A 50,318-nucleotide genomic window follows, 5' to 3' on the forward strand; every position below is an offset into this window, starting at 1 on the left:
ATCTCGCCGCGGTTGCCGTCCAGCTCGGGCGCCGGCGGGCGGGTCGTGGGATCGGCCGCGTCGCTCATCTTGATCGGGTTGCCCGCCGCCTTGAAGGCCGGCCGGCCGTTGCGGTCCAGCACGTCCACCAGCATGTTGCGCGCCTGGACCTGCGGGTCCTTCAGCACCTGGTCCATGGTCTGGATCGCGCCGGTGGGCACGCCGGCGGCAGTCAGCCGGGCGATCCAGTGGGCGCGCGTGTGCTCGATCGTCACAGCCTCGATCAGCCGCTTGAGCAGCCGGGCGTTCTGCACCCGCGCGGGATTGGTGGCGAAGCGGTCGTCGCCGTCCAGCGGCAGCGCCAGCGCGATGCACAGCTTCTCGAACAGCGCGTCGTTGCCGGCGGCGATCACGAACAGCCCGTCGCTGGCGTGGAACGTCTCGAAGGGCGCGATCAGCGGGTGGCGCGCGCCCGAGGGCTGCGGCGCCTTGCCGGTCACCGTGGTCAGCGCGATCGCGTGTTCCAGGATCGCCACCTGGCTGTCCAGCATCGACACATCGACGCGCCGCCCGCCGCCACCCCGCGCGCGGTCCACCAGCGCCGCCAGGATCCCCTGGCTCAGGAACATCCCCGCCACGATGTCGCCGATCGAGGCGCCGACGCGCACCGGATCGCGCCCCTTTTCGCCGGTGATCGACATCACCCCGCCGCGCGCCTGCACCACCATGTCGTAGGCCGGGCGCTTCGAGTCCGGCCCGGTCTGGCCGAAGCCCGACACCGCGGCGTGCACAAGTTGCGGGAAGGCCGCGTGCAGGTCGGCCCAGCCATAGCCCAGCCGGTCCATCACGCCGGGGCGGAAGTTCTCGACCAGCACGTCGGCGCGGACCAGCAGCTCCTCGAAGATCGCGCGATCCTCGTCGGCCTTCAGGTCCAGCGCGATCGAGCTCTTGCCGTGGTTGAGCGCGGCGAAATAGGCCGACTTGCCGTCCTTGAAGGGCGGGAAGGCGCGCGTGTCGTCGCCGATCCCCGGACGCTCGACCTTGATCACCTTGGCGCCCATGTCGGCCAGCGTCATGGTGCAGAACGGTCCAGCCAGGACATGGCTGAGATCCAGGATCACGTATCCGGCAAGCGGCAGGGTCATGGGGAATTCCCGATAGAAAAGCTTGCCCGCATTACAACGTGACGGCGAGCCGGACAGCAAGGCCCGCAGCCGCGCGGCGCGAAACTTTGCCCGCAAGCGCCGGAGAATGCGTCATTTCCGCCGCGCCCGCCGCCGCGCCGGATCCGGCTCGTCCCGGTCTGCCTGCAGCACCCCCAGCGTCGCGCCCGGCGCCGCACGCAAGGCCTGCCCATCTCTATCAGCATACCTGATCAGCATACTTGGGCACGCCTCGCCACGCCGCTCCGAGGTAATCGCTGCCATGCCGCGGACCACCCCGCCGCCTCACGGCGCCACCGCACCGCGGCGCGCCTCCCGCGCCGCCTCGACCGCGCGCCCCGCCACCTTGCATCTTTGGTCCCCAAATATTCCGGGGGAGTCGCGCGCCAGCGCGACGGGGGCAGCGCCCCCGGCTCCGCTCCACCCCGCGACCCGCCCTCGAACCTGCTCCGGGCCGGCATTCCGAAACCCGCCCCTTCGTGAACGAAAGGTAAAGCCGTCCCTGCAAGATTGATTTTCCTGACCCGCATGCGTGTCCCATCGTGGGACACCGCGACCGGGCGCCGCGCCGGCGTTTTCGGCTTTCCCCCGCGTCCGACCCGTGCGATAGGGACGCGCCAACCGAACCCTCCCAAGGAGACCCCCATGGAGATTCGCGAGGCGCTCACCTTCGACGACGTCCTTCTGGTACCCGCCGCGTCCGACGTGCTGCCGGGCACCGCCGACACGCGCACCCGGGTCACGCGCTCCATCGCGCTCAACATCCCGCTGCTGAGCTCGGCCATGGACACGGTCACCGAATCGCGCATGGCGATCACCATGGCGCAGGTGGGGGGCATCGGGGTGATCCACCGCAACCTCGACGTCGAGACGCAGGCCCGCGAGGTCCGGCGCGTGAAGCGGTTCGAATCCGGAATCGTCTACAACCCGGTCACGCTGACCCCGAACCAGACGCTGGCCGACGCCAAGGCGCTGACCGAACGCTACGGCTTCACCGGTTTCCCGGTGGTGGACGAGAAGCGCCGCGTAGTCGGGATCGTCACCAACCGCGACATGCGCTTCGCCCAGCGCGACGACACGCCGGTCCACGTGATGATGACCGCGGACAACCTCGCCATCCTGCGCGAACCCGCCGACCGGGCCGAGGCCATCGACCTCATGCGCTCGCGCCGGATCGAGAAGCTGCTGGTCACCGACGCCGACGGCAAGCTGACCGGCCTGCTGACGCTGAAGGACACCGAACAGGCCGTGGTCAATCCGACCGCCTGCAAGGACGATCTGGGCCGGCTGCGCGTGGCCGCCGCCTCGACCGTGGGCGACGCGGGTTTCGCCCGGTCCGAGGCACTCATCGACGCCGGCGTCGACCTGGTGGTCATCGACACGGCACACGGCCATTCCAAGGGCGTGGCCGAGGCCGTCCGCCGCATCAAGGCGCTGTCGAACGAGGTGCAGGTGGTTGCCGGCAACGTCGCCACCGCCGAGGCGACGCGCGCCCTGATCGACGCGGGCGCCGACGCCATCAAGGTCGGCATCGGTCCCGGCAGCATCTGCACCACCCGCATGGTCGCGGGCGTGGGCGTGCCGCAGCTGACCGCGATCATGGATTGCGCGCAGGCGGCCGGCGACGTGCCGGTGATCGCCGACGGCGGCATCAAGTTCTCGGGCGATTTCGCCAAGGCCATCGCGGCGGGCGCGTCCTGCGCCATGGTCGGCAGCATGATCGCCGGCACCGACGAGTCCCCGGGCGAGGTGATCCTGTACCAGGGCCGCAGCTTCAAGGCGTACCGGGGCATGGGCAGCATGGCCGCGATGGCGCAGGGCTCGGCCGACCGGTATTTCCAGAAGGACGCCGCCAGCGACAAGCTCGTCCCCGAGGGGATCGAGGGGCAGGTGCCCTACAAGGGGTCGGCGACGGCGGTGCTGCACCAGCTCGTCGGCGGCCTGCGCGCCGCGATGGGCTATACCGGCTGCGCCACGGTGGACGAGATGCGCAGCCAGTGCAGCTTCGTGAAGATCACCAATGCCGGGCTCAAGGAAAGCCACGTGCATGACGTGGTCATAACGCGCGAAAGCCCGAACTACCGCATCGGCTAAGGCCGACCGGTTAGAAAATGATCGCGGAAGCCGCACAGGCTTTCGCGGTCTTTTCATGTGGGGGTCGTACGGTCCTTCCTTCAGCTTGAGGTGAAACTCGGCCTTGTCTCGAACCATATTTCTAATATTCTCGAAATATGGAAACGCTGATTCCCACCCGCCTCGCCACGCTTGGTCATCCACACCGGCTTGCGATCTTCCGCCTTCTGATGCGGCGGTACCCCGACCGTGTCTCGGCGGGTGAGATCGCGCAGGCGCTGGACCTGAAGCCGTCGACGCTGTCGTCCTACCTGTCGAGCCTGATGCAGGCCGGGCTGATCGACCAGACGCGCGAGGGCACCTCGCTGCGCTACGCGATCGCCATGACCGAGGTGCAGCGCACCTTCGACTACCTGCTCCTCGACTGCTGCCGCGGTCGGCCCGAGCTTTGCTCTTCCACGCCCCTGCCAAAGATGGAAAACCCGCCGATGTCCGACCAGAAGTACAAGGTGCTCTTCATCTGCACCGGCAACTCCGCCCGCTCGATCTTTGCCGAATCCATCCTGCGGCACGAGGCCGGCGACCGGTTCGAGGCCCATTCCGCCGGTACTAGGCCGCGGTCCGAGCTCAATCCCTTCGCGCTCGAGGTGCTGGAGCGGAAGGGGCACGACATTTCGGTCCTGCGCGCCAAGAACGTGGCCGAGTTGCAGGGTGCGGACGCTCCGCGCTTCGACTTCGTCTTCACGGTCTGCGACCGCGCCGCGAACGAGGATTGCCCGTCCTGGCCCGGGCAGCCGATCAGCGCGCACTGGGGCATGCCCGACCCGGTCAAGGCCGAGGGAACGGACGCTCAGAAGAGCCTGGCCTTCCAGCAATCCTATGGCGCGCTGGCCAACCGCATCCGCGCCTTCGCCGCGCTTCCCATCGCCTCGCTCGACCGAATTTCGCTTCAGCGCGCGGTCGACGACCTGGCCAGAACCGGCGCGGGAGAGCCCGCATGACCGTCTATGCGCTGAACGGGCTGGGCCGGATCGGCAAGCTGGCGCTGAAGCCGCTGCTCGAGCGCGGGGCCGAGATTGCCTGGATCAACGACGCGATCGGCGACCCGGCGATGCACGCGCACCTGCTGGAGTTCGACACGGTCCACGGGCGCTGGGATGCGCGCTTTGAGGCGGATGCCGACAGCGTCACCATCGACGGCCGGCGGCTGCCCTTCGTCGGAGCACGTGCCATCGCGGACCTGCCGCTGGACGGCGTCGATGTGGTCATCGACTGCACGGGCGTGTTCAAGTCCGAGGCGGCGCTGGCGCCGTATTTCGAGGCGGGGGTGAAGCGCGTGATCGTGTCCGCGCCGGTCAAGGACGGCGGCGCCGCGAACATCGTCTACGGCGTGAACCACGACGTCTACGACTCCGAAACACACCGGATCGTCACCGCGGCGTCCTGCACGACCAACTGCCTCGCGCCCGTGGTCAAGGTGGTGCACGAGGCGATCGGCATCCGCCACGGGTCGATCACCACGATCCACGACGTGACCAACACGCAGACCATGGTCGACCGTCCCGCGAAGGATCTGCGGCGCGCACGCTCGGCGCTCAATTCCCTGATCCCGACCACGACGGGCAGCGCCACGGCGATCACGCTGATCTACCCCGAGCTCAAGGGCCGGCTGAACGGTCACGCCGTGCGCGTGCCGCTGCTCAACGCCTCGCTGACGGATTGCGTGTTCGAGCTGGAACGCGAGACGACAGCCGACGAGGTCAACGCACTGTTCGAGGCGGCGGCCGACGGTCCGTTGAAGGGCATCCTCGGCTACGAGGACCGGCCGCTGGTCTCGGCCGACTACGTCAACGACACGCGGTCGTCGATCATCGACGGGCCGTCCACGATGGTGGTGAACGGCACGCAGCTGAAGGTCTACGCCTGGTACGACAACGAGATGGGCTATGCCCACCGGCTGGTCGACGTGGCGCTGATGGTGGGGCGGGCACCATGACGGCGCGCGCCGAGGGTCTGTCGGCCTACATCGCCGTGACCGCCGCCTACTGGGCGTTCATGCTGACCGATGGTGCGCTGCGGATGCTGGTGCTGCTGCATTTCCACACGCTGGGCTTCTCGCCGGTGCAACTGGCCTATCTGTTCGTCCTCTACGAGATCGCGGGGATGGTCACCAACCTCGCCGCCGGGTGGATCGCCGCGCGCTTCGGTCTCACCTCGACGCTCTACGCAGGCCTCGGGCTGCAGGTGGTGGCACTTCTGGCGCTGGCGCAGCTCGACCCCGCCTGGGCGGTCGGCGCGTCGGTGGCCTTCGTGATGATCGTGCAGGGGGCGAGCGGGGTGGCCAAGGACCTCGCCAAGATGTCGTCCAAGTCGGCGGTGAAGATCCTCGCGCCCGCCGAGGACGGCGGGCTGTTCCGCTGGGTCGCCCTGCTGACCGGTTCGAAGAACGCGGTGAAGGGGCTGGGCTTCCTGCTGGGCGCGGCGCTGCTGGCGACGGTGGGCTTCGTCTGGGCGGTGCTGGCGATGGCGGCGGTGCTGGCGGCGATCCTCGTCGCGGTGCTGGTCGCCATGCCGTCGGGCCTGCCGCGTGGCCGCAAGGGCGCGAAGTTCGCGCAGGTCTTCTCGACCTCGGCGAACGTGAACTGGCTGTCGGCCGCGCGCGTCGTGCTGTTCGGCGCGCGCGACGTGTGGTTCGTGGTGGGCATACCGATCTACTTCTACGCCGTGCTGTCGGACGGCACCGAGGCCGGCAACCGCGGGGCCTTCTTCCTGATCGGCACCTTCATGGCGCTTTGGATCATCCTCTACGGCGCGGTGCAGGCGGCGGCCCCCCGGCTGCTGCGCGCGGCGACGCGGCCCGAAGGCGCGTTGGTCGCCGCGGCGCGTGGCTGGGCCTGGGCGCTGGCGGCCATCCCGGCCGCGCTGACGGTCGCGGCGCTGGCGTCTTCCGGTCCGCAGCCCTGGCTGACGGCGGTGCTGGTGGCGGGGCTGCTGGTCTTCGGCGTGGTCTTCGCGATCAATTCCTCGCTGCATTCCTACCTTATCCTCGCCTTCACACGGGCCGAGCGGGTGACGATGGATGTGGGCTTCTACTACATGGCCAACGCCGGCGGGCGACTGGTCGGGACGGTCCTGTCGGGCCTGACATACCAGCTGGGCGGCTTGGCACTGATGCTGGGCACGGCGACGGTTATGGTCGCGCTCTCGGCTCTGGCGTCGGGACGGCTGAGCGCCGAGCACCCCGAGGTCACGCCGGCCCCGTCGGGGTAGGGGGCCGCTACCGCGCCTTGCGCCGCAACTTGCGGGCAGGCGGGGTCTGGGTCGACAGCACGACATGCAGCGCGTCGAGCGCCTGGCGCAGCAGCGTCACCTCGGTCCCGCCGAAGAGCGTGGCAAGCTGGCGGTCGACGTCCTGCATCCGGGGTTGCGCACGCGCCAGCAGGGCCTTGCCCGTTGGTGTGAGGCGCAGCAGCAGGCGGCGGCCGTCCTCGGCGTTGCGGTTGGTCGCGACCAGCCTGCGCGCCTCGAAGGCGCGGATGATCCGGGACAGCGAAGACGGCTGAAGCGCGGCCAGTTCCGCCAGCCGCGTGGCGTCCACCGGCCCGACCGTGTCGAGCGTCAGAAGTGCGCGCCACTGCGGCTCGGTCAGGTCATGCGCGTCGAGGACGGGCCGGTAGAGGTCCAACACGGCGTCGCGCGCCTTGTGCAACGCCGCGAAAAGATCCTGATCGTACGCCTGCACGCGCGCCCCCGGCCCAGTGGTCGCGCCAAACCTGCGGCGCGACCGTATAGAGGCGCAAGGGAATTTTCCGGTGCAAAGCCAAGGGGATCGCGGGCCGGGAGGGGGCCGGCCCGTGTCCTGGGCTCAGGCCGCCTGGCGCGAGGGGCCGAACCGGCCGTAGAAGCTTTGCGTCTTCTCGGCCATCTCGCGCAGCAGCGTCGGGCAAGCAAAGCGCGGCCCGTGCTTGGCCGAAAGCTGGTCGCAGCGCTCTGCCGCCCACGGCGCGCCTACCATGTCGAGCCAGGACAGCGGACCGCCCGACCACGGCGCGAAGCCCCAGCCGAGGATCGCGCCCACGTCACCCTCGCGGATGTCCTCCAGCACGCCTTCTTCCAGCGCCCGCACGGCCTCGAGGCTTTGCGCGAACAGCAGGCGCTGCTGCACCTCGGCCAGCTCGGGCTGGTCGTCGGACTGCGGATAACGGTCCTTCACGACCTGGCTGAGACCCTTGCGCTTGCCGACTTCGTCGTAGTCGTAGAAGCCCGCCTTGGCCTTGCGACCCAGCCGGCCTTCGCCCTCCATCCAGAAGATCACCTCGTCGACCTCCGAGTCCGGGTAGGCGTCGCCCATAGCTGCCTTGGTCGCGCGCGCGATCTTGGCGCCGAGGTCGATCGAGGTCTCGTCGACCAGCTGCAGCGGACCCAGCGGCATGCCGACAAGCTTGGCGGCGTTCTCGATGAGCGCGGGGTTCACGCCCTCCTTCACCATGCGGATGCCTTCGTTGATGTAGGGAATGATGCAGCGGTTGGCGTAGAAGAACCGGGCATCGTTCACGACGATCGGCGTCTTGCGGATCTGGCGCACGAAGTCGAGCGCCTTGGCCACCGCGCGATCGCCGGTCTGCTTGCCCTTGATGATCTCGACCAGCATCATCTTCTCGACCGGGCTGAAGAAGTGGATGCCGATGAACTGTTCGGCATTCTTGCTGGCCTTGGCGAGATCGCTGATCGGCAGGGTCGATGTGTTGGTGGCGAAGATCGTGTCGTCACCGGTGACGGCGTCGACGGCTTTCGTGACCTCGGCCTTGATCTTGGGGTCCTCGAACACCGCCTCGACGATCAGGTCGCACCCCTTGAGAGCGTCGTAATCGGTGGTGGCGGTGATGCGGTCGACCATCGCCTTGGCCTGTTCCTCGGAGACCTTCTTGCGCTGAACGCCCTTCTTGGCGTGCTCCTCGGTCAGGGACTTGCCCTTGTCCGCGGCGGCCTGGTCGCGGTCCAGCAGCACCACCTCGATGCCGGCCTGCGCGCTGACCAGCGCGATGCCCGCGCCCATCATGCCGGCGCCCAGCACGCCCACCTTCCTGACGCGCTGATCGGGCACGTCCTTGGGCCGCACGGCGCCTTTCTCGAGCGCTTCCTTGTTGATGAAAAGCGACCGGATCATCGCGCCCGAGGACGGGTTCATCAGCACGTTGGTGAACCAGCGTGCCTCGATCTTCAGCGCGGTGTCGAAGGGCACCAGCGCGCCTTCGTAGACCGCCGACAGCAGCGCCTTGGCGGCGGGGTAGACGCCCTTGGTCTTGCCGTTGACCATGGCGCTGGCGCCGACGAAGGTCATGAAGCCCGCCGGGTGGTAAGGGGCGCCGCCGGGCATCTTGTAGCCCTTCTCGTCCCACGGCTTGACGATGTCGGCGTCCTTGGCCGCCAGCACCCAGGCCTTCGCCGCCGCAAGCGGATCCTCGACCACCTCGTCGATCAGGCCGGCGGCCTTGGCCTTCTTAGGGTCGCTCAGCTTGCCTTCGAGCAGGAAGGGCGATGCGGCCATCGCCCCCAGCTTGCGCGCGAGGCGCGTGGTGCCGCCGGCGCCGGGGAAGATGCCGACCATGATCTCGGGCAGGCCGATCTTGGCCTTGGGGTTGTCGGCGGCAAAGATGCGATGGGTCGCCAGCGGGATTTCCAGCCCGATCCCCAGTGCGGTGCCGGGCAGGGCGGCGGCCACCGGCTTGCCGCCCTTGTTGGTCTTGGCGTCCATGCCGGCGCGCTCGATCTTGCGCAGCACGGCGTGCATGCGCATCACGCCCTCGAACAGGCCGCGCGCGGGCTCGTCCCCGGCCATCTCCTTCATCCTGGCGATGATGTTGAGATCCATGCCGCCGGCGAAGCTGTCCTTGCCCGAGGTGATGACGATCCCCTTGACCGCATCGTCGGCAAGCGCGTCGTCGATCAGCGCGTCGAGCGTCTCGAGCCCCTCGAGGTTGAGCACGTTCATCGACTTGTCGGCGACGTCCCAGGTGATCACCGCGACGCCGTCGGCGCCCTTGTCCATGGTGAAGTCGGTCATGTCGTCTCTCCTGAATGGATGGATTGCGAAGGCGGCCGCACGGGCCGCGCATTGTTCGGGTCGGGGGCGGTCACGCGCCGCCCCACACCACCCGGTCGAGCGTCATCGTCTCGAGCGGGTGCATGATGGATGTCATCCGCCAGGCCAGGTCCTCGCCCTGTTCCAGCGTGATCGCGCTGAGGTAGGACGGCATCACCAGCTGCTCGCCGCTCAGTACGTGCGTGCGGCAGGTGCCGTGGATGCGCGCGGCCCCCAGCGCGTGGGCCGAATGCACCGTGCGCACGAGGTCGGTGATGCCGCGCAGCCTGATCTCGGTCAGGTACTTCTCGAAATCGGCGCGCAGCTCGTCCTCGGTCGCGAACAGCTGCGGGCCTCGGCTGCCCTGCTTGAACAGCGGCAGCGCGATGGCCGCGCGCATGCGGTCGAAATCGCCGGTGAAATAGGCGCAGGTCAGCGCGTCGAGGTTCTTCTGGAAGATCGCCAGCACCTCGGGCGTGCCAACGGGGGCGGGCGTGTCTTCGGGCAGGCCCGCATGCATCAGAACGGTGTTCTGCACCGAATCCTGCGCCACCAGCGCGTGGTTGTCGGTGATGTGCCAGGTGTCGCCGTCGCGCGCGGCGGTAGAATGCGCGGCGATTGTCGCTTCGGCCACCGTGCCGTCGACCAGCGCCGTGGTACTGAACGAGAACCGCAGCAGGTCGGGGCCGTCGAACATCGCTTCGATCACCCGGCGGTCCAGCGTCACGTCGCCGAAGCCCAGGTAGTGCGCGCTCAGGCGCTCGAAGATGCCGCGCAGTTCGTCGGTGTGTTCCAGCATCCGCGCGCCCTCGGGCGTTGCGACCAGGCAAGGCAGCCGGAAATACGCGGCGAAGGCATCGAAATCACGCGACAGCATCGCCGCCCCGGTCTGCTCGACCAGGCGCTGCGCGATGGCGGCGGCCGCGTCGCGGCCGCGCATGCCCGTGGTTTCGATGCCGCCCGTCACCGGTTCTTACACCCGCTCGAGGATCGTGGCCGCGCCCATGCCCGAGGCGATGCACAGCGTGGCAAGGCCCGTGCCCTTGCCCGAGCGCTCGAGCTCGTCCAGCAGGGTGCCGATGATCATCGCACCGGTGGCGCCCAGCGGGTGGCCCATGGCGATCGAGCCGCCGTTCGGGTTCACCTTGGCGTGGTCCACGTCGAAGGCCTGCATGAAGCGCAGGACGACGGACGAGAACGCCTCGTTGACCTCAAACAGGTCGATGTCGCCGATGTTCATGCCGCTGTCGGCCAGCGCCTTGGCGGTCGCGGGAACCGGGCCGGTCAGCATGATGGTCGGATCGGTGCCGATCTTGGTGGTCTGGCGGATGCGCGCGCGCGGCGTCAGGCCCCACTTCTCGCCGAAGGCCTTGGAGCCCACCAGCACGCCCGCGGCGCCATCCACGATGCCGGACGAGTTGCCGGCGTGATGGATGTGGTTGATCCGCTCGAGATGCGGGTACTTCATCAGCGCCACGTTGTCGAAGCCGGGCATCGTCTCGCCCATGTCCTTGAACGACGGCTTGAGCGCGCCCAGCGCCTGCATGTCGGTGCCCGGGCGCAAGTATTCGTCATGGTCCAGGATCGGCAGGCCGTTGCGGTCGCGCACGGTGATGATCGAGCGCTCGAAGCGGTTTTCCTTCCACGCCGCCGCGGCGCGGTTCTGCGATTCCACGGCGAAGGCGTCGGCATCGTCGCGGCTGATGCCGTACTCGGTCGCGATGATGTCGGCGGCGATGCCCTGGGGCACGAAATAGCGGTCCATCGCGATGCTGGGGTCCACCGCGATCGCGGCGCCGTCGCTGCCCATCGGTACGCGGCCCATCATCTCGACCCCGCCGGCGATGTAGGCCTCGCCCGCGCCGCCGCGGATCTGGTTGGCGGCGAGGTTCACCGCCTCCATGCCGGACGCGCAGAAACGGTTGATCGCAAGGCCCGGGATCGACTCGTCCAGCTCCGAGGCCAGTACGGCCGAGCGTGCGAGGCACCCCCCCTGTTCTCCGACCTGGGTGACGTTGCCCCAGATCACGTCCTCGACCGCGTGGCCGTCGATGCCGTTGCGTTCCTTCAGCGCGTTGAGCGTCTGCGCGGACAGCGACAGCGCGGTGACCTCGTGCAGGGCGCCGTCCTTGCGGCCCTTGCCGCGCGGGGTGCGCACGGTGTCGTAGATATACGCGTCGGTCATGTCGGATCCTTCCTCGTCTGGTCCCATTCGGGGCCGTGGTATCGTGGTCCCGCGGGACGGCCGCTTGGCCGCCGCGGGCGCGGTGTGCGTGTCATCCGGCCGCCCTGTCGGCGGGCGATCCGGGCATCAGGTCGTACGGCGCCTTCCAGCCGCGCAGCGCCGCGATGCGGTCCAGCCAGCGGTCGATGCCGGGCCAGTCCGTGCGGTCGAAGCCGAAGGGCTCGGGGTAATAGAGGTACCCGCAGCAGGTCAGGTCGGCGTTGGTGAGTGCGTCGCCGACGATCCAGTCGCGGCCCGCCAGATGCTGGTCGAGCACGGCGTAGGTCGCCTTGAGTCGGCCCTGCATGAAGCCGATCACCTCGGCCGGGCGCTTGTCCTCGGGCAGGAAGTTCATCAGGAACCGGCAGGGCCCGGCCATGCCCGACAGCTTCTGGTTGTCCCAGATGATCCAGCGCAGGATCTCGTACTTCTGCTCGGGCGTGCCGCCGAAATGGCCGTAGGTGTCCGACAGGTAGGTCTGGATCACGCCCGATTGCGACAGGCGCACGTCGCCGTCGATCAGCACCGGTGCCTCGCCCATGGCGTTGATCTGCGCGCGGTAATCCTGCGACCGGGTCGCGCCGTTGAAGAAGTCGACGAAGACCGGCTCCCAGTCGAGGCCGGCGAGCTCCAGCGCCAGCGCCGCCTTGTACGAGTGTCCGGATTCCCCGAAGCAGTGCAGTTGCATGGTCATGTGCGTCGTCCTTCCCCCTTCGCGTCGGCGCGTGCCGCCGTCACAGTGCCCGCGCGATCAGTTCCTTCATGATCTCGTTCGTGCCGCCGTAGATCCGCTGCACGCGCGCGTCGGCCCACATCTCGGCCACGGAATATTCCTGCATGAAGCCGTAGCCGCCATGCAACTGCACGCATTCGTCCAGCACCTCGCCCTGGGTGTCGGTCAGCCAGTATTTCGCCATCGCGGCCTTCTCGACCGTCAGCGTGCCGTCGATCAGCTCGACGATGCACTCGTCGAGGAAGGCGCGCGCGACCTTCGTCTTGGTCAGGCACTCTGCCAGCTTGAAGCGGGTGTTCTGGAACTGCGTGAGCGGGCCACCGAAGGCCTCGCGCTCCTTGCAGTAGGCGATGGTGCGTTCGACCGCGCCTTCCATGGCGCCCACGGCGCCGCAGCCGATCACCAGCCGTTCCTGAGGCAGCTGGCTCATCATCTGGTAGAAGCCCCGACCTTCCTCGCCGCCCAGCAGGTTCTCGGGCGGGATGGCGACATCGTCGAAGAACAGCTCGGACGTGTCGGCGGCATGCAGCCCGACCTTGTCGAGGTTGCGGCCGCGCTTGAAGCCCTCGGCGCCGTCGGTCTCGACCACCATCAGCGACGTGCCCTTCGAGCCCTGCGCCGGGTCGGTCTTGGCCGCGACCACGATCAGGTTCGCGTGTTGGCCGTTGGTGATGAAGGTCTTCTGCCCCGACAGCCGGTAGACGTTGCCGTCGCGCACGGCCTTCGTCTTGATCGCCTGGACGTCGGACCCGGCCGAGGGCTCGGTCATCGCGAGCGCGCCGATTAGCTCTCCGGTGACCATCTTGGGCAGCCAACGCGCCTTCTGCTCTTCGGTGCCGTAGGACAGGATGTAATGCGCGACGATGCCGGAATGGATGCCGTGACCCCACGAGGCGAGGTTGGCCTTGGACGCCTCCATCAGGATCACCGCCTCGTGGCCGAAATCGCCGCCGGCGCCGCCGTATTCCTCGGGGATCGAGGGGCAGAGCAGGCCGAGCGCACCGGCCTCGGCCCAGGTGTCGCGGTCCATCTCGCCCTGCTTGCGCCAGCGTTCGAACTTCGGCGCCCACTCGGTCGCGATGAACTTCGCCGTCATCTCGCCGAGCATCGCGTGCTCGTCGGTCATCCAGTCGCGCGGCATGCCGCTTCTCCCCCTTCGTCGGTCGGCGGGCGCTTCACCGGCGCCCGTCCGCAGGGCGGGCCGAGGCCCGCCATAGCCTTGCGGCCTCAGAAGTTCGCGGCGTCGAGCGCCATGACCGTCTCGGCGCCGGTCTGGATGCGCGCCAGGTGCGTGCCGGTCATCGGCAGCTGCCGCGCCATGTAGTAGCGGCCGGTCGCCAGCTTCGTCTCGTAGAACTCGACGTCTCCGGTGTTCGCCGCCAGTGCCTCGCGCGCGGCCCAGCCCATGCGCGCCCACATCAGGCCCAGGCAGACATGCCCGAAGAGGTGCATGAAGTCGTAGCTGCCCGACAGCGCGTTGTTGGGGTTCTTCATGCCGTTCTGCATGAAGTACATGCCCGCCGCCTGCAGGTCCTTCGACGCGGCCTTGAGCGGGTCGAGGAACTGCTTGTCGAAGTCCGCGTCCTGGCCCTTGTGGTCGGCGATGAAGGTCTTGACCATCTCGAAGAACGCCATGACGTGCTTGCCGCCGTCCTGGCCCAGCTTGCGGCCCACGAGGTCGAGCGACTGGATGCCGTTGGTGCCCTCGTAGATCATGGTGATCCGCGCATCGCGCACGAACTGCTCGAGCCCCCATTCGCGGGTGAAGCCCGAACCGCCCAGCGTCTGCTGCGCCAGCACCGTGGTCTCGAAGCCCTTGTCGGTCAGGAAACCCTTGATGACCGGGGTCATCAGGCTGATCAGCCCCTCGGCGTCGGCATCATGGGCGCGGTGCGACCGGTCGATCAGCGAGGCACCCCAGAATGTGAAGGCGCGCGCGCCCTCGACGAAGCTCTTCTGGTCCATCAGGTTCCGACGCACGTCGGGGTGCACGATGATCGGGTCGGCGGCCTTCTCGGGCGCCTTGACGCCGGTCACGTCGCGGCCCTGCAGGCGGTCCTGCGCGAAGCCCAGCGCGTTCTGGTAGGCCACGGCGCCCTGCGCATAGCCCTGCAGGCCGACGCCCAAACGGGCCTCGTTCATCATGGTGAACATCGCGCGCATGCCCTTGTGCGCCTCGCCCACGAGGAAGCCCCTGGCGCCGTCGTAGTTCATCACGCAGGTGGCGTTGCCGTGGATGCCCATCTTCTTTTCGAGGCCCCCGCAGGACAGGCTGTTGCGCTCACCGAGGCTGCCGTCCTCGTTGACCATGAACTTGGGCACGATGAACAGGCTGATCCCCTTCACGCCCTCGGGCGCGTCCGGCAGCTTGGCCAGCACGAGGTGGATGATGTTGTCGCACATGTCGTGCTCGCCGGCCGAGATCCAGATCTTCTGGCCGGTGATGGCGTAGGAGCCGTCGTCGTTCGGCACGGCCTTGGTGCGGATCAGGCCCAGATCCGTGCCGCAATGCGGCTCGGTCAGGTTCATGGTGCCGCCCCACTCGCAGCTCACCATCTTGGGCAGGTAGGTGCGTTTCTGCTCGTCGCTGCCGTGGGCGTGAATGGCGTTGTAGGCGCCGTGGGTCAGGCCCTGGTACATGTTGAACGCCATGTTGGCGCTGCTGAACATCTCGCCCACCGCGGTGCTGACGAGGTAGGGCAGGCCCTGGCCGCCGTATTCGGGATCGCAGTCCAGTGCCGTCCAGCCGCCGTCGCGCACCTGGTCGAAGGCGTCCTTGAAGCCCTTGGGCGTGCGGACGACGCCGTTTTCCAGCTTGCAGCCTTCCTCGTCGCCGACCGGGTTCAGGGGCGCCAGCACGTTCTCGGCCAGCTTCGCCGCCTCGCCGAGGATCGCCTCGGTGGTCTCGCGGTCCAGCTCGTCGTAGCCCGGCACGTCGGCCTGCTCGGCGATGCGGAGCACGTCGTGCAGGATGAACTGCTGGTCCTTGAGCGGTGCGGTGTAGATCGGCATGCCTCTCTCCCTTGGCGTGCGTCGGCCTGTCGGCCGCCTTCTGTGGCGTGTCGCGGCCATGATCGGCCGCGCGTCGTATACGCGGCCTTACTCGGCCGCGTTCTGTTTCTGCGTCATCTCGGCGAGCACGCGCTCGCCCCATTCCATCTGCTCTTCGAGGTCGTTGATGGCCTGGTCGATCTGCTGGCGCTGGCGCTTGAGGTCGTCCAGCCGCTCCTGCGCGATGCGGTACGTCTTCTCGATCTGCGTGCGCTGCTGGTCGCCCACGTGGTAGAGGTCCAGCAGCTGGCGGATTTCCTCGAGGCTGAAGCCGAAGCGCTTGCCGCGCAGGATCAGCTTCAGGCGGGCGCGGTCGCGCCGGGTGAACAGCCGCTTCTGACCCTCGCGGATCGGAAAAAGCAGCTCTTTCTGCTCGTAGAAGCGCAAGGTGCGGGGCGTCACGTCGAACGCGTCGCACATCTCGCGGATGGTCATGACCTGGTCGTCGCTCATTCTCTGTCCAGTGGTGGTTACGTCTGCGTCAATCATGACCGTCACGTGCGTATTCACGCGGATTATTACAACGCCCTCGCGAGGTGACGTAACCACTACGCTACGTCACAACGAAGGTGACGCGGCCGTCACGTTGCGTCAACTTGGGGAAGCGGCAGAAGAGGCTGGATGCAGGTGAGGAAGAACCCGCCGCGGCGGCGGGGTCAGCCGTCGATCGAGCGGGCGGTCTCGTCGCGAAGGCCGCGCAGCTCGTCGATCACCGCCTCGAGCTGGCGGCGCTGTTCGGCCAGTTCCGCCAACTGCTTGTCGGCCAGCGACACCCAGGCGCGCATCTGCGCGTCGGTGCCTTCCTTCTCGTAGATCAGAAGCCATTGCCGGATCTCTTCGAGCGAGAATCCGAAGCGGCGGCCGCGCAGGATCAGCGTCATGCGGGCGATCTCGCGCGGGCCGTACCACCGCGCGCGCCCGGCACGCTCGGGCGCAAGAAGCTCGATGTATTCGTAGTACCGCAAAGTCCGCGGGGTCACGTCGAACTTCGCGCACATCTCCTTGAACGACAAGCGTGTCTCGGCCATGGCGCTGCCTCCCGTTCCCCGTTTATGCCGCCACGGCAGCGGTGTCCAGACGGCCGGGGCCGCGCCCCTTGCGGGCGGCCGGAACAGGCCGCATAAAGGCCCCGGACAGGAGAGACCATGACCGCCGACAAGGCCCGCATCGCCAAGCAGTTCATCGAGACCATCCCGCATTCTCGCGAGCTGGGCATGCGGATCACCGAGATCGGCGACGGTCTGGCCGTCATCGCGATGCCCTACGACGCGCGCCTGATCGGCGACCCGGAAACCGGCGTGATCCACGGCGGCGCGGTCTCGGCGCTGATGGACACCTGCGGCGGCGCGGCGGTGATGAGCCATCCACGCTCGCCCGCCGGCACGGCGACGATCGACCTGCGGATCGACTACATGCGCCCTGCCACGCCCGGCCAGACGATCGTGGCGCGCGCGACCTGCTATCACATCACGCGCTCGGTCGCCTTCGTGCGCGCGCAGGCCTTCGACGACGACACCGACCGGCCGGTCGCCTCGGCCACCGGCGCCTTCACGGTCGAGGGCGGCTGATGGCCCGCGAACGTCCCGAACCCGTCCAGGTGGTCAAGCAGCGCCGCGACGCCGCGCTCAATGCGCTGGTGTCAGGCGTGCCCTACATGACCTATCTCGGCGTGCGCTTCGACCGCCGCGGAGACGAGCTGACGGCGCTTCTGCCCTTCGACGAGAAGCTGATCGGCAACCCGTTCCTGCCGGCGATCCACGGCGGCGTCACGGCCGCCTTCCTCGAGATCACGGCGATGATCACGCTGAGCTGGAGTTACCTCTGGCCCGAGATCGAGAGCGGTGCGCTCGACCCCGACACGTTCTCGGCCGGTTCGCTGCCGCGGCTGCCCAAGACCATCGACTTCACCGTGGACTACCTGCGCTCGGGCCTGCCGCGCGATGCCTATGCCCGCGCGCGCGTGACCCGCTCGGGGCGGCGCTATGCCAGCGTGCACGCGCAGGCCTGGCAGGACAACCGCGACCGCCCGATCGCGCAGGCCACCGCGCATTTCCTGATGCCGCGCGACGGCTGACGCAGCCGGCCGCGGCTTCTTTGGTCCCCAAATATCCCGGGGGAGGCCCGGACCGGGCCGGGGGCAGAGCCCCCCGCGCCACGGCCGCCCAGCGGAGATCCCGATGACCGAAGCCGACCCGATCACACACCGCCGCATCCTGAAGATCGCCATACCGATCCTGCTGGCCAACGTCACGGTCCCGATCCTGGGCGCGGTGGACACCGCGGTGGTCGGCCAGATCCCGGCGGCCGAGCCCATCGCCGCGGTCGGCGTCGGCGCCGTGATCCTGTCGGCGGTCTACTGGATCTTCGGTTTCCTGCGCATGGGCACGGCGGGCCTGACCGCGCAGGCCGCCGGGCAGGACAACCGGGCCGAGGTCGCGGCCCTTCTGACCCGCGGGCTGATGATCGGCCTCGCCGGCGGTATCGTGCTGATTGCGCTGCAGACACTGGTCCAAGCCGGCGCCTTCGCCGTCTCGCCCGTCTCTCCGGAGGTCGAGGCGCTGGCCCGCGACTACATGACCATCCGCATCTGGTCGGCGCCCGCCGCGATCGCGATCTACGGCATCACCGGCTGGTTGATCGCGCTCGAGCGCACCCGCGCGGTGCTGGCGCTGCAGCTGTGGATGAACGGGCTCAACGTGGTGCTCGACCTCGTCTTCGTGCTGGGGCTGGGCTGGGGCGTGCCCGGCGTCGCCTTCGCCACCTTCCTGGCCGAGTGGTCGGGCCTCGCGATGGGGCTGTGGCTGTGCCGCGCGGCGTTCCGGGTGCCGGCGTGGCGCGACTGGCCGCGCGTCTTCGACCGGGCGAAGCTGAAGCGCATGGCGGTCGTCAACGGCGACATCCTGATCCGCTCGGCGCTGCTGCAGTCGATCATGGTCTCGTTCCTGCTGCTGGGCGGGCGGTTCGGAGACGTGACGCTGGCGGCGAACCAGGTGCTGCTGCAATTCCTCAACATCACGTCCTACGCGCTCGACGGGTTCGCCTTCGCGGCCGAGGCGCTGGTGGGCCGGGCCTTCGGCGCCGGCGCCGTCGCGCGGCTGCGGCGCGGGGCGCTGATGGCCTCGGGCTGGGGCGTGGGCTTCGCGGTCACCCTCGCCGCGGCCTTCGCGCTGGGCGGACCGTGGATCATCGACCTGATGGCCCGTGACCCGCAGGTGCGCGAGACGGCGCGCGAATTCCTGCCTTGGATGGCCGCCGCGCCGCTGTTCGCGCTGGCGTCCTTCATGCTCGACGGGGTGTTCATCGGCGCCACGCGCACGGGCGACATGCGCAACATGATGGCGGTCTCGGCCGCGGTCTATGCGGGCGCCGTCCTGGTGCTGACGGGACCGTTCGGCAATCACGGGCTGTGGATGGCGCTGCTGATCTCGTACGCGGTGCGGGGCGTGACGCTGTGGCTGCGCTACCCGGCGCTGGAACGCGCCGCCGCGCGCGGCGAGGGCCGCGCGCACTGACGCGGCCCCGCCGGGCGGCCTAGGCGGCGCCGTACCCGCCGCCGCCGGGCGTGTGCATCACGAAGACGTCGCCGGCCGCCATCTCGGTCTGGTCGTTGCCGCGCAAGCGTTCCTCGGTCCCGTCGGCACGGCGCACCAGGTTCACGCCCGGCAGCCCGTCGCCGCCGCCCGCCGCGCCGAAGGGCGCGGTCTTGCGGTGCGACGACAGCACCGTGACCGTCGCCGGGTCGAGGAATTCCAGCGCGCGGGTGATCCCGCAGCCGCCGCTCCAGCGTCCCGCGCCGCCCGAGCCGCGCCGGATCGCGAATTCGCGCACCCGCACCGGAAAGCGCGTCTCGAGCACCTCGGGGTCGGTCATCCGCGTGTTGGTCATGTGACTGTGCACCGCTGAGGTGCCGTCGAACCCGTCGCCCGCGCCGGTGCCGCCGCAGATCGTCTCGTAGTTCTGGTAGGTCGCGTTGCCGTAAACGAAGTTGTTCATCGTCCCCTGACTGCCGGCCAGCACGCCGAGCGCGCCGTATAGTGTCTCGGCGATGGCCTGGCTGACCTCGGTGTTGCCCGAGATCACCGCCGCCGGATGGCGCGGGTTGATGAAGCTGCCCTCGGGCGCGACGATCTTCAGCGGCTTGAGGCAGCCCTCGTTCATCGGGATCGGGTTCGGGATCAACGTGCGGAAGACATACAGCACCACCGCCCGGCAGACAGCCAACGGGGCGTTGTAGTTCAGCGCGTCCTGGTCGGACGTGCCGGTGAAGTCGATCACAGCGTCGCGCGAATCCCGGTCGACGGTGATCTTCACCGCGATCTTCGCGCCGGAGTCGAGCGTGTAGTCGAAGGCGCAATCCTCGAGCACGTCGAGCACGCGGCGCACCGATTCCTCGGCATTGGCCTGCACGTGGCGCATGTAGGCCTGCACCACGTCGCGGCCGAACTGGTCGACGGCCTTGCCCAGCTCGGCCGCGCCGGTGGCGTTGGCGGCGATCTGCGCCGACAGGTCCGACATGTTCTGGTCGATATTGCGGCAGGGGTAGGGGCCCGAGCCCAGCAGCTTGCGCGTCTCGGCCTCGCGCAGGCGGCCGGCCTCGACCAGCTTGAAGTTGCGGATCAGCACGCCTTCCTCGTCGATATGGCGGCTGTCGGGCGGGGCCGAGCCGGGCGTGCGCCCGCCAATATCCGCGTGGTGGCCGCGCGACGCGACGAGGAAATCGATCGTCTTGCCGTCGGCCGCGAAGACCGGGGTGATGACCGTGACGTCGGGCAAATGGGTGCCGCCGTTATAGGGATCGTTCATCATGAAGACGTCGCCGGGGCGGATGGAGCCTTCGTTGTCGCGCAGGATCTGCTTCACGCTGGCGGACATCGAGCCGAGGTGCACCGGAACGTGCGGCGCGTTGGCCACCAGGTCTCCGTCGGCGTCGAACAGCGCGCAGGAGAAGTCCAGCCGCTCGCGGATGTTCACCGACTCGGCGGTGTTGGCCAGCGTCGCGCCCATCTGTTCGGCGATCGACATGAAGAGGTTGTTGAACACCTCGAGCATGACCGGATCGACCTCGGTGCCGACCGCGTGTTCGCGCCGCAGCGGCACGACGCGGGTCAGCACCAGCGCGCCGCCCTTGCGGCACTCGGCCTGCCAGCCTGCCTCGACGATGGTGGTGCCGGTGGCCTCGGTCACGATGGCGGGGCCGTCGATGCGCGCCCCTTCGGCGATGCGGGCGCGGGCATGCACAGGCACCTCGGCCGCGTCTTCGCCGGCCCACATCCGCGCGGTGCCGGTGGCCGATGCGCCGTCGCCGGTCTCGTCCAGCCGGGCATCGGCGCCGGTGCGCCCGATCGCCTCGACCGTCATCATGTCGGCGACGATCGCGGCGCCCTCGGGGCGGAAGCCGAAGCGCGCCTGGTGGGCTGTCAGGAACGCCTCGCGCATCGTTTCCGGGTCGGCCAGATCGACGGGCAGGGTGGTCTGCGAGGTGCCGGCGCGCAGGAAGACACGGGTCACGACGTCGATCGCGTCGCGCGGGATGTCCTGTGCGGTCACTTCGGCAACGGCGTCGCGCGCCAGCGCCTCGGCGGCGTCGGTCAGCGCGGTCTCGTCCTCGACCGGGCAGTTCAGCTGCCGCTCCTGCAGCGCGACCACGTCGGCCAGGCCCATGCCCAGCGCCGACAGCACGCCGGCGAAGGGGTGCAGGTAGATTGCCGTCATGCCGAGCGCGTCCGCCACGGCGCAGGCGTGCTGCCCGCCCGCGCCGCCGAAGCAGTTGAGCGTGTAGCGCGTGACGTCATGCCCGCGCGCGACGCTGATCTCCTTGATCGCGTTGGCCATGTTCTCGACCGCGATGCGCAGGAAGCCGCGGGCCAGGTCCTCAACCGGGCGGGGCGCTTCTCCGGTCGCCTGGGCGATCTCTTGCGCCATCTCCTGAAACAGGCGGCGCGGGATATCGACGTCCAGCGTCTGGTCGCCGTTCGGGCCGAAGACGGCAGGGAAGGCGTCGGGCTGCAGCTTGCCCAGCACCACGTTGCAGTCGGTGACCGTCAGCGGCCCGCCGCGCCGGTAGCAGGCGGGGCCGGGATCGGCGCCGGCGGAATCCGGGCCGGCCTGAAGCCGCCCGTCGCGGAACGACAGGATCGAGCCGCCGCCCGCCGCCACGGTATGGATATGCATCATCGGCGCGCGCATCCGCACGCCCGCGACCTCGGTCTCGAAGCTGCGCTCGAAGCTGCCGGCGTAGTGGCACACGTCGGTCGAGGTCCCGCCCATGTCGAAGCCGATCAGCCGGTCGAAGCCGTCCGCGGTGGCGGTCGCGGTCATGCCGACGACGCCGCCCGCGGGACCGGACAGGATCGCGTCGCGGCCGTGGAACAGGTCCGCGTCGGTCAGCCCCCCGTTCGACTGCATGAACATCAGCCGGTCGACCTTGCCCTGCTGCGCGCCCAGCGCGTCCTTCACCTGGTTCACGTAGCGGCGCAGGATCGGCGTCAGGTAGGCGTCGGCCACGGCGGTGTCACCGCGCGCGACCAGCTTGATCAGGGGGCTCGCGTCATGGCTGAGCGTGATCTGCGGAAAGCCGGCGTCTTCGGCCAGACGCCCGGCGCGCAGTTCGTGATCGGGATTGGCGTAGCCGTGCATGAAGGCGATGGCGCAGGCCTCGTACCCTTCGGCGCGGGCGGCCTTCAGCGCGTCGCGCGTCTCGGCCTCGTCGAGATCGGTCAGCACGGTGCCGTCGGCGGCGATGCGTTCGTCGACCTCGATGACCTTGGAGTAGAGCAGTTCCGGCAGGCGGATATGCAGGTCAAACAGCCGGGGGCGATTCTGGTACCCGATGCGCAACAGGTCGCCGAAGCCGCGCGTGATCAGAAGCACCGTCTTCGCGCCCTTGCGCTCCAGCAGGGCGTTGGTGGCCACCGTCGTGCCCATCTTCACCGCGCCGATCGTGTCGGCGGGAATCGGATCGTCGGCGCCGAGGCCCAGCATCTCGCGCACGCCCTGCACGGCGGCGTCGGCATACATCTCCGGGTTTTCCGACAGCAGCTTGTGCGACGAAAGCCGCCCGTCGGGCCGGCGCGCCACGATATCGGTGAACGTGCCGCCCCGGTCGATCCAGAAATCCCATTTTTCGTGCGTCTGGTCGGTCATGGCGGCCCCCGAAAAGAAAACTGTTGCTTTGATGATATAACGCTGACAATTTGTCAACGTGGTTGGCGCAAGCCCGACCCCAACGAACCCCGAGGGCCGGCCGTCGCCACGGACCGGCCCCGCCGCAAGACCGGACACCGACAACAGGAGAGACAGATGAAACACTTCACCTACGCCGCCGCGCTGGGCCTGATCGCGGGCGCCGCCGGCGCGCAGACCTGGGACATGCCCACGCCCTACGGCGACAGCACGTTCCACACCCAGAACATCATGCAGTTCGCCGACGACGTCGAGGCCGCCACCGACGGGCAGCTTGCGATCACCGTGCATTCCGCCGGCTCGCTGTTCCCGCACCCCGAGATCAAGAACGCCGTGCGTTCCGGCCAAGTGCCGATCGGCGAGTTCTTCCTGTCGACGCTCGAGAACGAGAACGGCGCCTTCGGCCTCGACAGCCAGCCGTTCCTGGCCACCTCCTACGAGGAAGCCCAGGCGCTTTGGGACGCGCAGGAGCCGGTCGTGACCGAGCTGCTGGCCGAGCAGGGGCTGATGCCGCTGTTCTCGGTCGCGTGGCCGGCGCAGGGCCTCTACACCAACGGCGAGATCGAGACGGTCGAGGACCTGTCCGGCCTGCGCTTCCGCGCCTACAACGCGGCGCTCGAGGAATTCGCGCAGCTGGCCGGCGCCGCCCCGGTGCAGGTCGAGGCGCCCGACATCCCGCAGGCCTTCACCACCGGCCAGATCGAGGCGATGATCACCTCGCCCTCGACCGGTGCGAACTCGAAGGCGTGGGATTTCGTGTCGCACTACACGCCGATCAACGCCTGGGTTCCGAAGAACATCGTCGTGGTGAACGAACGCGCCTTCCGCCGCCTGCCGCAGGACGTGCAGGACGCGGTGATGCAGGCCGCGGACGAGGCCGAAAGCCGCGGCTGGGAGATGTCGCGCGAAGAGGCGCAGGCCAAGACGCAGGAGATGGCGGATAACGGCATGACCATCGTCGAGCCGTCGGATGCGCTGACCACCGGCCTGCAGGAGATCGGTGCGCAGATGCTGGAAAGCTGGCGCGAGGATGCGTCCGACGCCGCGCTTTCGGTGCTGGAAGACTACCAGGGCCAGGGCTGAGCGCCGTCCGGCCGGACGACCGGCCGTCCCGCGCGGTGCGGGACGGTCGTGACGTGCGGCCGGATCAATGCGGTTCCGAAACAGGGGGGCGTCGATGCGCCGGAGTCTCGACCGGATCTACCTCGCGGCGGGCTGGCTTGCGGCCGGGTTCATCCTGGCGATCGCCTGCCTCGTCAGCGCGCAGGTCCTGCTGAACATCTCGACCCGCGTGCTGGGCCTGCCGCTGCCGGCGACGATCCCGTCCTACGCGGATTTCGCCGGGTTCATGCTGGCCGGCGCCACCTTCTTCGCCATGCCCTACACGTTCCGCAGCGCGGGCCATATCCGCGTGTCGCTGGTCACCGCGCGGCTGCCGGATCGCGCCCGCTGGATGGTCGAGCTGGCCGTGCTGGCGCTGGCCGCCGCACTTCTGGGCTTTGCCTGCTGGTACATCGTCGCCCTGATCCGCGAGAGCCTGCATTTCGGCGACGTGTCGGGCGGGATCGTGCCCGTTCCGCTGTGGATCCCGCAGACCGGCATGGGGATCGGCATGGGCCTGCTGCTGGTCGCGGTGATCGACACTCTGGTCGAGACCTGGGCGCGCGGCCGCGCCGTCATCGACGACACCTCCGAGGAGATCTGAGCCATGTCCGACCCCGTCACCGGCCTGGTCCTGCTGGGCGTGCTGCTGGCCTTCCTCGCTTCCGGGCTGTGGATCGCGCTCGCGCTGACCGGCGTCGCGGCGGTCGCGCTGTCGTTCTTCTCGAACGCGCCGGTGGGGCTGGTGATGGCGACCACCTTCTGGGGCCATTCGCACAGCTGGTCGCTGGCCGCGCTGCCGCTGTTTATCCTGATGGGCGAGATCCTTCTGCGCTCGCGCCTGTCGTCGGACATGTTCTCGGGGCTCGCGCCGTGGCTGGGCGGTGTGCCCGGGCGGCTGCTGCACGTCAACGTGCTGGGCTGCGCGATCTTCGCCGCCGTCAGCGGGTCCTCGGCCGCCACGGCCGCCACGATCGGCAAGATGTCGATCCCCGAGCTGAAATCCCGCGGCTACCCGGAAAGCCTGATCCTCGGCACGCTGGCGGGCTCGGCCACGCTGGGGCTGCTGATCCCGCCCTCGATCATCCTGATCGTCTACGGTGTGGCGACCGAGCAGTCGATCGCCCGGCTGTTCATCGCCGGGCTCATCCCCGGCGTGCTGGTGATGGCGCTGTTCGGCGGCTACGTGATGCTGCGCGCGGCGATGACGCCGGGCCTGATCCCGCCCTTCGACATCGCGATGAGCCTGCGCGACAAGCTGCGCGCCGCGCGCGGGCTGATCCCGGTGGCGCTGCTGATCGTGGGCGTGATCGGCGCGATCTACACCGGCATCGCGTCGCCCACGGACGCCGCCGCGCTGGGCGTGCTGCTGTCGATCATCCTGGCCGCGACCTCGGGAAGCTTTTCGCGCCGCGACTTCATGGACGCGCTTCTGGCCGCGGCGCGGACGTCGTGCATGATCGCCTTCATCCTGATCGGTGCAGCCTACCTCGCCGTGGCGATGGGCTTTACCGGCATCCCCCGCAACCTGGCCGCCTGGATCGGCGGCATGGAGCTGTCGCCCTACGTGCTGCTGGCGGCGCTGACGCTGTTCTTCATCGTGCTGGGGCTGTTCCTCGACGGGATCTCGGTCGTGGTGCTGACCACGTCGATCATCATGCCGATGGTGACGGCGGTGGGGATCGACCCGATCTGGTTCGGCATCTACCTGGTGCTGGTCGTCGAGATGAGCCAGATCACCCCGCCCGTGGGCTTCAACCTGTTCGTGATCCAGGGGCTGACCGGCATCGACATCCTGCGCATCGCGAAGGCGGCTTTCCCGTTCTTCCTGCTGCTCGTGCTGGCGGTGGCGCTGATCACCGCCTTCCCGGCGCTGGTGACCTGGCTGCCGCAGGCGATGTCCTAGAGAGAGGACGCAGCACGGCTGGCCTGGTCGTACTGCCCGGACAGGGCGCGCAGGGCGGCGGCGATCTCGCGCATCTCGTCGCCGGTCAGGTCCATCCGGCCCAGCGGTTCCAGCAGGCATTGTGCCCGCACCGTGCGATAGGCCTCGCACAGCGCCGCGCCTTCGGGCGAGGTGGCGTAGAACACCTCCTTGCCGCGCTTTTCCGACACCAGCAGCCCGGCCTTCAGCAACTTGCGCAGTGCGTAGTTCACCGTGTGCGTGTCCTCGATGTTCAGCAGGAAGCAGATGTCGGCCAGCCGCTTCTCGCGCCCGCGGTGGTTCACGTTGTGCAGCACCAGGATATCCAGCGGGCTCATGTCGCGCTGCCCGGCGGCGGCCATGCACTTGACCATCCAGCGCGAGAACGCGTTGAAGGCGAGGATCATCCCGAATTCCAGTTCGGACGTCTCCCAGCCGTCCCCCTCGGCGAGGTGGCGGGACGAGACGATGCGGCGTTTGGGGTTGTCGGTCATGCGCACATCGTAAGCGTATTGCCGGGGTTCTGTCGATATCCGCGTGCGCAGGTACCGCGCGGCCGGGCAGGGGCGGGGCGCCGCCGGCATGCGGCGTGGCGTCCCGTCGCGCAATCGGCACTGGCATCGGGGGCGGGTTTCGGCGTATCCCCCGGGCTTGACGGGTGAGAGGAGTCGGCGATGAACGAATTGGTCAACAGCTTCATGACCGGACCCGACGAGAAGGGCCGCTTCGGCATCTTCGGCGGGCGGTTCGTGTCCGAGACGCTGATGCCGCTGATCCTGGAATTGCAGGACCAGTACGATCACGCCAAGACCGACCAGAGCTTCTGGGACGAGATGGACTTTCTCTGGAAGCACTATGTCGGCCGGCCTTCGCCGCTGTATTTCGCCGAGCGGCTGACCGAGCGGCTGGGCGGCGCCAAGGTCTACATGAAGCGCGACGAGCTGAACCACACCGGCGCGCACAAGATCAACAACGTGCTGGGCCAGATCATCCTGGCGCGCCGCATGGGCAAGACGCGCATCATCGCCGAGACCGGCGCCGGCCAACATGGTGTCGCCACCGCGACGGTCTGTGCCAAGTTCGGCCTGAAATGCGTGGTCTACATGGGCGCGCACGACGTCGAGCGCCAGCAGCCCAACGTCTTCCGCATGCGCCTTCTGGGCGCCGAGGTGATCCCCGTCACCTCGGGGCGCGGCACGCTCAAGGACGCCATGAACGACGCGCTGCGCGACTGGGTGACCAACGTGCGCGACACGTTCTACTGCATCGGCACGGTGGCGGGCCCGCACCCGTACCCGGCGATGGTGCGCGACTTCCAGTCGATCATCGGCAAGGAGACGCGCGAGCAGATGCACGAGGCCGAGGGCCGTCTGCCCGACACGATCATTGCCGCGATCGGCGGCGGGTCGAACGCGATGGGCCTGTTCCACCCGTTCCTCGACGACAAGGACGTCAACATCATCGGCGTCGAGGCCGGCGGCAAGGGCGTGAACGACAAGATGGAGCATTGCGCGTCGCTGACGGGCGGGCGTCCGGGCGTGCTGCACGGCAACCGCACCTACCTGCTGCAGGACGAGGACGGTCAGATCCTCGAAGGCTTCTCGATCTCCGCCGGCCTCGACTATCCCGGCATCGGCCCGGAACACGCCTGGCTGCACGAGATCGGGCGCGCCAAGTACGTGTCGATCACCGACGCCGAGGCGCTCGAGGCGTTCCAGCTGTGCTGCGAGACCGAAGGCATCATTCCAGCGCTCGAGCCCAGCCACGCGCTGGCGCACGTGATGAAGATCGCGCCCGAGCTGCCCAATGACCACATCATCTGCATGAACATGTGCGGCCGCGGCGACAAGGACATCTACACGGTGGCCAAGGCGCTGGGCTTCGACATGAGCTGACCCTGCGGGCCGGGCATCACGCCCGGCCGCTTTTTGCGGCAGGGACGCGCCGGTGCCGGCAGGTCATCCTGAAATTCGCCTGTGCAGGAGTTGACGGCGCCGCCAAAGCGGTTTCGTTCACGATTCCGTCCCGTCGCGCTTCGTCGCGGGCAGAAATTCGCCGATGTCGGGCCAGGTCAAAGCCAAAACACCACATGTCGTGGCCGCTTGGCGCCGATTTCGTTAACACGGATCAGTTCGAATAGTCGCGCTGCCTGTGGATAACCCTGTGTGCGGAACTTTCCGCAAGCCGGGTCAGTCTTCCGCGCAGGATTCGAGAACGTCCATCGGCACGATCTCCAGCGCCCGGCGATGCGTCCCTGCCAGCGAGACGCGCGGCGCGCAGCCCTCGGCATGCGCCTGCAGGAACCGCGCGGCGCACAGGCACCACCGGTCGCCGGCCTTCAGGCCCTGAAAGCGGAATTCCGGCCGCGGCGTCGACAGGTCGTTGCCGAGGTATTTCGAGAAGGCCAGGAACTCGTCCGTCATCACCGCGCAGACCGTGTGGCTGCCCTGATCCTCGGCGCAGGTGTTGCAATGGCCGTCGCGGAAGAAGCCCGTCACGGGGCCGCCGGCACCGGAGCAGGGCGAAAGCGCCTCGCCCAGCACGTTGATCTCGGGGTCCTTGCGGATCATGGCTCACTCCCTGTCGTAGGTGCGGGCGATCGTGCGGAACATGCCGATCGCGTCGTCCAGCGCGCCCGGCGCACGGAACTGCCGGTCGGCGCCGTTGACCGCGACCACCACGCCGCTTTGCTGATCGACATAGACGAACTGGCCGTAGACGCCACGCGCCAGGAACTCGCCCGCGCGGGCGTCGGCGGGAATCCACCACTGGTAGCCGTAGCCCATCGCCCCCGGATCGGTCGGCGCCGAGGCGCGGGTGCTTTCGGTCATCCAGTCGGCGGGCACGATGCGCCGCCCGTCGAAGCGCCCGTTCAGGCGCGCCAGCTCGCCCATCCGGGCGTAGTCGCGGGTGGTCAGGTTCAGCCCGCCCAGCACGAAGGCGACGCCGTGCCCGTCGGTGACGTAATGCGGCGCGCCCCAGGCGCCCAGCGGGTCGAGGATGTAGCGCCCCATCAGCGTGGGAATGTCCTCTCCGGTGGCGCCGCGCAGGACCATCGACAGCACGTGCGTGTCGATCGAGACGTATTGCCAGTCATCGCCCGCGGGGCCGGTGCGGTCCTCGCGCGCGGCGGCGAACCGGTCCATCGAGCCGCCCAGGGCCAGCACGCGGCCCATGCGGTTGATGTCGCTGAAGAAGTCGAAGTAATCCTCGTCGAACGCCACGCCCGAGGACATCTGCAGCACGTGGCGGATGCTGACGCCCTCGTAGGCCGAGCCGCGCAGCGCGGGCGCGTACTTGTCGACCGGGTCGTCCAGGCTGGCGATCGCGCCCTGGTTCAGCATCACGCCCACCAGCATCGACAGGTAGGACTTGGCCACCGACCACGACACCCGCTGATCCTCGCGCGTGGTGCCCATGCGGTACCCCTCGGACACGACGGCGCCGTCGTGCAGCACCACGATGCCGGTCACCGCCCGGCGGTCGAGCCATTCCTGCCAGCCCGCGGGCAGCGGCATGGCCGGCCCTTCCTCCAGCGGTTTCGGCGTGCGGGTGACGGGAATTGGCGCGGTGTCGAACAGCCGGTCCATGTGCGAGAAGTTCTGCACGATGCGCCCCTCGTCGAAGAGCGTGGTGACAGCGTGCAGCCGGGCGATCGCGTCGCGCTGCCAGATCGCCACGGCCACCGCGATCAGCAGCGCCGCCCCGACCAGCCGCAGCGCCCAGCGGCGCATCAGCGGAACCGGTCCGCGAGCTTCTGCAAGGCCGTGCGGGTGTCGGGCTCGGGGGCTTTTTCCGTCTTGGCGGGTTCGGGCGCCGGCGCGGGCTTTGCCTCGGACTTCGTCTCGGTCTTCGCGTCCGGCCTGCGATCGCCGGTGCCCGACCGAGGCGGCGAGACGCGCAGCGCCACGGCGTTCAGGAAACGCGGCGCATCGCCGGCCGCAAGGTCCGGCGCCCCGTCGGACAGGCCGCGCAGCAGGTCGTCCAGCCATTCCTCATCGGCCTTGGCGAAGTCGTGCAGCACGTAGTTCGCGACCTGCTCCTTGCGGCCCGGATGGCCGATGCCCAGCCGCACGCGGGCGTAGCTGTCGCCGATATGCCCGTGGATCGAGCGCAGGCCGTTGTGCCCGGCATGCCCGCCGCCCGACTTGACCTTCAGCTTGCCGGGGGCGAGGTCCAGTTCGTCGTGAAAGACGGTCAAATCCTCGGGCTCGAGCTTGTAGAAGCGCACTGCCTCGCCCACCGACTGGCCCGAGCGGTTCATGTAGGTCATCGGTTTCAGCAGCAGCACGCGCTGGCCGCCCAGCCGCCCCTCGGCGATCTCGGCCTGGAATTTGGTCTTCCACGGGGCAAAGCCGTGATCCCCGGCGATGCGGTCCAGCGCCATGAACCCGATGTTGTGCCGGTTGCGCGCATATTGCGCGCCGGGATTGCCGAGACCTGCGAAAATCTGCACGTTGTCCTCCGAAAACCCGCCGCGCGCCGCCGATCCGGGCGGCGACGTGGCGTCCTGTCACACGAGGGGCACCATGTATCTAACCATGAACCGATTCAAGGTCGCGACCGACCGCACCGACGCCTTCGAGGCGCTGTGGAAGTCGCGCGACAGCCACCTCAAGGAGGTGCCCGGTTTCGTGCAGTTCGCGCTGCTCAAGGGGCCTGCCGGCGACGATCACGTGCTTTATGCCTCGCACACGATCTGGCGCGACGAGGCCGCGTTCAGGGACTGGACGAAATCCGAGGCGTTCCGGGCCGCGCATGCGGGGGCGAAATCCTCGGGCGACATGTACCTGGGCGCGCCCGAGCTCGAGGCCTTCGAGGCGGTGCAGGTGCTGTCGTAGTGGCGCGCGCCTTCGATCCCGAACCGGTGCTGGCGATGCCGCTGATGGCGATGCTGGCCACGGTCTCGGACGAGGGCGCGCCGTGCAACGCGCCGGTCTGGTTCCTGTGGGAGGACGGCGCGCTGTGGATGCCGTCGTCGACGGGCGCAAGCTCGGCCCGGCGGCTGGAGCACGAGCCGCGCGCGGCAGTCGAGATCGTGCAGTTCGACAACGCGGGCGGCGTGCTGCTGCACGTCGGCATGCGCGGAGAGGCGGCCTGCGTCGCGATGCAGCCCGACCGCTTCCGGCGCCTGCTGTCGAAGTATCTCGGTCCGGACGAGGCCGCGTGGAACCCGTGGTTCGTCGACACCGTCGCGCGCATCGACGACCCGGACGGCCGGCTGATCCGGCTGGTGCCCGACAGCGTCTTCACCAACAATGTCAGCTTCTTCCGGACGGGCCCCGCGCTGGCCTGGCCCTGAAACGCAAGACGCCCCGCCGGTTGGGGCGGGGCGTCGCGTTCCGGGTCAGCCGAGGGGCTTACTCGTCGGTCTGCTCGGTCGAGGGGACCTCGTCCGCATCGGGCTCTTCGTCCTCGTCCTCGTCGTCCGCCGCGGCCAGGCCGGTCGGGGCCGAGACGTTGCAAATCACGAAGTCGCGGTCGATCGTGGGCTTCGTGCCCTCGGGCAGCGTCACGTCCGAGATCGTCAGCACGTCGCCGATCTTGAGCGCGGACACGTCCACGGTCACTTTCTCGGGGATCTCGCCGGCGGTCACGACCAGCTCGATCTCGGGGCGGATCACGGTCAGCACGCCGCCGCGCTTGATGCCGGGAGCGTTTTCCTCGCCGACGAACTCGACGGGAATGAACAGCGCGATCTTGGTGGTGCGGCGCAGGCGGATGAAGTCCACATGCGTCGGCAGGTCCTTGACCACGTCGCGCTGGACCTCGCGGCAGATCACGCGCACGTCGTCGTGGCCGTCCACCTTCATGTTGAACAGCGTCGCCTTGAAGCGGCCCGCCTTCAGCTTCTTGACCAGCTCGTTGTAGGGCAGGTTGATGGGCAGGGGATCCTTGTCGCCACCGAACACGATGCCCGGGACCATCCCGTCGCGCCGCGCCTGACGAGCGGCGCCCTTGCCTGTCCCCGTCCGTTCAAGGGCAATGAGATCCGGAATCTCGTTCGCCATGATGTTTCTCCATGTAAGGGCAGGGTGCCTCCAAGGCTGTCACCCCGCGTGAAGCGCCCGCATAGGCCGGATGCGCCATCTTGGCAAGGGGGATTCCCGCGCGTCGCGTCGCGGGCCTGGCGGGGCCGATAGACCGGGCCTCATTGCGGGCGCTCCGGCGCGATGTCCCACGATGAGACAGGCATGCGCCCTAGGAAAATCAATGACTTGCAGAGACGTTTTCACGAATCGTTAGGATTTGCACGCCGGTGGCGGCAGGTCGGGGCGCGCGCCCGCAGGGCGCGCGCCCCCCGGGCGACGCGCCGAAGGCGCGGCGCAACCCACCCCGGCAGGGGCTGGCGCGTTGCCTGCAAAATCGCGGCGCGCCCCGGCAGACCACGGCGACGCGCCGGAGGCGCGGCGCAGATCCTCGCCTCAGCCGAAAAGCCGCACGCCGGAACGGTCAGGCCCAGTCGCCCGAGAACCCTTTCGGCACCAGCAGGATGTCGCGGTCCACGTCGGCGATGTCGGTGCGGCCGCACAGGCCCATCGTGGTGTCGAGCTCCTTGTGGATCACCTCGAGCGCGCGGGTCACGCCGGGCTGGCCCATGGCGCCCAGGCCGTAGACCCAGGCGCGGCCGATCCAGGCGCCCTTGGCGCCCATCGCGATGGCCTTCAGCACGTCCTGCCCCGAGCGGATGCCGCTGTCGATGTGCACCTCGATCCGGTCGCCCACCGCGTCGAGGATCGGCTCGAGCGCGCGGATGCTCGACAGCGCGCCGTCGAGCTGCCGGCCGCCGTGGTTCGACACGATGATCGCGTCGGCGCCCACGTTGCACGCCTCCAAAGCATCGCGCGGGTCCATGATGCCCTTGATGATCAGGGGGCCGTCCCACATCTTGCGGAATTGCCGAATGCGGTCCCAGTCCAGCGACTGGTCGAACGCCTCGGCGGTCCAGGTCGACAGCGAGGACGGGTCGGTCACGCCGCTGGCGTGGCCAACGATGTTGCCGAAGAAGCGCCGCTTGGTCTGCAGCATCCCCATGCCCCACTGGGCCTTGGTCATCATGTTGGCCACGCTCTTCGGCGTCAGCTTCGGCGGAGCGGACAGGCCGTTCTTCACGTCGCGGTGGCGCTGGCCCAGCAGCTGCAGGTCGACCGTGATGACGGCAGCCGAGCATTTCGCCTCTTTCGCGCGGTCGAACAGGTTCTGCATGAAGGCGTCGTCCTTCAGCGTGTAGACCTGCATCCAGAACGGCGCCGAGGTGTGCGAGGCCACGTCCTCGATCGAGCAGATGGACATGGTCGACAGGCAGAACGGCACGCCGAAGGCCTCGGCCGCGCGGGCCGCCTTGATCTCGCCGTCGAAGTGCTGCATCCCCGTCAGCCCCACCGGCGCCAGCGCCACGGGCATCGCCACGTCCTGCCCGATCATCCGCGACCGCGTCGACCGCCCGGCCATGTTCATCGCCACCCGCTGGCGGAAGTAGAGCTTGTCGAAGTCCGAGCTGTTCTCGCGGAAGGTCTGCTCGCTCCAGCTGCCGGATTCGCAGTAATCGTAGAACATCTTCGGCACGCGGCGGCGGTAGAGCCGGCGCAGGTCCTCGATCTCGGTGATCACGGGCTGGGCGGAGCGGGGCCAGGGAAAATCGGGCAGGGGCATGGCGATCCTTCTGCGGGCGCGGCGGATTGGTTCGGAAGCGTTACCAATCGCGCGCGGCCGCGTCCATCGCGCGGCATGGACAACGGCGTTTTGCCGCGTTCTTCTGGGCGCGACGGTCACGGCGCCGTCACAGCGACAGGGACAGGGCATGCGCTACTTCGAGGATTTTCCCGCCGGCACGCGGTTCCGCACCGGCACCGAACGGCTGAGCCGCGACGACATCATCGCCTTCGCGCGCGACCACGATCCGCAGCCGTTCCACGTCGACCCCGACGCGGCGGCCACGTCGCCCTTCGGCGGGCTGATCGCGTCGGGCTTCCACACGATGCTGGTGGCCTTCCGCCTCAGCCTGCGCGACGGCGGCTGGGCCGAGGCGTCGATGGGATCGCCCGGCATGGACGAGATCCGCTGGCTGCGCCCGGTTCGTCCCGGCAGCACGCTGCATGTCGAGGGTGAGGTCGTGTCGGCCCGGCCGTCGGGGTCGAAGCCGGACCGCGGCTATGCCGAGATCGCCTACAGCGTGATGGACAAGCAGCACAACGTGGTGATGACCTACCGCGCCACGCATATCCTGCGGCGCCGGCCGAACTGAGCTTGGTCCTGTCCCGGGTCCGCGGCCCGGCTCAGGCCGAATGCGCGCCCTCGGCCAGCGAGGCGACGAAGGCCAGCACCTCGTCCACCGGCTTGCCCTTGGCCATCTCGGCCACGATGGCCGAGCCCACGACGCAGCCGTCGGCGACGCTTGCGATCTCGCGCGCGGTCTCGGGCGTGCGGATGCCGAAGCCGACGATGACCGGCAGGTTGGCCGCCTTCTGGATGCGCGCCACCTCGGGCGCCACGTCGGCGGCCTGGGCCGCGGCCGCGCCGGTGATCCCGGTGATCGAGACGTAGTAGACGAAGCCCGAGGTGTTCATCAGCACCGCCGGCAGGCGCTTGTCGTCGGTGGTGGGCGTGGCGAGGCGGATGAAGTTCAGCCCGGCCGCGCCCGCGGGGATGCACAGCTCGTCGTCTTCCTCGGGGGGCAGGTCGACGATGATCAGCCCGTCGATGCCGGCGGCCTTGGCGTCGTCGAGGAACCGGTCGACCCCGCGCGAGTAGATCGGGTTGTAGTAGCCCATCAGCACGATCGGCGTGGTGTCGTCGTCCTTGCGGAAGGCCGCGACCATGTCGAGCGTCTTCTGCAGGGTCATCCCGCCGGCCAGCGCGCGCTGCCCGGCCTCCTGGATCGTGGGGCCGTCGGCCATGGGATCGGTGAAGGGCAGGCCCAGCTCGATGATGTCGACGCCGGCGGCCGGCAGGCCCTTCATCAGCGCCAGCGACGTCTCGACGTCCGGGTCGCCCGCCATGATGTAGGACACGAAGGCGCGGCGGCCCTGGTCCTTGAGCTTTGCGAACGTGGCGTCGATACGTGTCATGGCTGGTCCCCCGGTTTGCGGTCTCTGTTGCCGCATGAGGCGGGGGAAATCAATGCCGGCCACGGACAGCGGGCCGGGAACGCGAAGGAGACGGGCGATGCGCATTCTTTTCACCGGGGGTAGCGGCAAGGCGGGCCGGTACGTGGCGCCGATGCTGGCCGAGGCCGGCCACCGGGTGCTGAACGCGGACCTCGTGCCGCTGGGCGATCCGCGCGTGGACGACCTGCGGGTCGACCTGACCGACGCGGGCCAGGTCTACGGCGCGCTGCACAGCTACGCGGGCCTCGACGAGCTGACACTGGGCGCCGGGCAGCCGCGCTTCGACGCGGTGGTGCATTTCGCGGCGCTGGCGCGCATCCTGCTGGCGCCGGACGGCGAGACCTACCGCGTCAACACGCTGTCGACCTACAACGTGATCGAGGCGGCGACCCGGCTGGGTATTCCCAAGGTGATCTTCGCCTCGTCCGAGACGACCTACGGCGTGTGCTTCGCCGACGGCGAGCGGCGGCCCGACTACCTGCCGGTGGACGAGGATCATCCCACGGTGCCCGAGGACGCCTACGCCATGTCGAAGGTCGCCAACGAGGCCTGCGCGCAGGGCTTCCAGCGCCGCTCGGGCCTCGACGTCTACGGGCTGCGGATCAACAACGTGATCGAGCCGCACGAATACGCCCGCGACTTTCCCGGCTACGTGGCCGACCCGGAACGCCGGCTGCGCAACATCTTCGGCTATATCGACGTGCGCGACCTGGGCCAGATGGTGCTGCGCTGCCTGCAGACCGACGGGCTGGGCTACGAGGTGTTCAACGTCGCCAACGACGACACGTCGGTCGGCCTTCCGACCGACGAGCTGCTGCGCCGCTTCTATCCCGGGGTGCCGGTGCGCAGCGCGCTGGGGCAGTACGAGACGCTCTACTCGAACGCCAAGTCGCGCAACATGGTCGGCTTCGCCCCCGAGCACGGCTGGCGCGACGACATCGCCGGCGGGCGCTAGCGCCACCAGGCCCGGCGACGGGTCCGCGCGTGGCGGTCTTGCCGCCGCCCCGCGCGCGGCGTAAGCGGCTGTCATGGCGCTCGCTCCGCTCTCCTTTACCGGGCATGTCCGCTCGATCCTGTCGCTGGGTCTGCCGCTGGTCGGCGGGCACCTGGCGCAGTTCGCGATCGGGCTGACCGACACGGTGATGATCGGCTGGTACGGCGTGCCCGAGCTGGCGGCGCTGACGCTGGCGCACTCGTTCCTGTTCACGCTGGTCCTGTTCGGCGCGGGCTTCGGCTGGGCGGTGATGCCGATGGTCGCCACCTTCGCCGCGCGCGGGCAGGAGGTGATGATCCGCCGCGCCACGCGCATGGCGCTGTGGCTGTCGATCCTCTACTTCGTGCTGGTGATGCCGCTGGCGTGGTTCTCGGCGCCGATGCTGCGCGCGCTGGGGCAGACCGACGAGATCGCGCAGATGGCGCAGACCTACCTGCGGATCGCGGGCTGGGGAATGCTGCCGGCGCTGGGCGTCATGGTGCTGAAGAACTACCTCGCCGGGCTCGAGCACACGCGCATCGTGCTGTGGATCACGCTGGCGGCGGCCGTCGCCAACGCGCTGGCGAACTACGCGCTGATCTTCGGCAACTGGGGGGCGCCCGAGATGGGCATCGCGGGGGCGGCCACCGCGTCGGTGCTGTCGCACCTGACGGCGCTGGTCTTCGTGGTGCTCTACGCCGTGCGCAAGCTGCCCGAGCACCAGATCTTCGTCCGGTTCTGGCGCCCGGACGCCGAGATGTTCGCCAGCGTCGCGCGGCTGGGCATCCCGATCGGCATCACCACGCTGGCCGAGGTGATGCTGTTCGCGGGCTCGGCCGTGCTGATGGGCGCGCTGGGGGTGATCCCGCTGGCCGCGCACGGCATCGCGATCCAGGTGGCGACCGCGACGTTCATGGTCCAGATGGGCCTGTCGAACGCCGCCACCGTGCGGGCGGGCACCGCGCTGGGCCACGCGGACGCGGCGCACCTGGCGGCGGGCGCGCGGGCGGTGGTGGCGCTGAGCGTGGCGGCGGTGGCGGCGTCGATGGTGCTGTACTTCGGCATCCCCGAGACGCTGGTGGGCCTGTTCCTCGACCCCGACGAGCCCGACCGCGCCGCGATCATCGAGGCGGGGCGCGTGCTGCTGGTGATGGCGGCGCTGTTCCAGCTGGCGGACGCGCTGCAGGTGATCCATATCGGCCTGCTGCGCGGCCTGCAGGACACGCGCGTGCCGATGCTGATGGCGGCGCTGTCCTATTGGGGGATCGGCATCCCGGCCGCCTGGGCGCTGGGCCTGCCGCTGGGCCTGGGCGGCGTCGGCGTATGGGCGGGCCTCACGCTGGGGCTGGCGGTGGCGGCGGTGCTGCTGGGCTGGCGCTTCTGGTCGCGCGCCGTGCCGGGGCTGACGCGCGCCGCGCCAGGCGATCCGGTGCCCGGCCTCGACGTGCCGCTGCACGACTGAGCGTTCCGGCGGACGGCCCGCTTGCGCGTATCGGCGCGCGGGACTAGACGTGCCGGCCAACAAGCAAAGGGGATGCCGATGGGCTTTCGGATGGGAATCGTGGGGCTGCCGAACGTGGGCAAGTCGACGCTGTTCAACGCGCTGACCAGGACCGCCGCGGCGCAGGCGGCGAACTTTCCCTTCTGCACGATCGAGCCCAACGTGGGCGAGGTCGCGGTGCCGGACGCGCGGCTCGACACGCTGGCGGATCTCGCGAAATCCAAGCAGGTGATCCCGACGCGCATGACCTTCGTGGACATCGCGGGCCTGGTGAAGGGCGCGTCCAAGGGCGAGGGGCTGGGCAACCAGTTCCTGGCCAACATCCGCGAGGTCGACGCCATCGCCCACGTGCTGCGCTGCTTCGAGGACGAGGACGTCACGCACGTGGACGGCCGGGTCGACCCGGTGTCCGACGCCGAGACGATCGAGACCGAGCTGATGGTCGCCGATATCGAGAGCCTCGAGAAGCGGCTGCAGGGAATCGTGCGCAAGGTGCGCGGCGGCGACAAGGACGCGATCCAGCAGGAGCGCCTGATGAAGGACGCGCTGGCAGCCCTGGAACAGGGCCAGCCCGCGCGCACCGTCGCGGTGGATGCCGAGGATGCCAAGGCCTGGCGCATGCTGCAGCTGCTGACCGCCAAGCCGGTGCTGTATGTCTGCAACGTCGACGAGGCCGACGCGGCCGAGGGCAACGCGCTGTCCGAGGCCGTGGGCCGGATGGCCGCCGAGCAGGGCAACAGCCACGTGGTCATCAGCGCCAAGATCGAGGAAGAGATCAGCCAGCTCGACGACGACGAGGCGGCCGAGTTCCTGTCCGAGCTTGGGCTGGCCGAGGCGGGCCTCGACCGGTTGATCAAGGCCGGCTACGAACTGCTTGAATTGCAGACCTATTTCACCGTCGGCCCCAAGGAGGCGCGCGCCTGGACCATCCCGCGCGGCACCAAGGCGCCGCAGGCCGCGGGCGTGATCCACGGCGATTTCGAGCGCGGCTTCATCCGCGCCGAGACCATCGCCTACGACGATTTCGTCTCGCTCGGCGGCGAGCAGGCTGCCAAGGATTCGGGCAAGATGCGCGCCGAGGGCAAGGCCTACACCGTGCAGGACGGCGACGTGCTGCACTTCCTGTTCAACACCTGATCGCGGGCGGGGTCGGGGGCGCTGCCCCCGTCGCGCTGGCGCGCGACTCCCCCGGGATATTTCGGGACCAAAGAAGCGCGGGGCATGTGCGCGTGTCGTGCCGTCCGCTCAGAAGGCGCGGAAGGTGAGCGTGGTCAGCGTACGCTCGATCCCGTCGATGACCAGCAGGTTGTCGTTGATGTACTTGCCGATGTCGGCCTCGTCGGGAATGTACATCTTGAGCAGCAGGTCGTATTCGCCGCTGGTCGAGTAGAGTTCCGAGTGGATCTCGCGCAGGGCGATGTCGCCGGCTACGCGGTAGGCGGTGCCGGGCTTGCAGCGGATCTGGATGAAGACGCAGTTCATGGGGGCCTCGGGCTTTGGGGCGCCCGCTTGCGGGCGTTTGGCGGGACTTGCCCGACATGACCGCAAATCGGCGGCGGTTTCCAGCCCTCGTAGCTGTGTTCTCATTACGCCTGGAAATTGTGCAAACGGCGTGAAAGCGCCCATCGGGTGGGCGCGCCGCGCAGGCGGGCGGCTGTGCGCGGAACGCTTCGGGCCGGCGCGGCTTGTCCCACCGCGCGGCCCCGGTCTCTGATGAACCCCGAGCCGGTGACGCAGGAGAGAGCGCCATTCCCTACGATCGCAGCATGGACGGCGCGGCGGATCTGCACCGGCCGGTGCGGCGCCAGCGTGCGCGCGGCGCTGCGATGCTCGAGGCGCGCGCGGCGGCGGGGCGGACGCGGATCGCCGACCTGTCCATGTCCGGGTGTGCCAAGCTGCTGTTCCCGCGTCCGCGCGGCAATGCGCTGGATGCCGTGCTGCTGAACGCCTCGGGCGGGGTGACGGGCGGCGACCGGCTGTCGCTGGACGTGCATGCGGGGCCGGGCGCCGGGGTCGGCCTGACCACGCAGGCGGCCGAGCGGATCTACCGCGCGCCCGACACCGACGCCCCCGGCCGGGTCGAGACGACGCATGTGCTGGAACCCGGCGCGACGCTGCACTGGCTGCCGCAGGAGACGATCCTGTTCGACGGCGCGGCGCTGGACCGGCGGTTGCGGATCGACATGGCGGGCGACGCGCGCCTCGTCGCGTGCGAGGTGCTGGTCTTCGGCCGCGCGGCGATGGGCGAGCGGGTGCGCGCGCTGCGCCTGCGCGACCGGGTGGACCTGCGCCGCGACGGGCGCCTGGTCTTCGCCGACCGGCTGCGGCTGGAGGGTGACGCGGACGCGGCACTGGCGCGCGCTGGCGTGGCGGACGGCGCGGGGGCGATGGCCTCGGTCACCCTCGCCGCCCCCGGCGCGGGGGCGCGGATCGACGCGCTGCGCGCGCTGCTGCCCGCCACCGGGGGCGCCAGCGCCATCGACCCCGACGTGGTGTTCCTGCGCCTGCTGGGCGCCGACGGATTTGCCTTGCGTGCCGCGCTGATTCCTCTGCTGGAACGTCTGACCGAAACCGATCTTCCCCGACCCTGGATGTTGTGAGCCATGAACCTGACGCCCCGCGAAAAAGACAAGCTGCTGATCTCGATGGCCGCCGAGGTGGCGCGCCGGCGCCTGGCGCGCGGCGTCAAGCTGAACCACCCCGAGGCCGTCGCGTTGATCACGGACGCGGTGGTCGAAGGCGCGCGCGACGGCCGCAGCGTCGCCGAGATGATGCGCCTGGGTGCGCAGGTGGTCACGCGCGACCAATGCATGGAAGGGGTCCCCGAGATGATTCACGACGTTCAGGTCGAGGCGACGTTCCCGGACGGCACCAAGCTGGTGACCGTGCACGAGCCCATCCGATGAGCCGGCTGATCACCTCGGCCGCGCTGTTCGCGGCGCAGGCCCACCAGGGCCAGACCCGAAAGGACGGGGTGTCGCCTTACGTGAACCACGTGCTCGAGGTCGCCGACCTGGTGGCCTGGGCCGAGGCGGGCGAGATCGAGATCGCCGGCGCCCTGCTGCACGACGTGGTCGAGGACAGCGAGACCGGGATCGACGAGATCTCGCGCCGGTTCGGGCCGCGGGTGGCGCAGATCGTCGGCGGGCTGACCGACGACCCCGCCTGGGACGGGCTGCCGCGGGCCGAGAAGAAGGGCAGGCAGGCCGAGCACATGGCGCAGGCGACGCAATCGGTGCGGCTGATCAAGATCGCGGACCAGACCTCGAACCTGCGCGACCTGGTGCGGCTGCCCGAGGGCTGGAACCAGGCCGACGCCGCCGACTACATCGCCGGGGCCGAGCGCGTGGTGGATGCCTGCCGCGGCGCGAGCCCGTTCCTGGAAGTCACGTTCGACACCGCCGCCGCCGAGGCGATGCAGAAGATCGAGGAGTTTCCCGCATGATCCCCGGAGAGGTCCTTCCCGCCGACGGCCACATCACGCTCAACGAGGGGCGCGAGGCCATCACGCTGATGGTCGCCAACACCGGCGACCGCCCCGTGCAGGTCGGCAGCCACTACCATTTCGCCGAGGCGAACCCGGCGCTCGATTTCGACCGCACCGCTGCGCGGGGCATGCGGCTGGACATCGCGTCGGGCAGTGCCGTGCGGTTCGAGCCCGGCCAGCGGCGCGAGGTCACGCTGATCCCGGTGACCGGCGCGCGGCGCATCTACGGTTTCAACCAGGCCGTCATGGGCGACCTGGACCCGGCCTGAGCCGGACCACGCATACGGAGTATACCATGATCGACGTCTACGCCCCCTACCGGCTGTTCAACCAGAACCTGCGCGCGGGGATGATGATCTGGGACGTGCAGACGGTGATGGCCCTGCGCCTGATGGGGCTCGCCGGCGCCTGGACCATGCCGCCCGGAGAGGCCGTGCGCATGGTGACCGAGAAACCGCCCGCCTTCGCCAAGGCCTGGACCGCGTGGCAGACCGCCATGCTGTCGGGCCGCGGCATCGAGGCCGCCGGCAACGCCTTCAACGCGCCGCTGTCGCGCAAGGCGCGCGGCAACCGCCGCCGCCTGACCCGCGTGAAGACGCGGACCGGCCGCACCTGACCCACCGCGGGCGCCCGCGCCCCTGAACCCCGGGCGCCCGCCGCGCCACCCTGACGGAAGGACCGACCATGCCCGCCACGATCTCGCGCGCCGACTACGCCGCCATGTTCGGCCCCACCACCGGCGACCGGGTGCGCCTGGCTGACACCGACCTGGTGATCGAGGTCGAGCGCGACCACACCACCTACGGCGAAGAGGTTAAGTTCGGTGGCGGCAAGGTGATCCGCGACGGCATGGGGCAAAGCCAGGCCACGCGCGCGGACGGGGCCGTCGACACGGTCATCACCAACGCGCTGATCGTCGACTGGACCGGCATCTACAAGGCCGACGTGGGCCTGCGCGACGGGCGCATCCACAAGATCGGCAAGGCCGGAAACCCCGACACGCAGCCGGCGATCGACATCGTCGTCGGCCCGGGGACCGAGGTCATCGCCGCCGAGGGCAAGATCCTGACCGCGGGCGGGATCGACAGCCACATCCACTTCGTCTGCCCCCAGCAGATCGAGGACGCTCTGCATTCGGGCCTGACCACCATGCTGGGCGGCGGCACGGGCCCCGCGACGGGAACCATGGCCACCACGGTCACGCCGGGCTCGTGGCACCTGGGGCGGATGCTGCAGGCGGCGGACGCCTTCCCGATGAACCTGGCCTTCGCGGGCAAGGGCAACGCCTCGTTGCCCGGCGCGCTCGTCGAGCAAGTCAAGGCGGGGGCCTGCGCGCTGAAGCTGCACGAGGATTGGGGCACCACGCCCGGCGCCATCGATTGCTGCCTTTCGGTGGCCGACGACTGGGATGTGCAGGTGATGATCCACACGGATACGCTCAACGAATCCGGCTTCGTCGAGAACACGGTGAAGGCGATGAAGGGCCGGACGATCCACGCCTTCCACACCGAGGGTGCGGGCGGCGGACATGCCCCTGATATCATAAAGATATGCGGCGAAGCTCATGTGCTGCCTTCATCGACGAACCCGACCCGGCCGTTCACCGCGAACACGCTGGAAGAGCATTTCGACATGCTCATGGTGTGCCACCACCTCGACAAGTCGATCCCCGAGGACGTGGCCTTCGCCGAGAGCCGCATCCGGCGCGAGACCATCGCCGCCGAGGACATCCTGCACGACATGGGCGCGTTCTCGATCATCGCCTCCGACAGCCAGGCCATGGGCCGCGTGGGCGAGGTGCTGATCCGCACCTGGCAGACCGCCGACAAGATGAAGAAGCAGCGCGGGCGGCTGCCGGGCGAGACCGGGCAGAACGACAACCTGCGCGTGCGCCGCTACATCGCGAAATACACGATCAACCCGGCGATCGCGCACGGCTTCAGCCACGAGACCGGCAGCCTCGAGGAAGGCAAGCGCGCCGATTTGTGCCTGTGGGACCCGGCCTTCTTCGGCGTGAAGCCGCAGCTGGTGCTGATCGGCGGCACCATCGTCTGCGCGCAGATGGGCGATCCCAACGCCTCGATCCCGACTCCGCAGCCGGTCTATTCGCGGCCCATGTTCGGCGCCTATGGGCGCAGTGTCGAACGCTCGGCCGTGACCTTCGTGTCGGCCGCGGCGCAGGAGGAGGGCATCCGTGACACGCTGGGCCTGGCCAAGGACACGCTGGCCGTGCGCGACATCCGCGGCGTGACCAAGCGGGACCTGAAGCTCAACGACGCGCTGCCCAGGGTCGAGGTCGACCCCGAGACCTACGAGGTGCGCGCCGACGGCGAGCTGCTGACCTGCGAGCCTGCCGAGACGCTGCCGATGGCGCAGCGCTACTTCCTGTTCTGAGGGTATCATGCTGATCGCGCACATTTATCACCCGCACGCCCACGGCACGCCCACAGACCGGCTGGTGCTGGGCTACGAGGACCGGTTCCTGCGCCGCAAGGTGGTCACGCTGGCCTCGGGCGCGGGCCTGCTGGTGGATCTCGCGCAGACGACTTCGCTGGATCACGGCGGGGTGCTGGTCACCACCGAGGGCGACGAGATCGCCGTCGAGGCGGCGGCCGAGGCGCTGCTGGCGGTGCGGGGCCCGGATCTGGCGCGGCTGGCCTGGCATGTCGGCAACCGGCACACGCCCTGCGCGATCGAGCCGCAACGTCTGCTGATCCGGCCCGACCACGTGATGCGCGCCATGCTCGAACAGCTGGGCGCCGAGGTGACCGAGGTGACAGAGCCGTTCACGCCGGAGGGCGGCGCCTACGGGCACGGCCGCACGCACGGCCACGATCACTCGCACGTCCATGCCCATGCCGAGACGCACGGCGAGGCGCATGCGCATGCCCACGCGGCGGCGGTGGATCACGCGCATGAGCACTGACGCGCATCTGGTGCTGCACCAGCTGTTCTCGCCCGCCTTCCCGGTGGGGGCCTTCGCGTGGTCCCACGGGCTCGAGACCGCGGTGCAGGAGGGGCGCATAACCGACGCCGCGGGCGCCGAGGCCTGGCTGCGCGACGCGCTGGAGCATGGCGCGGGTTGGTCCGACGCGGTGCTCTGCGCGCAGGCGGCGGGCGGCGGCGACCTGGGCGAGCTGTCGGACCTTGCGCGTGCGCTGGCGCCGTCGCGCGAGCGTGCGGCCGAGACGCTGGAGCAGGGCGCGGCCTTCGCCGCCACCGTGCGCGCGGTGTTCGGCGCCCCGGTGCCCGACGCGGCCTACCCGGTGGCGGTAGGCGCCGCGCTCGACGCGCTGGACCTGCCGGTCGAGCACGGGCTGCGGCTGTTCCTGCAGGCCTTCGCGGCCAATCTCTGCGCCGCCTGCGTACGGCTTGTCCCGTTGGGCCAGACCGACGGGCAGCGCATCACCCGCGCGCTGCAGCCGCTCTGCGCGACGCTCGCCGCGCGGGCGCTGGCGGCGGATATCGATGACATCGGCGGCTTCGCGCCTGCGCTCGACATCGCGAGCCAGCGGCACGAGGCACTCTATTCCCGCATCTTCAGATCGTGACGGAGGCAGACATGCGATCCCCCAACGGACCCCTGCGCGTGGGCATCGGCGGCCCGGTGGGCGCCGGCAAGACCACGCTGACGGCGGCGCTTTGCACCGCGCTGCGCGACCGGCTGAGCATGGCGGTGGTGACCAACGATATCTACACGCGCGAGGACGCCGAGGCGCTGATGCGCCGGCAGGTGCTGCCGCTGGACCGCATCCGCGGCGTCGAGACCGGCGGCTGCCCGCATACCGCGATCCGCGAGGATGCCTCGATCAACCTCGCGGCCATCGCGCAGCTGAACGCGGATTTCCCCGACCTCGACCTGGTGCTGATCGAAAGCGGCGGCGACAACCTGTCGGCGACGTTCTCGCCGGAACTGGCGGACGTGACGATCTACGTGATCGACACCGCGGCCGGAGAGGATATCCCCCGCAAGGGCGGGCCGGCGATCACGCGGTCGGACATCCTGGTGGTGAACAAGACCGACCTCGCGCCGCATGTGGGCGCGTCGCTGGACGTGATGCGGCGCGATGCGGACCAGATGCGGCCCGACCGGCCGACGGTCTTCGCCGCGCTGCGCCACGGTGACGGCGTCGCGCCGGTGGTGGATCTGCTGACCCGCATCGGCGGGCTCGAGGTGGTCGCGGCTGCCGAGTGAGCTAGCCCAGGTGACGCCGCAGCAGGGCGGCGCGGTGGGCGAAGACCGTCTCGGAATCGAACCCCTCGCCGCAGGCGCGGGCGGCCGCCATCGCACCGGCCAGCGCAGTGCGGTCGGTGTCGAACGCCGCCAGCGCGCCTGCCATCGCGGCGGCGTCGCCCGCGTCGAAGAACCGGCCCGCGGCCGGGGCGCGGGACACGAGGTCGCGCGCAAAGGCGCCGTCATGGCCCAAGAGCGGCGTGCCCGAGACCAGAGCCTCGATCAGGCATCGGGGGCTTTCGGGCGTGCGGTGGCAGAACAGGAAGACATGCGCGTCGCGCAAGGCGCGCAGCACCGCGGCACGATCGGCGACGAAGCCGGGCAGGGCGACCGCATCCGACAGGCCCGCGCGCGCCAGCGCCGCCTGCATGGCCCGCCGCTCCGACCCGTCGCCGAGCCACGTGGCGTGGAAGGCGACGCCCCGGTCCTTCAGCGCGGCGAGCGTGGCGACCCAGTCGGTAGAACCCTTCATCGCCTCGATCCGGCCGGCATAGACGATGCGCAGCGGGCCGGTGCGCGCCTCGGCCTGCTTGGCGGCCAGCGCGTCCGCGCCGATCCGGTCGGACTTCTCGATCATGATGTCGTGCACCAGCTCGGCCACGCGGGCGAGAGGCGCGTAGGCCTGGTAGGTCTCGGCCCCGTGGAACAGGCCCAGCGTGGCGCGCGGGATCACGGCGCGTTCCAGCGCCGCCATGGGGCGCCAGTAGAGCCGCTTGCGCAGCCGCGCGCGCCATGTCCCGTCGCGCGTGCCGCGGCGCGTGACCTCGGATTCGACGCGGTCTGTCCAGATGGCGAAGCGACGGCCCTGCGCGCGCGCCTCGAACGCGGCGACGGCGCCCCAGTCGCCGAAGAGGCCGCCGATCGCGAAGCAGGGATAGTCGCAGGCGGCGATGAGCCGGCCGATCCGCGCGCGCGTCGGGCGGTAGACGCGCAGGAACTGGTCGGGCCGCCACGCGGTCGGCAGCGCGTGCAGCGTGAGGTTGGCGGGCAGGGAGGCGGCGCGCAGGTCGGTCCAGCCGGCGGGCGGCGGCATCCGGGCCACGGGCATCATCACGTCGGCATGCGCGAAATTCTCGGCCCAGCGGCGCAGGCCGACCAGGGCCTGATCCTCGACGAAGCGGCGACCGTCGTGGTCGAACAGCGAGACCGGCGCATAGACCAGCACCCGCCCTGTCGGTTTCGTCATCCCTGTCCCCGGTCCGCGGCACCCTGCCGTGGCGGACGCTAATCCGGCCGCCCGCGCGGGGCAACGGCGTAAAAAAGACCGCGCCGACGATGCGGCGCGGTCTGGGCAGGTCCGGGCGTGCGGCGGTCGGGCCGCCGTCATGCCGGGAGTTCAGGCCACCTTGCGGATGGGCTTCTTGTCTGCGCGGCCCATGAAGGTGTCGTGCAGCACCTTCACGGTCTTTTCGAAATCGTCGCGGCTGATGACGAACTGCGCGTCGACCGTGCGCGTCGTCTGGTGGGCCGAGATCACGTCGATCGTCGCCTCGCGGAGCGCACCGAGGCCGCGTTCCAGCACGTGAAGGCCGCGCAGGTCGCGCCCGATCACCGAGGCGATCGCCGTTGCGCGCACGTTGATCTCGGCGTTGGGATAGCGCTTGCCCAGGTCCTTCTCGAACTCGCGCACGCGCGACAGGGGCGCATCGACGTAGTGCGTGATCGTGTTGGCGTTGGTGACCTTCGACACGATGCGGATGTTGTGCCGCTTGAGCAGGTCCAGCGTCGCGGCGTCGTAGCCCTTCACGCCGACCATGTCCTGCTCGAAGAGCTCGACCGCGTAGGTTTCTAGACCGGTGACCATCTCGGCCACGCCCTGTTCGGCGGGGGCCTCGTCGATCAGCGTGCCGGGATCCTCGGGCTCGAACGCGTTGGTCACGCGCAGGGCGACCTCGGCCTGGCGCAGGGCCTTGGCGGCGGTCGGGTGGATCGCCTCCATGCCCATGTTGGCCAGCTGGTCGGCCACGTCGTAGTTGGTGTGGCCCAGCTTGCGCACGTTCTCGGCGCCGACCAGCTTGGGATCGGCCGAGGATAGGTGGAATTCCTTGTGGATGATCGCTTCGCGCGCGCCGGTCAGCGCCGCGATCTGGCTGAACGTGACCTCGGAATAGCCGCGGTCGAATTCAGCCATCAGCCCTTCGGAGCATTGCGCGTAGCCGGTGACGATCGGCATCTCCTTGGAGAAGTCAACGTCGGCGAGGCCGTCGAGGATGCGCTCTTCCAGCGTCATCTCGCGGTCGTCGCGCCAGCCCGAGAGGTCGATCAGCCGTGCGTCGACGTTGTGGCGGCGCAGCAGGGCGGTGGTGACGAAGGCGGAATGCGCCTCGCCCAGGCCCGACAGCAGTTCACGCGTCTTGCCCATGTGCTCGGACAGGCGGAAATGGCCGTAGGAGCACAGGCGCTGCAGGTCGATCAGGCACGAGCGCGCGCCCTCGATCCGCTCGCGCAGGAAATCGCGGGCCTCGGCGCGGTCGGCCGGGTGGTCCAGCACTGCCTCCTGCGCCTCGCGCATGGCGGCCTCGACGCGGGACAGCGCGCCATGCCAGCCGTGATCCTCGGTCTCGTCGGCGAAATGGGCGTAGACGCCGGCCTCGCCGGTCTTCTTGTGCTCCAGCAGCAGGTCGGTGATGCCACCGAAGGCGGAGACCACGAAGATGCGGTTGTAGTCGGGGTTGTCGACGCGGAAGAGCGGCTGCAGCAGCTCGGTCACGCGGGACATGGACGTGCCGCCGATCTTCTCGACAGTGTGCGAATGGGCGGACTTCTGGGCAGTCATGGAATTACTCCTGGGATGTGCTTGAGGGGGCGGGCGGGGGCGCGATGCCCCCGGCCTCTCAGCTCACCTCGTCGGGCGCGGCGTAGGAGCCGTCTTCGCGGTGCACTTCGGTGCCGGTGACCGGCGGGTTGAAGCAGCACGCCATCCACAGCTCTTCCTCGGCGCGCAGGGTGTGCTTGTCGTGCTCGTTGAGCGCGTACATGACCCCCGGCTTGATCTCGTGCGTCTCGCCGGTCTTGAGGTCGGTGATCGACCCCTTGCCCTGCATGCAGTAGACGCTTTCGAAGTGGTTCTTGTAGTGGAACGTGTGCTCCGAGCCGGCCTCGAGGACGGTGATGTGGAAGCTGAAACCCATCCCGTCGTTGGCCAGCAGCATGCGCACGCTGGTCCACTTGGCGTCGGCGACCACGCGGTCGCGCTCGTTCTTCGTGATCTGGTCGAAATCCCGGACGATCATTACCTGTTACTCCGCTGCCATCTTGTTCTTGGACATCACTTCGCGCGTCGCCTCGAGCAGGATGCCCAGGCCCTCGCGCAGAAGCGCGCTCGACGTGGTCAGCGGTGCCAGCACCTTGACCACCTCGTCGTGGGCGCCGGAGGTCTCGATAATCAGACCCTTCTCGAAGCAGCGCGCGCAGATGTCGCCGGCCAGCTCGCCGCCACCCACGTCGACGCCCTGCATCAGGCCGCGGCCCTTGAGGCTCGCGCCCTCGATCTCGTCCGCGACGGCCTGCAGGCCGCTGGTCAGCTGGACCGACTTCTCGGTCAGTTCCTTCTGGAACGCGTCGTCCTTCCAGAACTTCTCGATGGCGACGCGCGCCGTGACGAAGGCGTGCGTGTTGCCGCGGAAGGTGCCGTTGTGCTCGGCCGGTTTCCAGATGTCGTGCTCGGGCTTGAGCAGCAGCGCCGCGAAGGGCAGGCCCATGCCGCTGAACGACTTCGCCAGCGGGATCATGTCCGGCTCGATGCCCATCTCCTCGAACGAGAAGAAGGTGCCGGTGCGGCCGCAGCCGGCCTGGATGTCGTCGACGATCAGCATCGCGCCGTGTTCCTTGGCCAGGCGCGCGACGCCCTGCATGAATTCCTTGGACGCGGCGTTCAGGCCACCTTCGCCCTGCACGGGCTCGATGATGAACGCGGCCGGGGCATCGACGCCCGAGGACGGATTGCCCAGCATCTGCTCGATCAGCGACAGGCTGTCGAAGTCCGCGCCGAAGGCGCCCTCGAAAGGCATGTGCGTGGTGCCGCACAGGGGCGCGCCCGCGCCCGCGCGTTTGCCGGCGTTACCGGTGCAGGACAGCGCGCCCATGGTCATGCCGTGGAAGCCGTTGGTGAAGGCCACGATGTTGCGGCGGCCGGTGATCTTGCGCGCCAGCTTCATCGCCGCCTCGACGGCGTTGGTGCCGGTCGGGCCGGTCATCATGACCTTGTAGTCCATGTTCCGCGGCTTGAGGATGATGTCCTCGAACGCGGCCAGGAAAGCCTGCTTGGTCTCGGTGTGCATGTCGAGACCGTGGGTGATGCCGTCGGCCTGGATGTGCTCGATCAGCGCGGCCTGCATGTCGGGGTCGTTGTGGCCGTAGTTCAGCGACGAGCAGCCCGCCAGGAAGTCGATGTAGCGGTTGCCGTCGGTGTCCCACATCTCGGACCCCTTGGCGCGGTTGAAGCTGGTGGGGAAGCTGCGGCAGTAGCTGCGCGCTTCGGACTCACGTCGTGTGTAGATGCTCAGATCTTTGGGCATGATATGACCTTTCTCGGAATTGCGGGGGTGGCGATCAGGCGGCGCTTGAAATCGCGGCCGGCAGCGTGATCGTCACCATGTGTTCGGTGTCGTGCGCACCCTGGAAGTGGGTGTCGCGGGTGAAGTGCGCCTCGGAGTCGAGGAAACCGTCGTGCGAGCGCGCGAACTTCTTGAACAGACCCCAGGACGCGCCGTTGTCGGCGGTGATGGTGGTCCGCAGGCGGCGCACGTTCTTGCATTCGTCCCGCTCGAGCAGGGCGTTCAGCATGCGCTGGCCCAGCCCGCAGCCGCGCGCCTTCTCGGACACGGCGACCTGCCAGACGAAGACGGTGCTGTCGTCGTTGGGAAGCACGTAGCCGGAGACCCAGCCGACGATCTCGCGGTTCATCTCGGCCACGACGCAGGTGTCCCGGAAATGATCCGACTGCAGCAGGTTGCAGTACATCGAGTTCTCGTCGAGCGGCTTGCACTCCTTGATCAGCTCCCACACTTCGGCACCGTCCTCGCGGACGGGCTTGCGGAACGTGATCTGGCCTTCGGTGTCGACGCTGTGAAGCTTGCTCACGGGGTCACCTCGCTGTTTTGCTTTGCATGGCTAAGTATATACTTCGCCGCGGATACTTCAAGGTACTAAGCAATTTTCTTCCCCGAAAGTTCCATCGTGCCGATTTTCCTTTGAATACAGGGAATAACCGCCTATATCTAGTGTCTCATATACAAAAAAATAACGTAAGCCTAAGTGAAGCCAATGAATGATCTAGCCAGAAAGCCAAAGGACCAGGCGTCTTGTGAAGGCCCGCGCGGCCGGCTTAATGTCGGCTGGCCACAACTGGATCAGCCCATGGACCGCACCGACGACAGCCTCGTCGCCATCAGACGCATCCTGCGCGCGACCGAGCTTTACGGCCGTCGGCTGGCGCGCGATGCCGGCCTGACCGCCGTGCAGCTGCGCGTGCTGCAGATCGTGTGCGAGAAGGGGCACGCCAC

50 protein-coding genes and 1 pseudogene are annotated in these 50,318 nt (G+C 69.1%); 27 read left to right on the forward strand and 24 right to left on the reverse strand.

Going from position 1 to position 50,318, the window contains the following annotated elements; all coding sequences use genetic code 11:
• Window positions 1–1,124: CaiB/BaiF CoA transferase family protein (locus ACFDTC_RS00680; protein ID WP_375256929.1), on the reverse strand; the 1,124-nt coding region annotated here is incomplete at its 3' end.
• Between the two features lie 663 nt (window positions 1,125–1,787).
• On the opposite strand from ACFDTC_RS00680, the gene guaB reads away from it, so the two are divergent.
• The 4 genes from guaB (at window position 1,788) to arsJ (ending at window position 6,485) form a co-directional block, all read left to right on the forward strand.
• The gene (gene guaB / locus ACFDTC_RS00685) at window positions 1,788–3,236 is read left to right on the forward strand and encodes an IMP dehydrogenase (protein ID WP_375256930.1); all 1,449 of its coding nucleotides are present in this window, start codon (window positions 1,788–1,790) and stop codon (window positions 3,234–3,236) included.
• 137 nt (window positions 3,237–3,373) lie between these two features.
• A complete protein-coding gene (locus ACFDTC_RS00690) occupies window positions 3,374–4,216 on the forward strand; it encodes a helix-turn-helix domain-containing protein (RefSeq protein WP_375256931.1) in 843 nt (280 codons plus the stop codon).
• The gene (locus ACFDTC_RS00695; protein WP_375256932.1) at window positions 4,213–5,211 is read left to right on the forward strand and encodes an ArsJ-associated glyceraldehyde-3-phosphate dehydrogenase; all 999 of its coding nucleotides are present in this window, start codon (window positions 4,213–4,215) and stop codon (window positions 5,209–5,211) included. Before ACFDTC_RS00690 ends, ACFDTC_RS00695 begins: the two co-directional genes overlap by 4 nt.
• Window positions 5,208–6,485, forward strand: a complete 1,278-nt coding sequence (arsJ, locus tag ACFDTC_RS00700; protein ID WP_375256933.1) for an organoarsenical effux MFS transporter ArsJ — start codon at window positions 5,208–5,210, stop codon at window positions 6,483–6,485. The genes ACFDTC_RS00695 and arsJ overlap by 4 nt, the downstream gene beginning before the upstream one ends.
• A 7-nt stretch (window positions 6,486–6,492) precedes the next feature.
• On the opposite strand, the gene ACFDTC_RS00705 is transcribed toward arsJ, so the two are convergent.
• The 9 genes from ACFDTC_RS00705 to ACFDTC_RS00745 form a co-directional block, all read right to left on the reverse strand.
• Window positions 6,493–6,957 (reverse strand): MarR family transcriptional regulator, encoded by a 465-nt coding sequence (locus ACFDTC_RS00705; RefSeq protein WP_375256934.1) that lies wholly within the window; start codon window positions 6,955–6,957, stop codon window positions 6,493–6,495.
• Between the two features lie 123 nt (window positions 6,958–7,080).
• Window positions 7,081–9,279, reverse strand: a complete 2,199-nt coding sequence (locus tag ACFDTC_RS00710) for a 3-hydroxyacyl-CoA dehydrogenase NAD-binding domain-containing protein (RefSeq protein WP_375256935.1) — start codon at window positions 9,277–9,279, stop codon at window positions 7,081–7,083.
• A 70-nt stretch (window positions 9,280–9,349) separates the two neighbouring features.
• Window positions 9,350–10,264, reverse strand: coding sequence for a hypothetical protein (locus ACFDTC_RS00715; RefSeq protein WP_375256936.1), 915 nt, complete (start codon window positions 10,262–10,264; stop codon window positions 9,350–9,352).
• A 6-nt stretch (window positions 10,265–10,270) separates the two neighbouring features.
• Complete coding sequence (locus ACFDTC_RS00720) at window positions 10,271–11,482, reverse strand: acetyl-CoA C-acetyltransferase (protein ID WP_375256937.1); 1,212 nt, start codon at window positions 11,480–11,482, stop codon at window positions 10,271–10,273.
• A gap of 91 nt (window positions 11,483–11,573) precedes the next feature.
• Complete coding sequence (locus tag ACFDTC_RS00725; RefSeq protein ID WP_375256938.1) at window positions 11,574–12,215, reverse strand: glutathione S-transferase family protein; 642 nt, start codon at window positions 12,213–12,215, stop codon at window positions 11,574–11,576.
• A 40-nt stretch (window positions 12,216–12,255) separates the two neighbouring features.
• Window positions 12,256–13,395 (reverse strand): acyl-CoA dehydrogenase family protein, encoded by a 1,140-nt coding sequence (locus tag ACFDTC_RS00730; protein WP_375256939.1) that lies wholly within the window; start codon window positions 13,393–13,395, stop codon window positions 12,256–12,258.
• An 86-nt stretch (window positions 13,396–13,481) separates the two neighbouring features.
• Window positions 13,482–15,266 (reverse strand): acyl-CoA dehydrogenase C-terminal domain-containing protein, encoded by a 1,785-nt coding sequence (locus ACFDTC_RS00735; RefSeq protein WP_375256940.1) that lies wholly within the window; start codon window positions 15,264–15,266, stop codon window positions 13,482–13,484.
• Between the two features lie 87 nt (window positions 15,267–15,353).
• Window positions 15,354–15,758, reverse strand: coding sequence for a MerR family DNA-binding transcriptional regulator (locus ACFDTC_RS00740; protein WP_375256941.1), 405 nt, complete (start codon window positions 15,756–15,758; stop codon window positions 15,354–15,356).
• A gap of 203 nt (window positions 15,759–15,961) precedes the next feature.
• Complete coding sequence (locus tag ACFDTC_RS00745) at window positions 15,962–16,333, reverse strand: MerR family DNA-binding transcriptional regulator (RefSeq protein ID WP_375256942.1); 372 nt, start codon at window positions 16,331–16,333, stop codon at window positions 15,962–15,964.
• 117 nt (window positions 16,334–16,450) lie between these two features.
• On the opposite strand from ACFDTC_RS00745, the gene ACFDTC_RS00750 reads away from it, so the two are divergent.
• The 3 genes from ACFDTC_RS00750 (at window position 16,451) to ACFDTC_RS00760 (ending at window position 18,817) form a co-directional block, all read left to right on the forward strand.
• A complete protein-coding gene (locus ACFDTC_RS00750; RefSeq protein WP_089880666.1) occupies window positions 16,451–16,873 on the forward strand; it encodes a PaaI family thioesterase in 423 nt (140 codons plus the stop codon).
• Window positions 16,873–17,379 carry a PaaI family thioesterase gene (locus ACFDTC_RS00755; protein ID WP_375256943.1) on the forward strand — a complete coding sequence of 169 codons (507 nt, stop codon included), beginning with the start codon at window positions 16,873–16,875 and terminating at the stop codon, window positions 17,377–17,379. Before ACFDTC_RS00750 ends, ACFDTC_RS00755 begins: the two co-directional genes overlap by 1 nt.
• Window positions 17,380–17,482: 103 nt before the next feature.
• Window positions 17,483–18,817, forward strand: coding sequence for an MATE family efflux transporter (locus tag ACFDTC_RS00760; RefSeq protein ID WP_375256944.1), 1,335 nt, complete (start codon window positions 17,483–17,485; stop codon window positions 18,815–18,817).
• A 19-nt stretch (window positions 18,818–18,836) separates the two neighbouring features.
• Here ACFDTC_RS00760 and ACFDTC_RS00765 read toward each other — a convergent pair whose 3' ends face one another.
• A complete protein-coding gene (locus ACFDTC_RS00765) occupies window positions 18,837–22,448 on the reverse strand; it encodes a hydantoinase B/oxoprolinase family protein (RefSeq protein WP_375256945.1) in 3,612 nt (1,203 codons plus the stop codon).
• Between the two features lie 156 nt (window positions 22,449–22,604).
• Between ACFDTC_RS00765 and ACFDTC_RS00770 the strand changes: the two genes are divergently transcribed.
• The 3 genes from ACFDTC_RS00770 (at window position 22,605) to ACFDTC_RS00780 (ending at window position 25,494) form a co-directional block, all read left to right on the forward strand.
• Window positions 22,605–23,570, forward strand: a complete 966-nt coding sequence (locus tag ACFDTC_RS00770; RefSeq protein WP_375256946.1) for a TRAP transporter substrate-binding protein — start codon at window positions 22,605–22,607, stop codon at window positions 23,568–23,570.
• A gap of 94 nt (window positions 23,571–23,664) precedes the next feature.
• The gene (locus ACFDTC_RS00775; protein WP_375256947.1) at window positions 23,665–24,192 is read left to right on the forward strand and encodes a TRAP transporter small permease; all 528 of its coding nucleotides are present in this window, start codon (window positions 23,665–23,667) and stop codon (window positions 24,190–24,192) included.
• 3 nt (window positions 24,193–24,195) lie between these two features.
• A complete protein-coding gene (locus tag ACFDTC_RS00780) occupies window positions 24,196–25,494 on the forward strand; it encodes a TRAP transporter large permease (protein WP_375256948.1) in 1,299 nt (432 codons plus the stop codon).
• On the opposite strand, the gene ACFDTC_RS00785 is transcribed toward ACFDTC_RS00780, so the two are convergent.
• A complete protein-coding gene (locus ACFDTC_RS00785; RefSeq protein WP_375256949.1) occupies window positions 25,491–26,006 on the reverse strand; it encodes a winged helix DNA-binding protein in 516 nt (171 codons plus the stop codon). The two genes, ACFDTC_RS00780 and ACFDTC_RS00785, sit on opposite strands and share 4 nt — an antisense overlap.
• A gap of 180 nt (window positions 26,007–26,186) precedes the next feature.
• On the opposite strand from ACFDTC_RS00785, the gene trpB reads away from it, so the two are divergent.
• Window positions 26,187–27,407 (forward strand): tryptophan synthase subunit beta, encoded by a 1,221-nt coding sequence (gene trpB, locus ACFDTC_RS00790; protein WP_375256950.1) that lies wholly within the window; start codon window positions 26,187–26,189, stop codon window positions 27,405–27,407.
• 294 nt (window positions 27,408–27,701) lie between these two features.
• Here the strand turns inward: trpB and ACFDTC_RS00795 are convergent, their stop codons facing one another.
• Genes ACFDTC_RS00795 through pth form a run of 3 tightly spaced genes read right to left on the reverse strand, consistent with a single transcriptional unit; the run spans window position 27,702 to window position 29,968 of the window.
• Complete coding sequence (locus tag ACFDTC_RS00795) at window positions 27,702–28,082, reverse strand: DUF2237 family protein (protein WP_375256951.1); 381 nt, start codon at window positions 28,080–28,082, stop codon at window positions 27,702–27,704.
• 3 nt (window positions 28,083–28,085) lie between these two features.
• Window positions 28,086–29,246 carry a serine hydrolase domain-containing protein gene (locus ACFDTC_RS00800; RefSeq protein ID WP_375256952.1) on the reverse strand — a complete coding sequence of 387 codons (1,161 nt, stop codon included), beginning with the start codon at window positions 29,244–29,246 and terminating at the stop codon, window positions 28,086–28,088.
• The gene (gene pth, locus ACFDTC_RS00805; protein ID WP_375256953.1) at window positions 29,246–29,968 is read right to left on the reverse strand and encodes an aminoacyl-tRNA hydrolase; all 723 of its coding nucleotides are present in this window, start codon (window positions 29,966–29,968) and stop codon (window positions 29,246–29,248) included. The genes ACFDTC_RS00800 and pth overlap by 1 nt, the downstream gene beginning before the upstream one ends.
• Window positions 29,969–30,041: 73 nt before the next feature.
• Between pth and ACFDTC_RS00810 the strand changes: the two genes are divergently transcribed.
• Together ACFDTC_RS00810 and ACFDTC_RS00815 are read left to right on the forward strand one after the other, a co-directional pair.
• The gene (locus ACFDTC_RS00810) at window positions 30,042–30,353 is read left to right on the forward strand and encodes an antibiotic biosynthesis monooxygenase family protein (protein WP_375256954.1); all 312 of its coding nucleotides are present in this window, start codon (window positions 30,042–30,044) and stop codon (window positions 30,351–30,353) included.
• Window positions 30,353–30,814 carry a pyridoxamine 5'-phosphate oxidase family protein gene (locus ACFDTC_RS00815; RefSeq protein ID WP_375256955.1) on the forward strand — a complete coding sequence of 154 codons (462 nt, stop codon included), beginning with the start codon at window positions 30,353–30,355 and terminating at the stop codon, window positions 30,812–30,814. Before ACFDTC_RS00810 ends, ACFDTC_RS00815 begins: the two co-directional genes overlap by 1 nt.
• Before the next feature lie 58 nt (window positions 30,815–30,872).
• Here ACFDTC_RS00815 and ACFDTC_RS00820 read toward each other — a convergent pair whose 3' ends face one another.
• The gene (locus ACFDTC_RS00820; RefSeq protein WP_375256956.1) at window positions 30,873–31,523 is read right to left on the reverse strand and encodes a 50S ribosomal protein L25/general stress protein Ctc; all 651 of its coding nucleotides are present in this window, start codon (window positions 31,521–31,523) and stop codon (window positions 30,873–30,875) included.
• A 442-nt stretch (window positions 31,524–31,965) separates the two neighbouring features.
• Entirely contained in the window at window positions 31,966–33,165 is a 1,200-nt protein-coding gene (locus ACFDTC_RS00825) for an L-lactate dehydrogenase (RefSeq protein ID WP_375256957.1), read from the reverse strand.
• A gap of 148 nt (window positions 33,166–33,313) precedes the next feature.
• Between ACFDTC_RS00825 and ACFDTC_RS00830 the strand changes: the two genes are divergently transcribed.
• The gene (locus tag ACFDTC_RS00830; RefSeq protein ID WP_375256958.1) at window positions 33,314–33,757 is read left to right on the forward strand and encodes a MaoC family dehydratase; all 444 of its coding nucleotides are present in this window, start codon (window positions 33,314–33,316) and stop codon (window positions 33,755–33,757) included.
• 31 nt (window positions 33,758–33,788) lie between these two features.
• Here ACFDTC_RS00830 and trpA read toward each other — a convergent pair whose 3' ends face one another.
• A complete protein-coding gene (gene trpA, locus ACFDTC_RS00835) occupies window positions 33,789–34,580 on the reverse strand; it encodes a tryptophan synthase subunit alpha (RefSeq protein ID WP_375256959.1) in 792 nt (263 codons plus the stop codon).
• Window positions 34,581–34,677: 97 nt separating this feature from the next.
• On the opposite strand from trpA, the gene ACFDTC_RS00840 reads away from it, so the two are divergent.
• From ACFDTC_RS00840 to ychF, 3 genes are all read left to right on the forward strand, one after another.
• Window positions 34,678–35,574: an NAD-dependent epimerase/dehydratase family protein gene (locus ACFDTC_RS00840; protein ID WP_375256960.1), complete on the forward strand. Its 897-nt coding sequence runs from the start codon at window positions 34,678–34,680 to the stop codon at window positions 35,572–35,574.
• A 73-nt stretch (window positions 35,575–35,647) separates the two neighbouring features.
• Window positions 35,648–37,054, forward strand: a complete 1,407-nt coding sequence (locus ACFDTC_RS00845) for an MATE family efflux transporter (RefSeq protein ID WP_375256961.1) — start codon at window positions 35,648–35,650, stop codon at window positions 37,052–37,054.
• A gap of 78 nt (window positions 37,055–37,132) precedes the next feature.
• Window positions 37,133–38,230 (forward strand): redox-regulated ATPase YchF, encoded by a 1,098-nt coding sequence (ychF, locus tag ACFDTC_RS00850; protein WP_375256962.1) that lies wholly within the window; start codon window positions 37,133–37,135, stop codon window positions 38,228–38,230.
• Window positions 38,231–38,338: 108 nt separating this feature from the next.
• Here the strand turns inward: ychF and ACFDTC_RS00855 are convergent, their stop codons facing one another.
• Window positions 38,339–38,575: an Lrp/AsnC ligand binding domain-containing protein gene (locus tag ACFDTC_RS00855; protein ID WP_375256963.1), complete on the reverse strand. Its 237-nt coding sequence runs from the start codon at window positions 38,573–38,575 to the stop codon at window positions 38,339–38,341.
• A gap of 284 nt (window positions 38,576–38,859) precedes the next feature.
• Here ACFDTC_RS00855 and ACFDTC_RS00860 point away from each other — a divergent pair, with 284 nt between their 5' ends.
• The 9 genes from ACFDTC_RS00860 to ureG all read left to right on the forward strand — a co-directional run bounded on the left by ACFDTC_RS00860 (window position 38,860) and on the right by ureG (window position 44,775).
• Window positions 38,860–39,693, forward strand: a complete 834-nt coding sequence (locus ACFDTC_RS00860) for an urease accessory protein UreD (RefSeq protein ID WP_375256964.1) — start codon at window positions 38,860–38,862, stop codon at window positions 39,691–39,693.
• Window positions 39,694–39,696: 3 nt separating this feature from the next.
• The gene (locus ACFDTC_RS00865) at window positions 39,697–39,999 is read left to right on the forward strand and encodes an urease subunit gamma (RefSeq protein WP_375256965.1); all 303 of its coding nucleotides are present in this window, start codon (window positions 39,697–39,699) and stop codon (window positions 39,997–39,999) included.
• Window positions 39,996–40,538: an HD domain-containing protein gene (locus ACFDTC_RS00870; RefSeq protein WP_375256966.1), complete on the forward strand. Its 543-nt coding sequence runs from the start codon at window positions 39,996–39,998 to the stop codon at window positions 40,536–40,538. Before ACFDTC_RS00865 ends, ACFDTC_RS00870 begins: the two co-directional genes overlap by 4 nt.
• A complete protein-coding gene (locus ACFDTC_RS00875; RefSeq protein WP_375256967.1) occupies window positions 40,535–40,849 on the forward strand; it encodes an urease subunit beta in 315 nt (104 codons plus the stop codon). Before ACFDTC_RS00870 ends, ACFDTC_RS00875 begins: the two co-directional genes overlap by 4 nt.
• A gap of 26 nt (window positions 40,850–40,875) precedes the next feature.
• Window positions 40,876–41,196, forward strand: coding sequence for an antifreeze protein (locus ACFDTC_RS00880; protein WP_375256968.1), 321 nt, complete (start codon window positions 40,876–40,878; stop codon window positions 41,194–41,196).
• 68 nt (window positions 41,197–41,264) lie between these two features.
• Window positions 41,265–42,974 carry an urease subunit alpha gene (gene ureC, locus ACFDTC_RS00885; RefSeq protein WP_375256969.1) on the forward strand — a complete coding sequence of 570 codons (1,710 nt, stop codon included), beginning with the start codon at window positions 41,265–41,267 and terminating at the stop codon, window positions 42,972–42,974.
• 7 nt (window positions 42,975–42,981) lie between these two features.
• Window positions 42,982–43,506 (forward strand): urease accessory protein UreE, encoded by a 525-nt coding sequence (locus ACFDTC_RS00890; RefSeq protein ID WP_375256970.1) that lies wholly within the window; start codon window positions 42,982–42,984, stop codon window positions 43,504–43,506.
• Window positions 43,496–44,131 (forward strand): urease accessory protein UreF, encoded by a 636-nt coding sequence (locus ACFDTC_RS00895; protein WP_375256971.1) that lies wholly within the window; start codon window positions 43,496–43,498, stop codon window positions 44,129–44,131. Before ACFDTC_RS00890 ends, ACFDTC_RS00895 begins: the two co-directional genes overlap by 11 nt.
• 11 nt (window positions 44,132–44,142) lie before the next feature.
• Window positions 44,143–44,775, forward strand: coding sequence for an urease accessory protein UreG (gene ureG, locus ACFDTC_RS00900; protein WP_375256972.1), 633 nt, complete (start codon window positions 44,143–44,145; stop codon window positions 44,773–44,775).
• A gap of 1 nt (window position 44,776) precedes the next feature.
• On the opposite strand, the gene ACFDTC_RS00905 is transcribed toward ureG, so the two are convergent.
• The 5 genes from ACFDTC_RS00905 to ectA form a co-directional block, all read right to left on the reverse strand.
• Window positions 44,777–46,000 carry a glycosyltransferase gene (locus tag ACFDTC_RS00905; RefSeq protein WP_375256973.1) on the reverse strand — a complete coding sequence of 408 codons (1,224 nt, stop codon included), beginning with the start codon at window positions 45,998–46,000 and terminating at the stop codon, window positions 44,777–44,779.
• A 150-nt stretch (window positions 46,001–46,150) separates the two neighbouring features.
• Window positions 46,151–47,590 (reverse strand): aspartate kinase, encoded by a 1,440-nt coding sequence (locus ACFDTC_RS00910; RefSeq protein WP_375256974.1) that lies wholly within the window; start codon window positions 47,588–47,590, stop codon window positions 46,151–46,153.
• Between the two features lie 58 nt (window positions 47,591–47,648).
• Window positions 47,649–48,047, reverse strand: coding sequence for an ectoine synthase (locus ACFDTC_RS00915; RefSeq protein ID WP_375256975.1), 399 nt, complete (start codon window positions 48,045–48,047; stop codon window positions 47,649–47,651).
• 6 nt (window positions 48,048–48,053) lie between these two features.
• Window positions 48,054–49,331 (reverse strand): diaminobutyrate--2-oxoglutarate transaminase, encoded by a 1,278-nt coding sequence (gene ectB / locus ACFDTC_RS00920; protein WP_375256976.1) that lies wholly within the window; start codon window positions 49,329–49,331, stop codon window positions 48,054–48,056.
• A 34-nt stretch (window positions 49,332–49,365) separates the two neighbouring features.
• Window positions 49,366–49,896 (reverse strand): diaminobutyrate acetyltransferase, encoded by a 531-nt coding sequence (ectA, locus tag ACFDTC_RS00925; RefSeq protein WP_375256977.1) that lies wholly within the window; start codon window positions 49,894–49,896, stop codon window positions 49,366–49,368.
• Window positions 49,897–50,172: 276 nt separating this feature from the next.
• On the opposite strand from ectA, the pseudogene ACFDTC_RS00930 reads away from it, so the two are divergent.
• A pseudogene (locus tag ACFDTC_RS00930) lies at window positions 50,173–50,318 on the forward strand (MarR family transcriptional regulator); the annotation flags it as partial.

The organism is Citreimonas sp. (assembly GCF_042096055.1).
Taxonomy (GTDB): domain Bacteria; phylum Pseudomonadota; class Alphaproteobacteria; order Rhodobacterales; family Rhodobacteraceae; genus Citreimonas.

Coding starts and splice junctions, on each gene's coding strand:
- ureC (WP_375256969.1), top strand. CDS start 41,265: ATGCCCGCCACGATCTCGCGCGCCGACTACGCCGCCATGTTCGGCCCC.
- ACFDTC_RS00735 (WP_375256940.1), bottom strand. CDS start 15,266: ATGCCGATCTACACCGCACCGCTCAAGGACCAGCAGTTCATCCTGCAC.
- ACFDTC_RS00895 (WP_375256971.1), top strand. CDS start 43,496: ATGAGCACTGACGCGCATCTGGTGCTGCACCAGCTGTTCTCGCCCGCC.
- ACFDTC_RS00755 (WP_375256943.1), top strand. CDS start 16,873: ATGGCCCGCGAACGTCCCGAACCCGTCCAGGTGGTCAAGCAGCGCCGC.
- ACFDTC_RS00865 (WP_375256965.1), top strand. CDS start 39,697: ATGAACCTGACGCCCCGCGAAAAAGACAAGCTGCTGATCTCGATGGCC.
- ACFDTC_RS00840 (WP_375256960.1), top strand. CDS start 34,678: ATGCGCATTCTTTTCACCGGGGGTAGCGGCAAGGCGGGCCGGTACGTG.
- ACFDTC_RS00870 (WP_375256966.1), top strand. CDS start 39,996: ATGAGCCGGCTGATCACCTCGGCCGCGCTGTTCGCGGCGCAGGCCCAC.
- ACFDTC_RS00910 (WP_375256974.1), bottom strand. CDS start 47,590: ATGACTGCCCAGAAGTCCGCCCATTCGCACACTGTCGAGAAGATCGGC.
- ACFDTC_RS00800 (WP_375256952.1), bottom strand. CDS start 29,246: ATGCGCCGCTGGGCGCTGCGGCTGGTCGGGGCGGCGCTGCTGATCGCG.
- ACFDTC_RS00795 (WP_375256951.1), bottom strand. CDS start 28,082: ATGATCCGCAAGGACCCCGAGATCAACGTGCTGGGCGAGGCGCTTTCG.
- ACFDTC_RS00770 (WP_375256946.1), top strand. CDS start 22,605: ATGAAACACTTCACCTACGCCGCCGCGCTGGGCCTGATCGCGGGCGCC.
- arsJ (WP_375256933.1), top strand. CDS start 5,208: ATGACGGCGCGCGCCGAGGGTCTGTCGGCCTACATCGCCGTGACCGCC.
- ACFDTC_RS00860 (WP_375256964.1), top strand. CDS start 38,860: ATGGACGGCGCGGCGGATCTGCACCGGCCGGTGCGGCGCCAGCGTGCG.
- ACFDTC_RS00780 (WP_375256948.1), top strand. CDS start 24,196: ATGTCCGACCCCGTCACCGGCCTGGTCCTGCTGGGCGTGCTGCTGGCC.
- guaB (WP_375256930.1), top strand. CDS start 1,788: ATGGAGATTCGCGAGGCGCTCACCTTCGACGACGTCCTTCTGGTACCC.
- ACFDTC_RS00725 (WP_375256938.1), bottom strand. CDS start 12,215: ATGACCATGCAACTGCACTGCTTCGGGGAATCCGGACACTCGTACAAG.
- ACFDTC_RS00915 (WP_375256975.1), bottom strand. CDS start 48,047: ATGATCGTCCGGGATTTCGACCAGATCACGAAGAACGAGCGCGACCGC.
- ACFDTC_RS00695 (WP_375256932.1), top strand. CDS start 4,213: ATGACCGTCTATGCGCTGAACGGGCTGGGCCGGATCGGCAAGCTGGCG.
- ACFDTC_RS00890 (WP_375256970.1), top strand. CDS start 42,982: ATGCTGATCGCGCACATTTATCACCCGCACGCCCACGGCACGCCCACA.
- ACFDTC_RS00830 (WP_375256958.1), top strand. CDS start 33,314: ATGCGCTACTTCGAGGATTTTCCCGCCGGCACGCGGTTCCGCACCGGC.
- ACFDTC_RS00905 (WP_375256973.1), bottom strand. CDS start 46,000: ATGACGAAACCGACAGGGCGGGTGCTGGTCTATGCGCCGGTCTCGCTG.
- ACFDTC_RS00775 (WP_375256947.1), top strand. CDS start 23,665: ATGCGCCGGAGTCTCGACCGGATCTACCTCGCGGCGGGCTGGCTTGCG.
- trpA (WP_375256959.1), bottom strand. CDS start 34,580: ATGACACGTATCGACGCCACGTTCGCAAAGCTCAAGGACCAGGGCCGC.
- ACFDTC_RS00880 (WP_375256968.1), top strand. CDS start 40,876: ATGATCGACGTCTACGCCCCCTACCGGCTGTTCAACCAGAACCTGCGC.
- trpB (WP_375256950.1), top strand. CDS start 26,187: ATGAACGAATTGGTCAACAGCTTCATGACCGGACCCGACGAGAAGGGC.
- ACFDTC_RS00855 (WP_375256963.1), bottom strand. CDS start 38,575: ATGAACTGCGTCTTCATCCAGATCCGCTGCAAGCCCGGCACCGCCTAC.
- ectB (WP_375256976.1), bottom strand. CDS start 49,331: ATGCCCAAAGATCTGAGCATCTACACACGACGTGAGTCCGAAGCGCGC.
- ACFDTC_RS00745 (WP_375256942.1), bottom strand. CDS start 16,333: ATGGCCGAGACACGCTTGTCGTTCAAGGAGATGTGCGCGAAGTTCGAC.
- ACFDTC_RS00710 (WP_375256935.1), bottom strand. CDS start 9,279: ATGACCGACTTCACCATGGACAAGGGCGCCGACGGCGTCGCGGTGATC.
- ACFDTC_RS00845 (WP_375256961.1), top strand. CDS start 35,648: ATGGCGCTCGCTCCGCTCTCCTTTACCGGGCATGTCCGCTCGATCCTG.
- ACFDTC_RS00765 (WP_375256945.1), bottom strand. CDS start 22,448: ATGACCGACCAGACGCACGAAAAATGGGATTTCTGGATCGACCGGGGC.
- ureG (WP_375256972.1), top strand. CDS start 44,143: ATGCGATCCCCCAACGGACCCCTGCGCGTGGGCATCGGCGGCCCGGTG.
- ACFDTC_RS00810 (WP_375256954.1), top strand. CDS start 30,042: ATGTATCTAACCATGAACCGATTCAAGGTCGCGACCGACCGCACCGAC.
- ACFDTC_RS00820 (WP_375256956.1), bottom strand. CDS start 31,523: ATGGCGAACGAGATTCCGGATCTCATTGCCCTTGAACGGACGGGGACA.
- ACFDTC_RS00760 (WP_375256944.1), top strand. CDS start 17,483: ATGACCGAAGCCGACCCGATCACACACCGCCGCATCCTGAAGATCGCC.
- ACFDTC_RS00785 (WP_375256949.1), bottom strand. CDS start 26,006: ATGACCGACAACCCCAAACGCCGCATCGTCTCGTCCCGCCACCTCGCC.
- ACFDTC_RS00875 (WP_375256967.1), top strand. CDS start 40,535: ATGATCCCCGGAGAGGTCCTTCCCGCCGACGGCCACATCACGCTCAAC.
- ACFDTC_RS00825 (WP_375256957.1), bottom strand. CDS start 33,165: ATGCCCCTGCCCGATTTTCCCTGGCCCCGCTCCGCCCAGCCCGTGATC.
- ACFDTC_RS00740 (WP_375256941.1), bottom strand. CDS start 15,758: ATGAGCGACGACCAGGTCATGACCATCCGCGAGATGTGCGACGCGTTC.
- ACFDTC_RS00730 (WP_375256939.1), bottom strand. CDS start 13,395: ATGCCGCGCGACTGGATGACCGACGAGCACGCGATGCTCGGCGAGATG.
- ychF (WP_375256962.1), top strand. CDS start 37,133: ATGGGCTTTCGGATGGGAATCGTGGGGCTGCCGAACGTGGGCAAGTCG.
- ACFDTC_RS00690 (WP_375256931.1), top strand. CDS start 3,374: ATGGAAACGCTGATTCCCACCCGCCTCGCCACGCTTGGTCATCCACAC.
- ACFDTC_RS00750 (WP_089880666.1), top strand. CDS start 16,451: ATGACCGCCGACAAGGCCCGCATCGCCAAGCAGTTCATCGAGACCATC.
- ACFDTC_RS00720 (WP_375256937.1), bottom strand. CDS start 11,482: ATGACCGACGCGTATATCTACGACACCGTGCGCACCCCGCGCGGCAAG.